This window comes from Gordonia sp. (in: high G+C Gram-positive bacteria), assembly GCF_020438995.1.
Classification (GTDB): Bacteria; Actinomycetota; Actinomycetes; order Mycobacteriales; family Mycobacteriaceae; genus Gordonia.
Genome location: NZ_JAGQTN010000064.1, coordinates 1 through 40,470 on the forward strand (window position 1 = coordinate 1; position 40,470 = coordinate 40,470).

The 40,470-nt window shown below is 66.6% G+C and carries 37 protein-coding genes; 19 read left to right on the forward strand and 18 right to left on the reverse strand.

Features of this window, described 5'->3' with window-relative positions:
• Positions 1–51: 51 nt before the first annotated feature.
• The 4 genes from KDB67_RS05600 to KDB67_RS05615 form a co-directional block, all read right to left on the reverse strand.
• Positions 52–1,056, reverse strand: a complete 1,005-nt coding sequence (locus KDB67_RS05600; protein WP_291013459.1) for an enoyl-CoA hydratase/isomerase family protein — start codon at positions 1,054–1,056, stop codon at positions 52–54.
• A 90-nt stretch (positions 1,057–1,146) separates the two neighbouring features.
• Positions 1,147–2,232, reverse strand: a complete 1,086-nt coding sequence (locus KDB67_RS05605) for a dihydrodipicolinate reductase (protein ID WP_291013462.1) — start codon at positions 2,230–2,232, stop codon at positions 1,147–1,149.
• Positions 2,233–2,259: 27 nt separating this feature from the next.
• Entirely contained in the window at positions 2,260–3,315 is a 1,056-nt protein-coding gene (locus KDB67_RS05610) for a Rieske 2Fe-2S domain-containing protein (RefSeq protein WP_291013465.1), read from the reverse strand.
• Positions 3,316–3,394: 79 nt separating this feature from the next.
• Entirely contained in the window at positions 3,395–4,897 is a 1,503-nt protein-coding gene (locus tag KDB67_RS05615) for an aldehyde dehydrogenase (protein WP_291013468.1), read from the reverse strand.
• A gap of 100 nt (positions 4,898–4,997) precedes the next feature.
• Here KDB67_RS05615 and KDB67_RS05620 point away from each other — a divergent pair, with 100 nt between their 5' ends.
• The 3 genes from KDB67_RS05620 to KDB67_RS05630 all read left to right on the forward strand — a co-directional run bounded on the left by KDB67_RS05620 (position 4,998) and on the right by KDB67_RS05630 (position 8,149).
• Positions 4,998–6,659, forward strand: coding sequence for an ABC-F family ATP-binding cassette domain-containing protein (locus KDB67_RS05620; protein ID WP_291013471.1), 1,662 nt, complete (start codon positions 4,998–5,000; stop codon positions 6,657–6,659).
• 87 nt (positions 6,660–6,746) lie between these two features.
• Positions 6,747–7,301, forward strand: a complete 555-nt coding sequence (locus KDB67_RS05625) for a type IV toxin-antitoxin system AbiEi family antitoxin domain-containing protein (RefSeq protein ID WP_291013474.1) — start codon at positions 6,747–6,749, stop codon at positions 7,299–7,301.
• Between the two features lie 65 nt (positions 7,302–7,366).
• The gene (locus tag KDB67_RS05630; RefSeq protein ID WP_291013477.1) at positions 7,367–8,149 is read left to right on the forward strand and encodes a nucleotidyl transferase AbiEii/AbiGii toxin family protein; all 783 of its coding nucleotides are present in this window, start codon (positions 7,367–7,369) and stop codon (positions 8,147–8,149) included.
• Between the two features lie 88 nt (positions 8,150–8,237).
• On the opposite strand, the gene KDB67_RS05635 is transcribed toward KDB67_RS05630, so the two are convergent.
• Together KDB67_RS05635 and KDB67_RS05640 are read right to left on the reverse strand one after the other, a co-directional pair.
• A complete protein-coding gene (locus KDB67_RS05635) occupies positions 8,238–11,312 on the reverse strand; it encodes a tetratricopeptide repeat protein (protein WP_291013479.1) in 3,075 nt (1,024 codons plus the stop codon).
• Between the two features lie 21 nt (positions 11,313–11,333).
• Entirely contained in the window at positions 11,334–11,681 is a 348-nt protein-coding gene (locus tag KDB67_RS05640) for a trypco2 family protein (RefSeq protein ID WP_291013482.1), read from the reverse strand.
• Between the two features lie 346 nt (positions 11,682–12,027).
• On the opposite strand from KDB67_RS05640, the gene KDB67_RS05645 reads away from it, so the two are divergent.
• Together KDB67_RS05645 and KDB67_RS05650 are read left to right on the forward strand one after the other, a co-directional pair.
• Positions 12,028–12,375 (forward strand): helix-turn-helix domain-containing protein, encoded by a 348-nt coding sequence (locus tag KDB67_RS05645; RefSeq protein WP_291013485.1) that lies wholly within the window; start codon positions 12,028–12,030, stop codon positions 12,373–12,375.
• Positions 12,359–13,582, forward strand: coding sequence for a HipA domain-containing protein (locus KDB67_RS05650; protein WP_291013487.1), 1,224 nt, complete (start codon positions 12,359–12,361; stop codon positions 13,580–13,582). The genes KDB67_RS05645 and KDB67_RS05650 overlap by 17 nt, the downstream gene beginning before the upstream one ends.
• A gap of 71 nt (positions 13,583–13,653) precedes the next feature.
• On the opposite strand, the gene KDB67_RS05655 is transcribed toward KDB67_RS05650, so the two are convergent.
• Both KDB67_RS05655 and KDB67_RS05660 read right to left on the reverse strand, forming a co-directional pair.
• Positions 13,654–14,373, reverse strand: coding sequence for an LON peptidase substrate-binding domain-containing protein (locus KDB67_RS05655; RefSeq protein WP_366851826.1), 720 nt, complete (start codon positions 14,371–14,373; stop codon positions 13,654–13,656).
• A 10-nt stretch (positions 14,374–14,383) separates the two neighbouring features.
• Entirely contained in the window at positions 14,384–14,692 is a 309-nt protein-coding gene (locus KDB67_RS05660; protein ID WP_291013489.1) for an antibiotic biosynthesis monooxygenase, read from the reverse strand.
• A gap of 173 nt (positions 14,693–14,865) precedes the next feature.
• Between KDB67_RS05660 and KDB67_RS05665 the strand changes: the two genes are divergently transcribed.
• Entirely contained in the window at positions 14,866–15,693 is an 828-nt protein-coding gene (locus KDB67_RS05665; RefSeq protein WP_291013528.1) for an alpha/beta hydrolase, read from the forward strand.
• Positions 15,694–15,763: 70 nt separating this feature from the next.
• Here the strand turns inward: KDB67_RS05665 and KDB67_RS05670 are convergent, their stop codons facing one another.
• Together KDB67_RS05670 and KDB67_RS05675 are read right to left on the reverse strand one after the other, a co-directional pair.
• The gene (locus KDB67_RS05670; protein WP_291013491.1) at positions 15,764–16,867 is read right to left on the reverse strand and encodes a hypothetical protein; all 1,104 of its coding nucleotides are present in this window, start codon (positions 16,865–16,867) and stop codon (positions 15,764–15,766) included.
• 149 nt (positions 16,868–17,016) lie between these two features.
• Positions 17,017–17,919 carry an A/G-specific adenine glycosylase gene (locus KDB67_RS05675; RefSeq protein WP_291013494.1) on the reverse strand — a complete coding sequence of 301 codons (903 nt, stop codon included), beginning with the start codon at positions 17,917–17,919 and terminating at the stop codon, positions 17,017–17,019.
• Here KDB67_RS05675 and KDB67_RS05680 point away from each other — a divergent pair.
• Together KDB67_RS05680 and KDB67_RS05685 are read left to right on the forward strand one after the other, a co-directional pair.
• A complete protein-coding gene (locus KDB67_RS05680; RefSeq protein WP_291013496.1) occupies positions 17,918–18,556 on the forward strand; it encodes a carbonic anhydrase in 639 nt (212 codons plus the stop codon). The genes KDB67_RS05675 and KDB67_RS05680 overlap by 2 nt on opposite strands.
• 72 nt (positions 18,557–18,628) lie before the next feature.
• Positions 18,629–19,393 (forward strand): hypothetical protein, encoded by a 765-nt coding sequence (locus KDB67_RS05685; protein ID WP_291013499.1) that lies wholly within the window; start codon positions 18,629–18,631, stop codon positions 19,391–19,393.
• 4 nt (positions 19,394–19,397) lie between these two features.
• On the opposite strand, the gene disA is transcribed toward KDB67_RS05685, so the two are convergent.
• Positions 19,398–20,495 (reverse strand): DNA integrity scanning diadenylate cyclase DisA, encoded by a 1,098-nt coding sequence (disA, locus tag KDB67_RS05690; RefSeq protein ID WP_291013501.1) that lies wholly within the window; start codon positions 20,493–20,495, stop codon positions 19,398–19,400.
• Between the two features lie 43 nt (positions 20,496–20,538).
• On the opposite strand from disA, the gene KDB67_RS05695 reads away from it, so the two are divergent.
• A complete protein-coding gene (locus KDB67_RS05695) occupies positions 20,539–21,018 on the forward strand; it encodes a PaaI family thioesterase (protein ID WP_291013503.1) in 480 nt (159 codons plus the stop codon).
• On the opposite strand, the gene radA is transcribed toward KDB67_RS05695, so the two are convergent.
• Both radA and KDB67_RS05705 read right to left on the reverse strand, forming a co-directional pair.
• On the reverse strand, positions 20,996–22,351 hold the full coding sequence (gene radA, locus KDB67_RS05700; protein ID WP_291013504.1) for a DNA repair protein RadA: 1,356 nt from the start codon (positions 22,349–22,351) through the stop codon (positions 20,996–20,998). The two genes, KDB67_RS05695 and radA, sit on opposite strands and share 23 nt — an antisense overlap.
• Before the next feature lie 37 nt (positions 22,352–22,388).
• Positions 22,389–23,009 (reverse strand): hypothetical protein, encoded by a 621-nt coding sequence (locus KDB67_RS05705; RefSeq protein WP_291013505.1) that lies wholly within the window; start codon positions 23,007–23,009, stop codon positions 22,389–22,391.
• A gap of 343 nt (positions 23,010–23,352) precedes the next feature.
• Between KDB67_RS05705 and KDB67_RS05710 the strand changes: the two genes are divergently transcribed.
• The 6 genes from KDB67_RS05710 to KDB67_RS05735 all read left to right on the forward strand — a co-directional run bounded on the left by KDB67_RS05710 (position 23,353) and on the right by KDB67_RS05735 (position 29,065).
• Entirely contained in the window at positions 23,353–23,841 is a 489-nt protein-coding gene (locus KDB67_RS05710) for a CarD family transcriptional regulator (RefSeq protein WP_291013506.1), read from the forward strand.
• Between the two features lie 3 nt (positions 23,842–23,844).
• A complete protein-coding gene (gene ispD / locus KDB67_RS05715) occupies positions 23,845–24,537 on the forward strand; it encodes a 2-C-methyl-D-erythritol 4-phosphate cytidylyltransferase (RefSeq protein ID WP_291013507.1) in 693 nt (230 codons plus the stop codon).
• Between the two features lie 13 nt (positions 24,538–24,550).
• The gene (ispF, locus tag KDB67_RS05720) at positions 24,551–25,015 is read left to right on the forward strand and encodes a 2-C-methyl-D-erythritol 2,4-cyclodiphosphate synthase (protein ID WP_291013508.1); all 465 of its coding nucleotides are present in this window, start codon (positions 24,551–24,553) and stop codon (positions 25,013–25,015) included.
• An 11-nt stretch (positions 25,016–25,026) separates the two neighbouring features.
• Positions 25,027–26,433 carry a cysteine--tRNA ligase gene (gene cysS, locus KDB67_RS05725; protein WP_291013509.1) on the forward strand — a complete coding sequence of 469 codons (1,407 nt, stop codon included), beginning with the start codon at positions 25,027–25,029 and terminating at the stop codon, positions 26,431–26,433.
• Positions 26,434–27,387 (forward strand): 23S rRNA (guanosine(2251)-2'-O)-methyltransferase RlmB, encoded by a 954-nt coding sequence (gene rlmB / locus KDB67_RS05730; protein ID WP_291013510.1) that lies wholly within the window; start codon positions 26,434–26,436, stop codon positions 27,385–27,387.
• Between the two features lie 127 nt (positions 27,388–27,514).
• Complete coding sequence (locus KDB67_RS05735; RefSeq protein WP_291013512.1) at positions 27,515–29,065, forward strand: carboxylesterase/lipase family protein; 1,551 nt, start codon at positions 27,515–27,517, stop codon at positions 29,063–29,065.
• 21 nt (positions 29,066–29,086) lie between these two features.
• Here the strand turns inward: KDB67_RS05735 and KDB67_RS05740 are convergent, their stop codons facing one another.
• Positions 29,087–29,893, reverse strand: coding sequence for an alpha/beta hydrolase (locus KDB67_RS05740; protein ID WP_291013514.1), 807 nt, complete (start codon positions 29,891–29,893; stop codon positions 29,087–29,089).
• Between the two features lie 65 nt (positions 29,894–29,958).
• Here KDB67_RS05740 and KDB67_RS05745 point away from each other — a divergent pair, with 65 nt between their 5' ends.
• Positions 29,959–30,465, forward strand: coding sequence for a DUF2599 domain-containing protein (locus KDB67_RS05745; RefSeq protein WP_291013516.1), 507 nt, complete (start codon positions 29,959–29,961; stop codon positions 30,463–30,465).
• Positions 30,466–30,493: 28 nt separating this feature from the next.
• Entirely contained in the window at positions 30,494–32,041 is a 1,548-nt protein-coding gene (locus KDB67_RS05750; protein WP_291013517.1) for a carboxylesterase/lipase family protein, read from the forward strand.
• Between the two features lies 1 nt (position 32,042).
• Here KDB67_RS05750 and KDB67_RS05755 read toward each other — a convergent pair whose 3' ends face one another.
• The 4 genes from KDB67_RS05755 to KDB67_RS05770 form a co-directional block, all read right to left on the reverse strand.
• Positions 32,043–35,489 carry an Ig-like domain-containing protein gene (locus tag KDB67_RS05755; RefSeq protein ID WP_291013518.1) on the reverse strand — a complete coding sequence of 1,149 codons (3,447 nt, stop codon included), beginning with the start codon at positions 35,487–35,489 and terminating at the stop codon, positions 32,043–32,045.
• A 235-nt stretch (positions 35,490–35,724) separates the two neighbouring features.
• Positions 35,725–36,597, reverse strand: a complete 873-nt coding sequence (locus tag KDB67_RS05760; protein ID WP_291013519.1) for a metal ABC transporter permease — start codon at positions 36,595–36,597, stop codon at positions 35,725–35,727.
• Entirely contained in the window at positions 36,594–37,406 is an 813-nt protein-coding gene (locus tag KDB67_RS05765) for a metal ABC transporter ATP-binding protein (protein WP_291013521.1), read from the reverse strand. Before KDB67_RS05765 ends, KDB67_RS05760 begins: the two co-directional genes overlap by 4 nt.
• 4 nt (positions 37,407–37,410) lie before the next feature.
• Positions 37,411–38,406, reverse strand: a complete 996-nt coding sequence (locus KDB67_RS05770) for a zinc ABC transporter substrate-binding protein (RefSeq protein WP_291013530.1) — start codon at positions 38,404–38,406, stop codon at positions 37,411–37,413.
• Between the two features lie 106 nt (positions 38,407–38,512).
• Here KDB67_RS05770 and mshA point away from each other — a divergent pair, with 106 nt between their 5' ends.
• Positions 38,513–39,898: a D-inositol-3-phosphate glycosyltransferase gene (gene mshA / locus KDB67_RS05775; protein WP_291013522.1), complete on the forward strand. Its 1,386-nt coding sequence runs from the start codon at positions 38,513–38,515 to the stop codon at positions 39,896–39,898.
• 29 nt (positions 39,899–39,927) lie between these two features.
• A partial coding sequence (locus KDB67_RS05780) for a YbjN domain-containing protein (RefSeq protein ID WP_291013524.1) occupies positions 39,928–40,470 on the forward strand: 543 nt, incomplete at its 3' end.

Below are 40,470 nucleotides of genomic sequence, written 5' to 3' on the forward strand. Positions count from 1 at the left end.
GGATCTTCTTGATCCCTGAGGAGCAGTCGCGCGACGAAGGAGCCGACCGCGTCACGAAGGGTCCGGTGACCTTTTGGCTCCCAACGAGATTGAGGTCTGGGTGATCTCGTCGATGAGGCCCCACTCGAGGGCGGTGGCGGAGTCGAGGGTCTTGCCGGAGAGAACCAGGTAGGCGGTGCGGTGGCGGCCGATTCGTCTTGGGACGCTGAACATTCCGCCGGCTCCGGGGACGAGGCCGACGGATAGTTCGGGGAGCCCGAGGACGGTGTCGGGGTGGGCGGAGACAGTGCCGCAGAATGCGGCCATCTCCAGGCCGCTGCCGAGGACCTGACCGTGGAGGTGGGCGCGCAGGGCCGGGCCGAGGCGTTGTCGGAGTGCGAACAGGCCCAGGGCGGGGGAGTGGCGGGTTCGGGCCAGATGTGCCGACGCGGGGTCGTCGAATCCGCCAAAGTCGGCGAGATCGCCACCGCTGCAAAAGGATTTGCCGCTGCCGGTCAGCTCGACGGCGGTGATCGACGGGTCGAGGTGCGCCAGGTTCAGGGCTTCGATGAGCAGGGCCCGCATACCGTCGTTGAAGGCGTTGTGACGGTGGGGGCGATGGAATTCGATGTGTAGGGTGTTGCCGTCGCGGTGATAGCGCAGGGGGGTGGACTCGTCGGGGCGGGCGGTCGACGGGCCGCGCGCGGCCAGCCAGCGGGCGAACTCCGGACCGGCCTGCAGCGTCGAATAGGCCAGGGATTCGACGGTGAGCGCCGGTCGCAGGTCGGCGTGTGTGTCGATGGCGCGCAGGACGTCGTCGCAGGTGGCTGTCGTGATCGGGGATTCGGTGACCCGGCCGGCGATGTCGGTGGCGGTCGCATGCGGGTCGGAGACGGTGACGGCGCGCCGGTCGTCGGTTTTCCTGGTGGTGAGTGTGAAAGTTGCTTTGTCGAGCCAGTATTCGGTATCCGGCGCGGTGAGGTCGTCGGCGATGGCCACGATGGGGACGCCGAACGACGTCACCTCGCCCGGTTCCGGGCCGGATGTGGTGTCGACGATGCGGATGGCGGCGGACATTGGATCATTGTGCGCCACAAACCCCACCGCTGCGCCTCGGCATGACAATAATTGCGATGCCGGGGCGCAGCGGTGGGGTTTAGGACACGCTCACCCCTTGAACCGTCCCGCGAATGCCCGCAGTGGCAGGTCGTTGCTGGTGATGATGCCCGGCCGGGCCGCGACCACTGAACGCAGCGCGTTGAGTGGAGGCATACCGGTGACCGTCATGCCGATCTTGGCGAAGTTGTCCACGTTCGACAGATCCATGCCCTTAGGCGGGAAGATCATGTGCTTGCTGTAGACCATCGGGTCGCCGGTGATCTGGGTGATGTAGCAGCCCTTGATATCCCACGACGGATCGGTGTGCGGGGTCATCTGCCATTCGAGGTTCGACTCGATGCGGGTCACCCCGTCGACGACGCCCTGATAGCTGATGAAGTTGCCGCCGAGCGAACCCTTCGGCAACTGGTACCAGCCGAGGTCGACATCCTTTGTGCAGGCGCCCAATTCGTAGGTGAAGCGCACCTCGTCGAGTTCGAGGCCGAAGGCGTCGGCCATCAGGTACACCGAGTCGGCGAACACCGCGGTGTACTTGTACAGCGAATCGGGGATGGTCGGGTCGTCGACGGGCCGGCCGTAGCCGACCGCCTTCCAGGTGTCCACCGAATGGTGGCAGGACACATCGACCGATTCGGTGACCGAGATGTGTTCGATCTCAGCGACATCGGCGGTGTGCACGATGCCGAGGATCTGATTGAGGCCGGGATTCATGCCCGATCCGTAGAACGTGGAGCCGCCGCGTTCGCAGGCCTCGGCGATCAGCTCGGACACCTTGCGGCCCGACGGATGCGGATGGTTTGTGTCGCGGTGGTATCCGGTGATCCAGTCGGCGGTGGTGACGATGTTGATCCCGGCTTCCAGAACCTTCACGTACAGGTCTTCGTCGGGGAAGACGCCGTGGAAGGTGAGCACATCGGGTGCGACGGCGATGATCTCCTCGACGGTGCCGGTCGCGGTGACCCTGACCGGGTCGATGCCGACGATCTCGCCGGCGTCACGGCCGATCTTCTCGGGCGAATAGCAGTGCAGGCCGACGAGTTCGAGATCGGGGTGGCGCTGGATGCGGCCGATGGTCTCGGTGCCCAGATTGCCTGTGGCGACCTGGAATACGCGGATCTTGTCCGGGTTTGCCATGGGAGTCCTCTCGGGATGGTTGTGGGGTTACGCACTGCCCAGTGCTGCTGCGGCGCGGAGCCGGTCGAGTTCGGACCGCGGCACGGTCACGAGTTCCTCGGATTCCGGATAGAACTGGGTGGCCCATTGGCGCAGCGCGCGGAATCCGGCGAACTCCTTGCGGGACAGGGCCGGTGGGTCGGAGTACCGCTGGTGGGACCAGATGTGGATATCGGCCTCGAACTGCTCGATCACGAAGCCCGCCATGACTTCTCCGTACTTGGTGATGCCCGGCGTGTCTTCCTCACCCGGCTTGCGTCCGATCCACACGGTGAATCGGACGTCGGAGGTGGTCTCGTCGACGGGGGTGACGGCCGGCATCGTGCGATTGTCGATCATCCCCCAGCTGCGGGTCACCGACACACCGAGCCCGGCGTTGATGGATTCGACTCCGCTGGTGGCTGATTCGAGTGTGGCACCTTCCTCGAAGGCGATGGTGAAGTCGACGTACGACACGGGGCCACCGAAATCGTGGCGGGTGAACTCGGGCATGAACGGCGTCTTGTGCACGAACTTGAAGTGCGCGAAGTCGACGCCGTTCTCCATCACGTACTGCGGATGCAGCTCCAGACCGGGACGGTAGAGGGTCGCGGCGGGAATCGGCGGATAGTAGTCGTCGGCGGTCTTACCATCGGAAAAATCAGCGAATATGTCGGGCACATCGAAATACGGTTCCCGGCGCTCAACGTCGTACCAGATCCACACGGCCGCATTGCGTTCGACGGTCGGATAGCTGCGGATCCGGCGGCCCTTGTTGGGGTGCTTCTCGTACGGCACACACACATTGCGGCCGTCGGCATTCCATTCCCAGCCGTGGAACGGGCAGACCAGATTCTCGCCCTCGACGTGCCCGCCGTATCCGAGGTGCGCACCGAGGTGCTCGCAATAGGCGTCGAACACCGACACCCGGCCCGATGCGGACCGCCAGGCCACCATCTCCCGGCCGAAGTACTTCATCTTGTGGACCGCACCGACGGTGATCTCCGGCGACCAGGCGACCTGGAACCAGCCGGTCGGTTCCATCGACAGTGGTGGCGGTGCCATGCGCCGAATCCTTCCGATGCGTGAGCGGGTGATACGAAGCGACCGCCGACTCTCGGAGGGTCGGCGGTCGATCGGGGGTTCAGGAATCCTGCGGCACCTGATAGCCGGCAGGCAGCATCGTCGACTTGTGCTCGATGAACGCTTCGAGACCCTCGGGTCCGCATTCGCGGCCGATGCCGGAGTTCTTGTAGCCGCCGAACGGGGAGCCCGGGTCGATGGCGTAGAAGTTGACGCCGAAGGTGCCGGTGCGGATCTTCTCGGAGATCGCGATGCCACGTTCGACGTCGGCGGTCCACACCGAACCGGCCAGGCCGTAGTCGGAGTCGTTGGCGATGGCGATGGCCTCGTCGACGTCGTCGTAGGCGATGACCGAGATGACGGGTCCGAAGATCTCCTCCCGCGCGATCACCATGTCGTTGGTGACGCCGGTGAAGATTGTCGGCTTGAGGAAGAAGCCGTCGTCGAGACCTTCCGGACGACCGCCGTCGAGAACCGCGGTGGCGCCTGCCGCCTTGCCGGCCTCGATGTAGCCCTCGATGCGTTGCCGCTGGCGTTCGCTGATCACCGGGCCGAGCTGGGCGGCCGGATCGTCGGGAATGCCGACGGTCATCGTCTGGGCGGCGGCCACCATCGCATCGACGATCTCGTCGTGGCGGCTGCGCGGCACCAGGACGCGGGTCTGCGCGACGCACGCCTGGCCGGTGTTGAACAGGCCGAAAAATGTGAGCATGTAGCCGTTGGCGGCGATGTCGACGTCGTCGAGGACGATCGCGGCCGACTTGCCGCCCAGTTCCAGCGAGCACCGTTTGAGGTTCTGCGCACAGGCGGCACCGATCGCCTTACCGGCCGCGGTGGAGCCGGTGAAGGTGATCTTGTCGACGCCGGGATGGTCGACGAGGGCCTTGCCGGTGTCGGCGCCGCCCGGCACCACCGAGATCACGCCTTCGGGTACGCCTGCCTCGGCCATCAGTTCGGCGAGGTAGTTTGCGACCAGCGGGGTTTCGGGGGCGGGCTTGAGCACGATGGAGCAGCCGGCGGCCAGCGCGGCTCCGAACTTGTTGCACACCAGGAACAGTGGGACGTTCCAGGCGGTGATCGCGCCGACCACGCCGGCCGGTTCGCGGGTGATGCGGGTGGTGCCGAACAGGCCCTGGCGGTATTCGACCCACGCGTAGTCGCGGGCGGACTGGGCGTAGGCACGCAGCACGCCGGTGCCCGGAAGCTGCTGCAGCGTGGCGACGGCCGCTGGTGGCGCACCCATCTCGGCCGACACCAGGGCGGTGATCTCGGCGCTGCGCTCCTCGATCAGCGCGGCGGCGCGGTCGAGGACGTCGGCGCGTTCGGCGGGTGAGACACTGCTCCAGATGCCGGAGTCGAAGCTCGCGCGGGCGGCCTTGACCGCGGCGTCGACGTCGGTGGCGTCGGCCTCGGGGGTGGAGCCGACGCGGACTCCGGTGGCGGGGGAGAAGACTTCGAGGGTGGCGGTGGAGTGGGGTTCGACCCACCGGCCGCCGATGTAGAGCTGGTTCTGGTCGCCGCCGCCGGTGATGGCTGTTGCTGCGGACTCGACGGTGTCAGTCATTGAAGTGCGCTCCCTGATGTGTTGTGACCCACTACACAGGTCATACTAGAACACGTTCTACTTTGTGGGTAGACGCCGGTCCGGTGCGACGATGGTGCCCATGACCGCAACCCTCGTCGCCAAGGTCCTTGCCGGTGGTTACGCCCACCGCGTCCTGTTCGACAATCTCGACCTGACCGTCGCGCCCGGTGACGTGATCGGAGTCGTCGGTGCGAACGGCGCGGGGAAGACGACGCTGCTGCGGATCCTCGCGGGTGATCTCGCGCCGCTGGAGGGGACGGTGTCGCGGACCCCGCCCGACGCGTTCGTCGGCTGGTTGCCGCAGGAGCATGAGCGTGTCGCGGGGGAGACGGTCGCGCAGTACGTGGCCCGGCGCACCGGCTGTGCGACCGCGACCCTACGGATGGACACGGCTGCCGAGGCATTGTCGGACCCGGCCCCGTCCGGCGGCGAGGATCCCAACGACATCTACGCCGCAGCCCTCGACCACTGGCTCGCCACCGGCGCCGCCGACCTCGACGAACGGCTGCCGGCGGTGCTCGCCGAACTGGGTCTCGATTCTGACGGCATCGACCCTGGATCGGCGCTGATGACCTCGCTCTCGGGTGGGCAGGCCGCCCGCGTCGGGCTGGCCGCGCTGCTGTGTTCGCGCTTCGACGTCGTGTTGCTCGACGAACCCACCAACGACCTCGACCTCGACGGCCTGGCCCGGCTCGAAGACGTGGTGCGCGGCCTGCGCGGCGGTGTGGTACTGGTCAGTCACGACCGGGAGTTCCTGTCCCGCAGCGTGACCCGCGTCCTCGAACTCGACCTCGCCCAGCACACCAACACCGTCTACGGCGGCGGCTACGACAGCTATCTCGACGAACGCGATGTGGCGCGGCGGCACAAACGCGAGGCGTACGAGGAATTCGCCGAACAGAAAGCGGATCTGGTCGCCCGGGCCCGAAAACAACGCGAATGGTCGAGCCAGGGCGTGCGCAACGCGATGCGTAAATCCCCCGACAACGACAAGATCCGCCGCCGCGCAGCCACCGAATCGAGCGAGAAGCAGGCACAGAAGGTGCGGCAGATGGAAAGCCGCATCGCCCGCCTGGACGAGGTGGAGGAACCGCGTAAGGAATGGGTCCTCGAATTCTCGATCGGTACCGCTCCGCGATCGAGCTCGGTGGTCGCCACCCTCAACAATGCCGTTGTGCGGCAAGGAGATTTCACCTTCGGCCCGGTGTCGCTGCAGGTGAACGCGGGCGAACGGATCGGCATCACCGGCCCCAACGGTGCCGGAAAGACCACGCTACTGCGAGTCCTGTTGTGTCACAACGCACCCGACGAGGGAACGGCCACCCTCGGAACCAATGTCGCCATCGGCGAAATCGACCAGGCGCGTGGCCAATTCAACGGACCCGAGAAATTGACCGACCGTTTCGAACACCTGATGCCCGACATGTCGATCGCCGACATCCGCACCCTGCTGGCCAAGTTCGGCCTGCGCGCCGACCACGTCGGCCGCCCCTCCGCCGAACTGTCCCCGGGTGAGCGCACCCGCGCAGGCATGGCCCTGCTTCAGGCCCGCGGCGTCAACGTCCTGGTTCTCGACGAACCCACCAACCACCTCGACCTGCCCGCCATCGAACAACTCGAGTCGGCCCTGGACTCCTACGACGGCACAGTCCTTCTGGTCACCCACGACCGCCGCATGCTCGACAACGTACGAACCGACCGCCACTGGCACGTCGAGAACGGCCACGTCACCGAGCGGTAGGACTTGGTAAGGGCGACTCTTCTCGAAACGGATCGTCGTCAGGTATCATTATCTGTATGCGTCTCGTTTCACGAGAGAGGGGTGAGTATGACGACGGTGACGCCGAGCACGGCCGACCGCGACGGACTGTCGCGCAGCGGCCTCTATCGTGCTACCCGGGCCGGCCGCTACGAACGGATCGCACGCGGTGTGTACGCATCCGCCGACTCCGCGACGGACTGGGAATGGCTCGAAGCTGCGACACGAAGGCCGGACGCAACGATCTGCCTGATCTCGGCGTTGGCGCACCACGACCTGACCGACGCGATCCCGGCAGCCCTTGATATCGCGATTCCGCGCGGTGCACGCATCCCCGCCACCGAATCGGCTATCACCTGGCATACCTTTGACCAGTCAACTTTCGACCTCGGTCGTGGTGAAGTCACGATCGGTGACACTGATCTGACGATCGGCCTGTACTCGCCCGAGCGGTCCATAGCGGACGCGTTCCGGCTACGAGGTGATATCGGGTACGAGATCGGCCGAGACGCGCTCAAAGAGTGGCTACGGCGGGGCGGCAAACCCGCCAGGCTGATGGAGCTCGCGACCCGGCTACCCCGGGCCAAAGGGCCGATCCTGCGAGCACTGGAGATACTGACATGAGTTCAGGGGACGCCGCGTTCCGGAGTATTCAGGCGACGGCGCGCTCGACCGCAGCGAAGACCGGGGTGGCCGCGCCGACTCAGGAGTACCTGATTCGTCATGTACTCGAGTCGTTCCTCGAGCGGCTCACCCGTACGAGTCATGCCGATGACTACGTGCTCAAGGGCGGAATTCTACTTGCCGCGTACGGCGTGCGCCGTCCTACCAAAGACGCTGATGCGAACGCGATCAGTGCCGACGTCACCGCTGCACACGTTGCCGAAGTTGTCCGTGACGTCGCAGATGCGGCGGTTGATGACGGCGTCGTCTTCGACATTGACACGATCACCGTGCAAGAGATTCGCGAACGGGCGGAGTATCCCGGCCTGCGAGTGCGGGTGAAGGCGAACATAGGTTCGTGGCAGGGAGTCGCCCTGTGGGACGTCTCCACCGGAGACCCGATTGTGCCCGCGCCCCGGCGGGTACGTATCGATCGAATCCTTGGTGACCCAATTGAACTTCTCGGCTACGCGCCGGAGACCACGATCGCGGAAAAGGGCGTGACCATCCTCGAACGCGGCATCACCAGCACTCGGTGGCGCGACTACGTCGACATCGTCCAGCTCGCCCGGACGGGCGTCGATGCCGACGAACTGCTTCGCTCGGCTCGGGCCGTAGCCCGCTATCGCGGCGTGACGCTTGAGCCGGTCGGCACGCACCTGGCGGGCTATGCGGCAATCGGCCAGGCCAAATGGGCCGCTTGGCGGCGAAAAGAGCGACTCGAGGCGGTGTGCGAAGCGAACCTCGATGACCAGGCCACTCTCGTCGCGTCTTACCTCGATCCCGTGTTTGCCCTCGGACCTGGGTAGCCCGCGAGAGCCGTGACCGGTCACGGCTAGAGTCAAATGTCGACGGTGATGCCTTGTAGGCGAGACCACTGAGGTGGACGCCGCGCTGTCAGCCGAGAAGGCGGTCCGCGTCGTTGTCTCTCCCGGCGGCGCGATATGCGGCCACAAGGTTGTCGCGAGTAATCGCGGTGTCAGGGTGGTCAGACCGGAGCACACGTTCGCAACCGGAGACAGTCTCCTCGTAGAGAGTGATGGCCTCGGCCAGACGGCCCACTTGAAAGTACATGCCTGCGAGGTTGTTGCGGGTGGTCAGGGTGTTGGGGTGGTCGGGTCCGAGGACTCGTTCGCGGTCGGTGAGGGTGTCCTGGTGCAGGGTGATGGCCTCGGGCAGACGCCCCGCCGCCCCATAGGCCTCAGCGAGGTTGTTGCGGGAAGTCAGAGTGTCGGGGTGGTCGGGTCCGAGGACTCGTTCGCGGTCGGCGAGTATGTCCTCGTACAGGGTGATGGCCTCAGCGAGGTGCCCAACCGCCCGGTAGGCGCCTGCGAGGTTGTTGCGGGTGGTCAGGGTGTCGGGGTGGTCGGGTCCGAGGACTCGTTCGCGGTCGGTGAGGGTGTCCTGGTACATGATGATTGCCTCGGCGAGGCGCCCAGCCGACTCGTAGGCACCGGCGAGGTAACTGCGGGTGGCCAAGACTTCTGGGTGGTCAGCTCCGAGACCATGTACGCGATTGGTGAGAGTGTCCTCGTGCAGAGCGATAGCCTCGGTGAGATCACCACCCGCTCGTTTGGCGACGGCGAGGTTGTTGCGGGTGGTCAGGGTGATGGGGTGGTCGGGTCCGAGAATACGATCACTGTCGGCGAGAGCGACCTCGAATTGCGCGATGGCTTCGGTAAGGCGTCCGGCTTCTGAGTAGGCGTCGGCGAGGTTGTTGCGGGTGGCCAAGGTGATGAGGTTGTCAGGGCCGAAAATGTGCTCACTGTCGGCGAGAATGCCTTCGTACCTGGTGATGGCTTCGGTCAGGCGTCCGGCTTCCGAGTAGGCGACGGCGAGATTGTTGCGGGAGTTCAGAGTATCGGGGTGGTCAGCCCCAAGAACATGCTCACGATCGGTGAGCGTGTCTTCATACAAGGCGATGGCCTCGGTAAGGCGTCCGGCCGACATATAGGCCCCGGCTAGTTCATTGCGGTAGGTCAGAGTATCGGGATTGCCGGCTCCGAGGACACGCTCGCTGTCGGTCACCAACCTGGTTCCGGCGCGGATTGCGGTGGCGAGGTCCGCGCATTTACGGCGGTTGTTTACAACCCACATTCTCAGCGGGAATAGAATTTTGGATAGGTCTGTCGGCTGGTCGGACATCTGTACACGGTTCGAAAGGGCTTCGACGTGCGGGGTCAGATGCGCGCCGAAAGCTCTCTGACTCCACGTGTCCGCGGAATCGGGGAAGACATGCCACAGTGCTGCACTGGCGTCGGCAATGGCGTCGGTCAGCTGGGCTGGGGTGCCGCGTTCGCGGATGACGCGGGCGGTGAGGCGATGCATGACCAGGGTGTTGTCGTCGGTGTAGGTCAGCAGGGACAGTCCGCAAAGGTCGTCGATGGCGTCCTCGACATCAAGTTCGTCGATGTCTTCGCTGGTTGTGGCGAGGGCCAGCAGGATGCGTTGATCGACGCCGTCGGGGGCGAGTACTGCGACGACGCCGGCGATGTGTTGGCTGAGCGGTTCGACGGTGTCGACGGCCAGGCTCAGGGCTTCGACTGCGCAACCTGGATAGTCCTGCCCTGGGGTTCTCTTGAGGGCAGATCTGAGCGGGTAGTTGGTCAGAATTGTCGAATACTTGTCGTAGGTGTAACGCCGACGGGCGATAGTGGCGGCGGCAGCAGCAAGGGCGAGAGCGAGATCGCCGAGGTCCTCGGCCAGCATGTCGGCGCCGACCGGGTCTGCCAGGGCGGTCACCGTGTCGAGGTAGGCGATCGATTGATCGCGGTCGTAGACACCCAATTCGACGTGGTTGCCGTTGTCGCTGTAGTGGGCGAATCCTTTGTCGGTGGTGGTGATGAGGGTCCGGGTCGAACCCGATGGAAGGTAGCCGCGCAGGGTGTCGGGGTCGGTCGCGTTGTCGAACACGAGAAGATTTCGGCCCGAATCGCTCGAAAGATGGTTGCGTAGCCGTTCGGCGGATCCCTGCGGGTTACCGTCGGGGTCTGCCACGCCGAGAGCGTCGGCGACCACCGCCAGGTCGGTGAGGATAGTGTCGGCAGACTCTGCGTTGATCCATCCGACGAGGTCCCAGCCCCGGCTACGGCAGTCACGCGCGACCGCTGCGGCGACCTGTGTCTTACCGACACCACGCATCCCTGACAGCGCATACACCACCGATACGCCCGCAGTAGCGTTGAGTTGCTCGATCAGTGAAATGACCTGTGGCCGTTCGATATACCCGCGAGGGTATAGCGGGATCGGCCCCACCGACAACCCCTGCCTCGGTGGTGTGCCGGCGACAACCCACGTGTCGGGTAAGCCGATGCCGAGGATCTCGCAGAATCTGGCCTTCGAATCTGGTTGCAGCAGATCGATCGCATGAACCGGTGTCATCGTGAGGTTGCCGGTGCCGGCTTGGAGGATATGCCCACGGATCACACCCAGCACGTGTCCGGAATCGGGATGGAGCACCGCTGTGCCCGAGAAGCCTGCCCAACCGGTCTTGACGGTGTCACCGGTCAAAGGTGGTGCGTCAGTTGGGGGTTGCGTGATTCGGTAGGTCCCTGACCAGTCTCGGTGACCGTCGAAGGCGTGCTGTCTTTCCGCAAGCGGGATATGGCCGTCGGTATCGGCCACATGCTGTCCCTTCCAGTGCGGAAAGCCGTAGGCGACCGCCGGGACACGGGCATCGGAGTCGTCGCTCAGCCGAGCGAATCCCAGAGTGGCGACAGGCTCAAGGTCAGCGGCATCAAGGATCGCGAGATCGACATCGTCGTTGTCACTGCGCCACACGACAATAGCCGCCGACAGATTGCCGTCGACACGCACCTGAATATCGTCGCCGGGTGCGCAATGGCCGGCGGTCAGGATGTAGGTGTCCCCGATGTGGATACCCGAGCCGCGCCTTACCTCACCCACATGGGTGTACTCGATGTACGTCGCCCGCGCCGACGGTCGGGTGGTGTCGCCAGGATCTCCGGTCATACTCGCGGCCACCGCCCCCGATCAGTGATATTCGGTTGCGTCATCGTCGGTTACAGGTCCGTCGATGAGGATTTCGGTTGCCTCACCGGTCCGGGCGTCGACACGGACCGGGTTCAGTGACAGCTTGATCGTCTGCGTGGCCGAACTCGTAGCCGACCCTTTCGCTGACGCGTTCACCAACCACCACTTGATGCCGGCTTCGGCCTCGCCGGTCACCGAGAAATCGATGTTCAGCGTCACCTCGATCTCCGAGGGTTTGAACTGCAACAGATACTCGCTGCCGTCCTCATCGAAGTAAGGAGTGCGACCGTTCCACATCGACCGCGCCAACTCATCACGTAATGAGTCGATCGCCTCTGACAATGCCACCCGACCCTGCAGCCGTTGAGGGTCTGTCTGATGAGCCATCGCCACCGCATTTTCTCCCGCCCGCGCGGGTCGAATTCGTCAAGTCCTGTGAATCCGGAAAGAACATCCTCTCGCAGGATAGCGTCAGCCGTGGTCGCGTCGGCACTATTCGCCGGCCAGCGCCACACACCCGGCCAGTGCGCACCCGGGATCGTGCAACTGCCAACACGGCGGGGTTGAGATCGAATGTTGTGCGCATGCCGTCGCCAGCGCACTCTTGCGGATCGCCAACTTGATTGCGATTGCTGACTGAGTACCAATAGATTAGTAGTATCTGCCATTGTTCCTAATCTATTGGGAGGTATGGATGGGTAGACAGCAGTCGAGTCTGCATCCGGCCGCCCGGGAGGCGCTGCGTATTCTCGGTGCGCAGGTGCGCGCCGCCCGCGTCGAGAAGCGGTGGACCGGCGACGATCTCGCTGAGGCTGCCGGAGTGTCGCGCTACACCATCACGCAGATCGAGAACGGTGCGCCGGCGGTGGGGATAGGTAATGTGCTCAGCGTGGCCGCCATCGCCGGGGTGCCGTTGTTCGGGGCAGCCGATCGTGCGGAGCTCGCCGCGATGCGAGCGCGCGCCGAAGATCGTGTCGCTCTGCTGCCGTCGCGGGTGGACAAGCCGAGACGTCGAATGAGTGACGATGACCTCGACTTCTGAAGCCTTCGTGTGGGTGTGGCTCCCGGGCAGTGCCGAGCCGGTCCCTGCGGGCCGCCTTGAGTTGCGTTCCGACGGACTCTGGTTCGGCTATGGGCGCGGTTACCTTGCCCGGCATGACGCGATCAGTCTGGCGCCGTCGCTACCACTGACGACGGACGAGTTCGGTCCGGACGCTGACCTCGGCATGCCCGGTGCGCTCCGTGATGGTGCGCCGGATGCGTGGGGCAGGCGCGTGATCCTGCACGCGCTGACCGATGCACGGGGTCGCGATGTCGAGACCGGAGATCTCACCGAACTCACCTACCTACTGGCGTCGGGTTCGAATCGTCTGGGGGCCATTGATTTCCAGGCGAGTGCAACGCGCTATGTCTCGCGCACGGATACGGCGAGCCTCGACGAATTGGGCAGGGCCGCACAGATCGTCGACGAAGGCGGCGAGTTGCCTGTGGCGCTCGCCTCGGCGCTCGTACACGGCACTTCGATGGGTGGCGCGCACCCCAAAGCGCTCATTGCGGACGGCGACACCGAACTGCTCGCGAAGTTCAGTACGTCCGACGACATCCTGCCTGTGGTCAAAGCGGAAGCCGCGAGTATCGAACTGGCCCGGCACGTGGGCCTGGATGTTCCGGCCGCGCGGCTGGTGCGGGCGGCCGGACGGGACGCGCTGCTCATCGAGCGTTTCGACCGTCCGGGTGGTGGTAGACGTATCCCGGTGGTGTCGGCTCTGACGCTGTCCGGTCTCGGTGAGATGACCGCACGGTACGGCAGCTACGTCGACCTGCTGGCGTCGCTGCGGGAATCGGGTTCCGATGCCGGTGAGGAATTGTTCCGGCGTGTCGCGTTCAATATCGCGATCAGCAATACCGATGACCATCTGCGGAACCATGCCGCGTTCTGGGATGGCCGGGCACTCGCTCTCACCCCCGCATACGACCTCTCGCCGATGAGCCGCACCGGTGAAACCGCAAGCCAGGCGATTGCGTATGGCGCGGACGGTCAACGGGACAGTAATTTGGCGACCCTGGTGAGGTATTGCGGCGAGTACGGGCTGTCACGCCGGCGCGGCCACGACGTCGCCCAGGCTGTTGTCACGGCGATACACGACAACTGGGACTCCGCCGCCGACGTTGCACAACTCACGCAGGCAGAGCGTGCGGTGCTGCTGGGTCGTCAGTTCCTCAATCCGGGCAGCATCCGGGGATTGTGATTGCCTCCGCTGAGAACTTTGCTGCCGGTTCTGGAATCCGGAACCGGCAGCAAGGTGTGTGGCGCCGGCGGCTACTTCGAGAACGCCACCGCCGCGGCCAGGCCGTCGATGGCGTCGTCGAGGATGCGGAGTTGGGTGTCGGCGTCGTCGGCTTCGAGAACCGACTGCCTGTCCGACGATCCGATCGGCAGGCGCGCGGCCCAGCCGGCCACTCCCAGCTCGACGGCGAGGTCGGCGTCGAGGGACGTCAGATCGATCACCAGGCGCTCGACCGGGTTGAGCTCGATGGCCGCGACACCACGGGCGTCGGCGAAGTCCTCCAGCAGCGTCGACACCCGGGCGCACAGCAATCCGAACGCCGCCCGATGCTCGATGGTCACCGGGGGAGTGGGCAGTGGTTGCACCGTCGCCCGCGGGTACGGTGCCTCGGGCAACCACTCGACGACGCGGAAACGGTTGCCGCCCACACAGCTCAGCGCCGCCTGACCGTCGGGGCGGCGGGACATCTGGGCGATGTCGGCGTAGGTGCCGACGTCGTAGCGGGCGTCGCCGCCGCCGACCTCGTGCCCCTGGGAGATCAGCACCACTCCGAAACCCGGTGGCCGCAACACCGGCTCGGGTGCCCGCGGATCCTCCTCGCGGCGATCGAGCAACGTCCGGTACTCATCGAGGGTGTCGGTGAGCAGCATCCGATAGCGCGGCTCAAAGATCCTCAGCGGCAACGACTCCCCGGGCAGTAACGCGCGGCCCAGCGGGAACATCGGGATGGTCGCGGGCTCCCACCGGTCCACGCAGACCTCCCTACGAGGTGGGCTTCTGGTCGATCACGACCTCGAACTCGAGCAGATCGGCACCGGAGGCGACAGGATTGCGCTGCTCACCCGCGTGGGCCGCCCGGGCCGGACCCGACGCCCAGTTCCGGAAGTCCTCCTCGGTCTCCCAATTGGTGACCACGAAGTAGCGGTCCTCGCCCTTGACCGGGCGCAAGAGCTGGAAACCGAGGAAACCGGGAGAGCCGTCGACCGAGTGTGCGCGGGCATGGAACCGCTTCTCCAGTTCGGGGCCGGCGCCCTCGGGAATCCTGATCGCGTTGATCTTCACCACTGCCATGCCGAACACCCTACTGCCGCGAACCGGCTCCGGATAGGTCCGGCGGGCCCGTGCGCCCGGTGGAGCGCGGGGCAGGGTGGCGCGGGCGGTGTGGTGCGGGCGCAACCGGACGACCGTCCAATATTCTGGTGACCGTGACCACAGTCCCGAAAAGCATCGCGCCGGAAAAGCACATTGCGGACATCGGGTTGCTCGATCACGGCGGCGACGACGGACCGCTCGGCCCGATCGTCCTGCTGCACGGGCTGATGGGACGAGGGCGCACCTGGCGCAGGCAGATTCCTTGGCTGCGGCGATACGGGCGCGTGTTCACCTTCGACGCCGCCTTCCACACCGGTGCCGACCCCGACGACCCGGACGGCCCCGACGACCCGGCCGAACTGTCCACCGAACGATTCGTCGCCGATGTCGCCGAGATCCTCACCTGGATCGACCGCGGGCCCGCCGTGCTCATCGGCCATTCAATGGGCGGGCTGCACGCCTGGTGCACGGCCGCGGCCTACCCGGAGATGGTGAGCGCGCTCGTCGTCGAGGACATGGCCCCCGACTTCCGTGGTCAGACCACGCGATCATGGACGCCCTGGTTCAACAGCTGGCCCGATCGCTTCGAATCGCTCGACGCCGCCGTCGCCATGTTCGGTCCGGTCGCCGGCCGCTACTTCTACGAAGCGTTCGATGACGGTGCGCTGCACGGTTCTCTCGACGTCTGGGCCGACATCGCCGAGGAATGGGGCGGACGCCACTTCTGGGACCAGTGGGCCGCGGTCACCGTACCCACACTGGTCATCGAGGCCGGGTACAGCGTCACCCCGCCCGGGCAGATGCGCCGCATGTGCTGGACCAATCCGCGCGCCCGCTACCTGAAGGTGCCCGGCGCCGGACACCTCGTCCACGACGACGCTCCCGAGTTCTATCGCGGCGCGATCGAGGCGTTTCTGTCCATGAACAAGCCGCGACCGGGCAGACACAGCGATATGGCGGACGGCCCGGCCGGGCGGTGACTCCCGGCAAGAAGAATCCCGGTGCCTGTGGGAGGCACCGGGATTCTCGGTAGGGGACGGGCGCGAGCCGTCAGTAGGCGGGAGCGGCACCCGGGGCGGGAGCGATATGTCCGCCGGTCATGCGGCGGTAGCAGTGCACCAGGAACAGCTGGGCGACGGGGAACGCGGCGATCATGCCGACGCCACAGGCCAGTGCGCCGACGAAGGTGATCACCCACACCATCAGGAGGGCGATGAGAGCGTCGCCGAGGTTGTTCTTGACCAGCTCGAACGAGGCCTTGATGGCGTCGACGGGGGCCAGGTTCTTGTCGATGGCGAAGATGATCGCGAACTGGCAGAAGAACGCGACCACCAGGCTGCCGATGATCACGATGCTGCCGATGAGGCTGGCCACCATCACCAGCAACGCGGTGAGGATCACAGGACCGATGTTGCGCGGTACGAACACATCGGCCACGGTCACGTTGACGCCGTCGGCGATCTTGAGAACGCCCGATATCAGGGCCGCCTGGATGTAGAAGACCACGACCATGATGACCGCGTACATCAGGAACATCCCGATCAGGCCGGCACCGCCGCCGTCACTGTTGGCCGACCCGAGAATGAGGGCGACCATCGCCGCGTAGACCACGACCATGCCGACGATGAGCGCGATTCCCGGCAGGATCAGCACACCGAGCTTGGCGGTGAACTGTGACCATGCCCAGCTGAAGGCGGTGCCCACGTCGACCTTCTGCGGAACGCCCGCGCCACCCGATGCGCCGAAGCCACCCGCGCCGTACTGGGGTGCGCCGTAGGCGCCCTGCCCGGCCGGCTGGCCGTACTGGCCACCTGCCGGCTGGCTGTGCTGACCGCCCGCGGGCTGGCCGTACTGGCCGGGATTGGGTTGGCCGTACTGGCCGCCGCCGGGTTGGCCGTACTGGCCGCCGCCGGGTTGGCCGTATTGACCGGGATTGGGTTGGCCGTATTGGCCGCCGCCGGGTTGGCCGTATTGACCGGGATTGGGCTGGCCGTACTGGCCACCGCCCGGCTGGCCGTATTGACCGGGACTGGGCTGGCTGCCGGGCTGACCGTACGAACCGGGTTGGCCGTACTGCCCCGGATTGCCGCCCTTGTAGGGATCGTTGCCTTCGGGCGAAGAACCCGACGGCGGAGGAGTTGGGGGGTAAGTCATAGCTGGCGACAGTATCAATATCTGTGAGTCCGCGGGTACCCCCCGGGGAATCATTTCATTCGATCGTCTCTGAATCGGAGTTCAAACGACGACGATCCGTGTCGAACCTGCTATGGGGTGAACCCACGTGCGGCACCGGATAATTCACGCTACCGAATATCGGCTTCACCGGCGAGGCAGAACAATCCGGCCTTGGTGATCTCCACGAGACCGTCCGACAACAATGAATCCAGCGCCCGATCACGTTGCGCGGTATCGGTGGTCCACACCACATCAAGGCTGCCACGCGGCACCGGATCGTTCGAATCGCGTAATACATCGAGCAACAATCCCCGCACCTGACGATCGGTGCCCGCGAATTTCTGGGTCCTGCGAGGTGGTCCGGAATGAGCCGGCCGGCCGCGCCGCACCCACCGGCAGTCCGTCAGCGGACACTCGTCGCAGCGCGGACTGCGGGCCGTGCACACCAGTGCGCCCAACTCCATCAGTGCGGCCGAAAACATCGGCGCATCAACCGAATACGAACCGTCCGCGGCTCTCGGCAACAACACCTCGGCATCGTCGAGATCACGCTTGGCGGGGTTACCCGGCTCCGCCCGTCCGTGCGCCGCCCGCGCGATCACCCGACGCACATTCGTATCGACGACCGGCACCGCCCGCCCGTACGCGAAACACGCCACCGCCCGTGCCGTGTAGTCACCGATACCGGGCAGCGAGAGCAACGTGTCGACATCGTCGGGAACCACATCGCCGAATTCGGCCGCCAGCACCTGCGCACAGGTGTGCAACCGCAATGCCCGGCGCGGATAACCCAACTTGCCCCACGCCCTGAGCACATCGCCGGGCGAGGCCGCGGCCATCGCCGACGGAGTAGGCCAGCGCTGCACCCACTCCGTCCACGGGCCGAGCACCCGCGCCACCGGGGTCTGCTGCAACATGATCTCGCTGACGAGAATCTCCCAGCCGCTGCGGCCCGGCTCCCGCCACGGAAGATCGCGCCGGTGCACATCAAACCAGCCCAGCACAGCGGCCGGTGGCACACTAGAGGACATGACTCAGGGATTGTCGCCGCGGGCCGCCTGGCGGGTTCTGCGCGAAGGTAACGAACGGTTCGTGTCCGGAGAATCGATACATCCCAGTCAGGGTATCGAGGACCGTGAACGACTCGTCGGCGGCCAGCACCCCCACGTCGTGCTGTTCGGCTGCGGTGACTCCCGCCTTGCTGCCGAGATCATCTTCGACCAGGGCCTCGGTGATATGTTCGTCGTCCGCACCGCCGGACACGTCATCGACTCCGCCGTCCTCGGTTCCCTCGAATACGGTCCCGTGGAACTCGACGTACCGCTGATTGTGATCCTCGGCCACGACAACTGCGGCGCCATCTCCGCCACCCTCAGCGCGCTCGATGACCTCCAACTCCCCACTGGATACATCCGCGACGTCGTCGAGAAGGTCGCCCCCAGCATCCTCGCAGGCCGCGGCGAAGGACTGACCCGCGTCGACGAATTCGAAGCCCGCCACGTCGTTGAAACCGGACGCATCCTCATGCAGCGCAGCCGCATCATCTCCGACCGCGTCAACTCCGGCAAACTCGCCATCGTCGGCCTCACCTACAACCTCGACCAAGGCAAGATCCACGTCCGCGGCGTGTTCGGCGACATCGGCGAAGTCACCATCGAACCCATGTAGGGGATCGATTCACCCTCGACACGCCGCGTCACGTCAGCGCGGCGGCCGGGGGTGGCCGATAGCGTTTACGGGGTGATCGAACCGCACGGGCCCCTGCCTCCCGAAGTGTATTGGCGACGCCGCATCCTCGCCGGTGTCATCGCGCTCGGCGTGGTGGCAGTGATCATCGGACTCATCGTGTGGACCACCACCGGCGACGAGTCCAAATCGAATGGTGCCAAGGGCTCGACGTCCGCATCGGCGTCCGCGTCCAAGCCACCGGCCAGGACCACCGAACCTGCTGACGAAAGCATCGACGAACGCGTCACCGGTGGCGGGACCGGCGGCGGAGGCGGAGCGGCCGCCGGCGAAACGGTGCGATCCCGCGAATCGGGCACCGCGAGACCATCGGGCAGCACCACCAGCGCACCCGGACCGGTACCGGCGTCCGGACTGTGCCCCGACGAGAACATCTCCGTCGTGCTCTACACCGACAAACCCACCTACACCGTCGGCAGCCAGCCCGTGTTCACCATCGTGGTCACCAACGCGGGCCTCAGCGAATGCACCCGCGACGTGGGCAAATCAGCCCAGGACGTCGTAGTGCGCACCCTCGACGGCACCCGCACCCTCTGGACCGCTCGCGACTGCTCGCCCGTCAAGACCCCCGACAACCGGGTGCTCAAACCCGCCCAGCAGGTCCGCGACACCATCACCTGGTCCGGCACCACCAGCAACCCGGGCTGCAACAAGCCCCGCGTCCCGGTGCCCGCGGGCCAGTATCAGGCCATCGGCAAGATCGGCCAGAAGGAATCCTCACCCATCACCTTCAACATGGTGAACCCCGCCAGTAACTGATGGGCTACTCGTAGCGTTCGATGCTGGATTCGGCCAGGCGGGACAGGCCCTCGCGGATGTGGCGGGCCCAGATGCTGCCGATGCCCTCGACGGCCTGTAGATCGGCCGACGAACTGGCCAGCAGGGCCTGCAGTGAACCGAAACTGCGCACCAGGCGGTCGACGTGCGCGAACTGCAGCCGTGAAATCCGGGCCAGCAGACGGTAGCCGCGCGGGCGCATCGAGGTGTCCTGGGCGTCGATGGTGGTGGGATAGCCGAACGCGCCGGCCAGCAACGTCAGATCGAGCAGATCGGCGTCGGACAGGCTCTCGATAGTTTCGAGTGCCTGCCGCACCTCCTCGGTGGTGGCCGGCTCAGGGCTCGCGTAGTAGTCACGGACCAGCAGCTCACGCATCGTGTCGTTGTCGTGGATCAGCTCCTCGAGCTGCAGACTCACCTGGCGGCCGTTGACGCCGAGCTCGAGCACGTACTCCTCGATCTCCACCGACACCCGGCGCACCATCTCCATGCGCTGCGCGGTCGACATCGCATCCCGCAGCAGCACGTAGTCCTCGATCTCGGCGCGCGAGAGCGCCGAGATCACCTCGTCGAGGCGTGACTTGTACCGTTCCAGCGTCGACAGGGCCACGTTGGCGCGCGACAGGATCGGGTCGGGGCTCTCGACGACCCGCCGCACCCCGTCGACGTAGATGCTCACGATCGACATCGACGCGCTCACCGAGATCACCGGATGTCCCGTCTGGACGGCGGTGCGTTCGGCGGCGCGATGACGCGTGCCGGATTCGTCGGTCGGGATCGTCGGGTCGGGGACGAGCTGGACGTTGGCGCGCAGGATCCGTTCACCGTCGGTCGACAGCACCACCGCGCCGTCCATCTTGGCCAGCTCGCGCAGCCGGGTGGGGGCGAACCCGACATCGAGCCGGAAACCCCCGTCGCAGATCTTCTCGACCTCCTCGTCGTGGCCGAGCACGATCAGTGCGCCCGTCCCGCCACGCAGAATCCGTTCGAGCCCGTCACGCAACCCGGTGCCCGGTGCGACACGGGCCAGGGTTTCCCGCGTCAGCGCTTCGCGGGCGGTCCCGTGCTTGTCAATGTCGGGCACCGTGTGCCACCTCCTTGTGAGTCGACCAATAGCGTATCCACCTATGAGAAGTGAATTCGCCGTGCCCGCCGACCTCGACCCGGTCACCCGACACCCGCAGGCCACCCCGCCCGGCGAACCGGTGGGCTCACACAACGCTTCGTGCTACGGATGCGGGCCACGGACTCCACACGGTCTGCACATCGTCACCATCGCCGGCGAGGGCTTCACTGTGTACGCCGATCTGCGGGTCGAGCCGTGGATGGAAGGCGGCCCCGGAGTCATCCACGGCGGTCTCCTGGCCACCGCGATCGACGAGGTCCTGGGCTCGGTACCCAAGCTCGCCACCGGCGCCGCCGTGACCGGGCACCTCGAACTCGACTACCTCAAACCCGTGCCGGTGGGGTTGACGGTGCGCATCACCGCTGAACTGCTGGGGGTGAAAGGCCGCAAGATCTACAGCAAAGCCGTTGTGCGTCCGGCTGATTCGGATCAGGAGCTGGCTATCGCGCACGCCCTGTTCATCGTCCCGCGCCCGCGCTGATCGCTTCGCCCAGGTTGTTCACGCGCATCGCCCGGATGCCGGCGGGAAGTTTCTCGTCGGTTCCGGCGGGGATGATGGCCCGCGCGAAGCCGAGACGTTTGGCCTCCGCGAGCCGCCGGGCGATGCCGGTGACCCGGCGCACCTCCCCGGCCAGCCCCAGCTCGCCGATGACGACGGTGTCCTGCGGGATAGGTGAGCGTTTGACGAACGAGGCCACGGCCAGCGCCGCGGCCAGGTCGACCGCCGGTTCGGTGACCTTCATGCCGCCGACCGTCGACACGTACACCTCCTGCTTGCCGACCTTCGGATAGCCGTTGGCCTGCAGGACCGCCAGGATCATCGCGATGCGCTGGGCGTCGAGGCCGGAGACCGCCCGCCGCGGATTGTGCAGATCGTCGCCGTTGGCCAGGGCCTGCACCTCTCCGACGAGGGCGCGTTTGCCGTCCATCGTCACCATCGTGACCGACCCGAACACGTCCGCGGACCGCTGATGCAGGAAGATTCCCGACGGGTCGGGCACCTCGTGGATGCCGTCGTCGTGCTGCTCGAAACAGCCCACCTCGTCGGAGGCGCCGAACCGGTTCTTGATGCCGCGGATCATGCGGAGCGTCGAATGTTTGTCGCCCTCGAACGACAGCACGACGTCGACGAGATGTTCCAGCGACCGCGGGCCGGCGAGGTTGCCGTCCTTGGTGACATGGCCGACGAGCACCACCGCGATCCCACGACTCTTGGCCAGTGACACCAAAGCCGTTGTGACAGCGCGTATCTGGGTGACTCCGCCGGTCACTCCGTCGACGCCGCCGGCCACCACGGTCTGTACCGAGTCGACGATCAGCAGGGTGGGACGGACGGCGTCGACGTGGCCGAGGATGGTCGCGAGATCGGTCTCGGACGCCAGGAAGATGCTCTCGTGGACGGCGTCGGTGCGTTCGGCCCGTAACCGGACCTGCCCGGCCGACTCCTCGCCGGTGATGTACAGCGCGGTGTTGCCGCGCCGCGCCCAGTGTTTCACCGTTTCGAGCAGCAGCGTGGACTTGCCGACGCCCGGCTCACCGGCGAGCAGGATCACCGAACCGGGCACCACGCCCGAACCGAGCACCCGATCGAACTCGCCGATACCGGTGGGCACGGCGACCGATGTGGTGGCGTCGATGTCGGTGATCCGCCGGGCCGGGCTCGATGGCGCGACCGAGGCGGCCGACCGTGACGACGGCGCCGGACCGCTCTCGGCGATCGTTCCCCAGTCGCCGCATTCCGGGCACCGGCCAACCCATTTGGGCGGTGCGAAACCGCAGGCGGAACAGGCATAGCTGATCTTCGGTCTGGCCACGGGGCCAACCCTAGATTCCGCCTACGACATCGCTGATCTAGTGCCCGGCTTCGCCGCCGCGGACTTTGTCCTGGCGTTCGAGATCGGGGCCGGCGTTGAGGGGCACCTGGACCCGCACTTCGCCTGCCTTCTCGAACTTGAAGGTCAGCTGGGTGCTGACGCCGACGCGCACGGTGTCGCCGGCGCCGGTGAGGGTGACCTTGAGGTGGTCGCTGTCACCGGCTTCTGATTCGGGTTCGCTCGTGGCGGAGGCAGACGCGGACGGTGCCGCCGAGCTGGGGGCGCTCGTCTTGGTGGTGTCCTCGGCCAGGCCGGGGAACTCACCTGCCTGCAGTGCCTTGCCCGGGTTGATGGTGGCGTCGCCGGTGATGGTGACGGTGCCGCGAGTGGGGGTCACCGCAACCAGTTTGTCGGCGACGGTGGCGCTTTCGTTGCTGATGAGGAAGGCGATGTCGTAGGGTCCGCCGGCTTCGGCACTGGCCTCGGCGTCGGTGGGCCACACGAATGTGACGTCGCGGATCAGCAGTGCGCCGAGTTTGGCGGAGCCGCCGTTGACGGCCGGTTCCTGGCTGGTGGTCTGTGACACCTGACCTGCGCCGCAGGCGGAGGTGCCGAGCGCGATGGCCAGGCCGAAAGCGCCGACGGCAGCGGCGCTCATCAGACGCCGTGTCCTGTTTTGAAGCTGTGACACCCGTTCCTCCAAGGTCCTCAGATGAAGGTGGTGTGCGTAACGTGCACACTCTGCACTACGCAGCGTAGTGGGCCGGTGGCGGGTTAGTCCTGCCGGGTCGCAGATTGGTTGCCGGATTGTGTCTCCGAGCGCGCTTCGAGCGCCCGGAAAACAGGTACTTGCGTGGCGTGGATCACGGTGGTATGCGACCTCGGCAAACCTTCGTGAAACCGCCTGTGCAGCATGCCGTCAGGGCCTTGACCTGCACCGTTGGTGAACCGCCCGGTAACGGCCGTGTTAGACTGGCGTCACTCGAAAGGGGCATAGAACATTGAATTTCAAAGTTGGCGACACCGTTGTGTATCCCCGTCACGGTGCGGCTCGTGTTTCGGACATCGTGACGCGGACCATCAAGGGTGAGCAGATCGAATATCTCGTTCTGAAGGTGGCCGATGGCGACATGACGGTTCAGATCCCGTCGTCGAAGCTTCAGGATGTCGGTGTCCGCGACGTTGTGGGGCAAGAGGGTCTCGACAAGGTCTTCCAGGTTCTGCGGGCCCCGCACACCGAGGAGCCCACCAACTGGGCACGTCGGTTCAAGGCAAATCAGGAGAAGCTCAACTCGGGCGACATCATCAAGGTCGCCGAGATCGTGCGTGACCTGTGGCGTCGTGAGCAGGACCGGGGCTTGTCGGCGGGTGAGAAGAGCATCCTGACGCGTGCGCGCCGGGTGCTCGTGGATGAGTTGTCGCTGGCACAGAACACCGACGACGAGAAGGCCACGAGCATTCTCGACGAGGTTCTGGCTGCGGCGTCCTGATCTGTGTCTGAAGCCGGACTGGTGGGCGGCCGCGCCCGAGTGGGCGTGATTGTTCCCGCTGCGGGGTCCGGTGTACGGCTCGGGGAGGATTCCCCGAAAGCGTTTGTCGATCTCGGCGGTTCGACGATTCTGGAGCATTGTGTCTCCGGGATCGCCGGCGCCGGGATCGACGCGTTTGTGGTGGTTGTCGTTCCCGCTGAACTGGTGGCTCACGCCCGTGAGCTGTTGCCGGGCGTGACAGTGGTACCGGGAGGTGCCCATCGCAGCGAGTCGGTGCGTGCGGGCCTCGCGGCCTGCGCCGATGCCGATGTGATTCTGGTGCACGATGCGGCCCGCCCGCTGACCCCGCCCGGGGTGTTCCGGCGTGTCGTCGACGCGGTGGTGGCCGGGCATCAGGCGGTGGTTCCGGGTCTGCCGGTGGCGGACACGCTCAAGCGGGTGGTTCCCGGTTCAACGAATGCCGAACGGGTCGTCGACACGGTGGACCGTGAACCGTTGCGTGCGGTTTCGACCCCGCAGGGTTTTACCCGGGAGGCGTTGCTTCGGGCCCACGCCGACAACGAGGGTCTGGCCACCGACGACGCCGGTCTGGCCGAACGCTGTGGTATCGACGTGGCGGTGGTGCCCGGAGACCCGCTGGGTTTCAAGATCACCACGCAGTGGGATCTGCGGATCGCCAGAATGCTGGTGTCGTGAGAGTGGGGATCTGGTGAGAGTCGGTATCGGGACGGACGCCCATCGGGTCGACGCCGCGGCGGAGTGCTGGATGGTCGGCCTGTATTTTCCCGGCGAACCCGGCTGCGAAGGCCACTCCGACGGCGACGTCGGTGCGCATGCGCTGTGCGATGCGGTGCTGTCGGCCGCCGGCCTGGGTGATCTGGGATCGGTGTTCGGCACCGGTCGGCCCGAGTGGGCCGGCGTGAGCGGGGTGCAGATGCTCCGGCACGTCGCCACACTCGTCGAGGCCGCCGGGCTGACCGTCGTCAACGCTGCGGTGCAGGTGATCGGGAACCGGCCCAAGATCGGCCCGCGGCGCGACGAGGCGCAGCGGGTGCTCGGCGAGGCACTGGGCGCGCCGGTGTCGGTGTCGGCGACGACCACCGACGGTTTGGGGATGACCGGGCGCGGTGAGGGGGTTGCCGCAATGGCGACTGCGCTGGTGACTAACGGGTAAGATGGCGCGTCGTGACCTTGCGCCTGTTTGATTCCGCTGCCCGAGAGGTACGTGACTTCGTTCCGTACCGCGACGGACAGGCGTCGATCTACCTGTGTGGCGCTACGGTGCAGGGACTGCCGCATATCGGTCACGTGCGCAGTGGTGTCGCGTTCGACGTCCTGCGTCGTTGGCTGGAGTACTCCGGTCTCGATGTGTTGTTCGTGCGCAACGTGACCGACATCGACGACAAGATCCTCAGCAAGGCCGCCGAGGCGGGCCGTCCGTGGTGGGAGTGGGCGGCCACCCACGAGCGCGCATTCGCCGCCGCCTACGACGCGCTCGGCGTGCTGCCGCCGTCGGGGGAGCCGAGGGCCACCGGATTCGTGACGCAGATGGTCGAGTACATGCAGCGGATCATCGACAACGGGCACGGCTACGCCGCCGACGGCAATGTGTACTTCGATGTGCGCAGCCTGCCCGAGTACGGCGCACTCAGCGGGCATCGGCTCGAGGACGTGCATCAGGGCGAGAGCGCGGGCACCGGCAAACGTGATCCGCGGGACTTCACGCTGTGGAAGGCGGTCAAACCGGGCGAGCCGTCGTGGCCTACTCCGTGGGGTCCGGGGCGGCCGGGATGGCATCTGGAATGCTCGGCGATGGCCACCTCGTTGCTCGGTCCGCAATTCGATATCCATTGCGGTGGAATGGATCTCATCTTCCCTCATCATGAGAACGAGATCGCCCAGGCCCGTGGTGCCGGCGACGGTTTCGCGAACTACTGGCTGCACAACGGCTGGGTGACCCTGGCAGGCGAGAAGATGTCGAAGTCGATCGGCAATGTGGTCTCGATGCCGGCGATGCTGGGCAAGGTACGGCCTGTCGAACTGCGGTACTACCTGGGCAGTGCCCACTACCGGTCGATGCTCGAGTATTCCGACGGCGCGCTCGCCGAGGCCGCGGCCGGATACCGGCGCATCGAGTCGTTCCTGCACCGGGTGGCCGAGCGGGTCGGCGAGGTCAAGGTCGGTGAGGTGTCGGCGGAGTTCGCCGAAGCGCTCGACGACGATCTCGGGGTGCCCGCCGCACTGGCGGTGGTGCACAACGCGGTTCGCCACGGCAACTCCGAACTCGAGTCCGGCGACGGCGCGGCTGCCGCGCAGACGGCCTCGACGGTGCGTGCGATGACCGGAGTTCTCGGCGTCGACCCGCTCGATGAGCGCTGGTTGTCCGACGGCGACGATTCAACCGCGACGGCCTCACTCGACGTCCTGGTGCGGGCCGAACTCGACCGCCGGGCGCAGGCGCGGACCGAGAAGGACTGGGCCACAGCCGATGCCGTCCGGGACCGCCTCACGCAGGCCGGTATCGAGGTCACCGACACCCCCGACGGGGCCAAATGGTCCCTCAAAGAACCCACCCGAAGGGGAACTGAGTAGATGGCCGGAAATTCCAAGCGGCGGGGCGCTATTCGCAAGGACGGCACTAAGAAGGGACAGGTCACCGGTTCCGGTGGCCAGCGTCGGCGCGGTCTGGAAGGGCGCGGCGCCACCCCCAAGGCCGTCGACCGGCCGTACCACGCGGCCCACAAGAAAGCCGCTGCCAACGCGAAACGTACTGCGGGACGGCCCAATACACGCAGACGCGAGGACGGTCCCGAGTATGTCGTGGGCCGTAACCCGGTGCTCGAATGCCTGCGTGCCGGGGTGCCGGCAACAGCGCTGTACGTGGCCGTCAACTCCGACCCGGATGATCGGGTGTCCGAGTCGGTCGGTCTGGCCGCCGACAAGGGCATCGCGATCCTGGAGGCCACCAAGCCCGAACTCGACCGGATCGCCTCCAACGGTCTGCATCAGGGTGTGGCACTTCAGGTTCCGGAGTACCGATACACCCATCCCGACGACCTGATGGCCCAGGCGCAGGCCAGCGGCACCCCGCCGCTGCTGGTGGCCCTCGACAACATCACCGACCCCCGCAACCTGGGTGCGGTGATCCGTTCGGTGGCCGCGTTCGGTGGGCACGGGGTGCTGATCCCGCAGCGCCGCAGCGCCAGCGTCACCGCCGTCGCCTGGCGCACCAGCGCCGGTGCCGCCGCCCGGCTGCCCGTCGCGCAGGCCACCAATCTGACTCGCACACTGAAGGATTGGGCTTCATCGGGGGTTCAGCTCGTCGGCCTCGACGCCGGTGGCGATGTGACCCTCGATGACTACGACGGCACTGGACCGACGGTCATCGTCGTCGGCTCCGAGGGCAAGGGCCTGTCGCGGCTGGTCCGCGAGAGCTGCGATTCGATCCTGTCCATCCCGATGGCCGGCGACGTGGAGAGCCTCAACGCATCAGTCGCCGCCGGTGTGGTGCTGGCCGAATTCTCCCGGCAGCGACGCCTGTCATAGCTCCGGCCCGTCACAAACCCCACCGCTGGGCGGGAGCATCGACATTGTTGTGACGCTCCCGCCCAGCGGTGGGGTTTATGACGGATGTCTGCTTCGGAGGACCTTCCGGGCCCGCTACATTTGAATGATGACAAAGCTCAGCAGCATCGTTCCCACGGACCTCGGACTGGTCGAGGGCGTCAATGGGAAGCGGACCCGTAAGGGGACGATCAGCTGGAAGGGCATCCCGTTCGCCGCGCCGCCGATCGCGGGCAACCGGCTGCGCGCCCCGCAGCCTGCCACCCCGTGGCCGGGGGTGCGCCCCGCGAACGCCTACGGCAAGGCCGCCGTACAGGCAAAACGTTTCACCGCCGTCGGCCCCGGCAAGTACCAGCCGATCGGGGAGGACTGCCTCACCCTCAACGTATTCTCCCCCGACACCGTGCGGTCGACGCCCCGGCCGGTGATGGTGTTCATCCACGGCGGTGCCTACATCCTGGGCACCACGGCCACCCCGCTGTACGACGGATCGGCGCTGGCCAGGACGCAGGACGTGGTCGTGGTGACCGTCCAGTACCGGTTCGGGCCGTTCGGTTACCTGGACTTCTCGTCGTACTCCACCGACGAACGCACCTTCGACAGCAACGTCGGCATCCGTGATCACCTTGCTGCCCTCGAATGGGTGCAGCGCAATATCGCGGCGTTCGGCGGTGATCCCGGCAATGTGACGATCTTCGGTGAGAGCGCCGGCGGGTCGGCCGTCCTGGCCTTGTTGGCCAGTCCCGCCTCGAAGGGGCTGTTCCACGCGGCGATCGCCCAGAGTCCCGCGCCGGAGCTGGTCGTCGAAGCCTCCGACGCACGCCTCTACGCCGATGCGTTCCTGCGAATCCTGGAAAGCCCCGAGTACCGGGCGGGCGCACGCGACGAGGAGCCGATCACCCCCGAGCGGGCCCGGCAATTGCTGACCAAGGCGTCGGCGGCGGACCTGCACAAGGCCGGTGCCCGGTTGTTGGCTTACGCCAAGCACACCGACATCGTTTCGCCCGTACCCTACGGCCCGGTTATCGGCGATGACATCCTGCCGGAGGCGCCACTGGCGGCGGCGCAGGCGGGCAAACTGCTGCCGGTGCCGCTGATCATCGGCACCAACAACGACGAGGGACTGCTTTTCGCCAAGACCTGGAATATCCTGCCACCGGCGGAGAAGACGGTCATCGACGCCGCGGGTATCGACAGCTGGAACGAGATCTCGGCACTGTATGAGAAAGACGGCCCCGACGGTGTCCGGCTGTCGGCGGATGCGGTGTTCTGGGCGCCGTCGGTGACGATCGCCGACGGGCACAGCGCGGTGGCTCCGACTTACGTGTACCGGTACGACTTCGCGACCAAGGTGCTGGAGAAGACCGGTTTCGGCGCGACACACGCGATGGAACTGTTCGCGGTGTTCGGGGCGTTCCGTACTGCCCTCGGCGCGGGTATCGCGGTGGGTTCGTGGCGTTCGGCCGAGCGGGTCACCCGCACCGTGCAACGGCACTGGGGCAACTTCGCACTCGTGCACACCCCGGTCGCCGGCTGGCCCAAGTACACCACCAACCAGCGCCGGGTGCTGCTGATCGACGACCCGTGCCACGTCCGCGTCGATCCCGGTGGCGAGCGTCGCCAGGCTTGGCAGAAGGCGCACGCGGCCCGGGCTCACTGACCCGGTATCACAGGCCGGCGATCACAGGTCCCAGGCGGTCGGCGGGTCGGCCGCCAGAAACGAGAGCACCAGCGGATTGACCACCTCGGGTGATTCGACCGGCAGATAGTGGGTGCCGGGCACGACCGCCAGCCGCCCGTGCGGCAGCGTCCGGGATAGTTCCACGGCATGCTCGATGACGATGCCGCCTCGGTCGGCGGCCAGTATGAGCGTCGGGGCCTGCACTGATGCGAAGTCCTGGGCGGTGTAGGCCGGTCCCGGGATCATCAGGTCGGTGCCTTTGGCCAGGTAGGTGTCGAAGTGTTCGGGACCGTCGGGGGAGAACGCGAGAAACAACTCGCGGAGCAGGTCGATGATCAGCGGGTCGCGCCGGGCCAGCGGCTCGATGAACACATCGGGCTCAATCGCAGCCGAATTGATATATCCGCAGGCCAGGACCAGCTTGTGTACCAGATCGGGGCGCTGACGGGCGACGAGCAGGGCGACGACGGCGCCCTCGCTCCAGGTGACCAGGTGCGCGGGACGCCGGACGACCGTCTCCAGGTAGTCGATCAGCAGTTGTGCGGTGCCTTCGAGCGTGAACGGCTCGTCGGTGTCGGGGCTGTGGCCGTGACCCACCCGTTCGGGGGTGTACAGGTCGAGGCCGCCGTCACCGAAGTCGAGTACCTGCGCCGCCCACGACGCCGACGATGCGAACAGGCTGTGGAGCAGGACCGTTGCCGGTCCCGCGGGGTTACCGGTGTGCAGATGCCAGATCGGAGTGCCGCCGATGTCGACGTACACCCCACCGTCTCGGCGCTCGCCGATAGCCACGGACATGACGACCATGGTGTCAGACGCCGCATCGCCGGTGGAGCACGATTGTGGAAAGATCGGGCAACTATCGTGACCGTATGGATCAGGATCGGCCCGTTGTCCGGGCACTCGGCGCGGCGCTGACGGCATGTGTGGTGGCGTGCGGTGCCGTGGCCTGCGGCTCCGGTGATGATGCCGGCACGTCGGCCGGGACGAGCAGCTCCGTGACGCCGGTGACCGAACCCACATCCGAATCGTCGGTTGAACCGTCACCGGCGCCGGTATATCTGCCGCCCTACATCGACCACGTGCAGTGGGTCGACACCGAGGTGGGGCCGAGTCTGCAGATCTATCCGACGTTCTCGGGCCGCAACGCCGACGCCCCCACGGCCGGCGACGAGGCGTGGTCGGAGGTGCAGAAACTCGACGCGAGCGCCGACAGCCCCGGGATGCGAGCGCAATTCGACTGCCATTGGACGTTCGCCCGGCTCGTCGCTCCCGACAAGACGAGCTGGAACCTGGAACCGCAGAGACCCGTGGTCACCGCCGACGAGATGATCGCGGCCCGCTGCAATCCCGGGTTCGCCGAGGAGCCGGGCCCCTGATCCGCCTGGGTGCAGTACAGTAAGGCCGATGGTATCGATGGAACGTGTTATCGCCACCGAATCGGGGCTGGTCGGGGGCCGTCGCGGTCGCGGTAGGTCGATCAGCTGGCGGGGCATTCCGTTCGCCGCGCCACCTTTGGGCGACAAGCGATTCCGCGCGCCGCAGCCGCCGGAAGCGTGGCGTGGTGTGCGCGAATGTGACTCCTTCGGCGACGCGCTCATCCAGGAGAAGTACCTGACGCTCACCACGCCGCTGAAGCTGCAGCCGATGAGCGAGGACTGCCTCACGCTCAACGTGTTCTCGCCGGACTCGGTGCCATCGGCGCCGCGGCCGGTGATGGTATTTGTCCACGGCGGCGGTTTCCTGATGGGGATGGCAGCCACCCCCATCTACGACGGTACCCATCTCGCCCGCAACCAGGACGTCGTCGTCGTCACCATCCAGTACCGGTTCGGGCCGTTCGGATTCCTCGACGTCACCGAGTACGCCGATCCCGAGCACCCGTTCGAGACCAATCTCGGCCTGCGTGACCAGATCGCAGCGCTGGAGTGGGTGCAGCGCAACATCGCCGCATTCGGCGGCGACGCCGACAACGTCACAGTGTTCGGGGAGAGCGCGGGCGGCTCGTCGGTGCTGGCACTGCTCGCCGTGCCCGCCGCGAAGGGACTGTTCGCCGCCGCGATCGCCGAGAGCCCGGCCCCCGAACTCGTCGTCGAGCAGGACACCGCACGCATCATCGCCGACGAGTTCCTGCGGCTCCTCGACGATCCGTTCCGGGCTCCGGGCGCTCCTCATGACGGGCATCCGTTCCCGGCCCGGCAGGCCCGCCGGTTGCTGTCGCGGGCGTCGGGCCACGCGATCCATCAGGCGGGCAAGAAGCTGATGGACTATTCGATGAAGGTCGACGTCGGGGTGTTTCTGCCGATGGCACCGATCATCGGCGACGACATCCTGCCGCAGTCGCCGCTGCAGGCCGCCCGCGCCGGTGTCACTCACCCGATCCCGCTGGTCGTCGGCAACAACCGGGAGGAAGGAGCGCTGTTCGCCCGGTTCTTCGACCTGACGCCGGCGGTGGAGAAGACCGTCCACAAGCTCGCCGGTACAGCGGGCGGTGAGGCGATCCGCGCCGTCTACGGCGAGGAGAAGGCCGACAAGTCGCGACTGTCGGGCGATTTCCTGTTCTGGGGCCCCACCAGCGTGTTCGTCGACGGCCACAGCGCGGTGGCACCCACCTACCACTACCGCTACGACTACGTGACCCGACTGCTCAAGGCGAGCGGTTTCGGCGCCACCCATACCACCGAGATGCTGGCGGTGTTCGGTTCGCTGAAAACCTACGTCGCCGGTTTTCTGGCGATCGCCGACTGGCGTTCGGTCAGTCGCCTGGTCGCCGAGGTGCAGGGCCGTTGGGGCGGTTTCGCCCGCCACCGCGATCCCGGCAGCGACTGGCCCGCCTACACCACCGCCGACCGCCGCGTCCTGATCATCGACGACCCGAGCCGCGTCGACACCGACCCAGACGCCCGCCGACGCGAGGTCTGGCAGCGCCTGCATTCGACTGAATTGTCCGGTTGATTCACACCACCGGCGCCGTGTCGGCGGGTTTGATGACCACGATGCGGGTGACGCCGTTGCCCGCATCCACCGTCTGCAGGACTGATCCGTCAGGTCTGAGCTGGGGGACGCCCCAGGGTTGTCCGCCGAGTGGGGTGGTGGTGGCGCCGGTGGCGGTGATGGAGGTGACGTAGTACGTCATGTCGCCGGTGGCGTGGTCGCTGGTGTAGGTGATCAGGTGGGCGGAGCTGTCGGGGGCGATCAGGACCTCGCTGTACCAGTAGCCGGTGAGCGGGGTGATGGTTGCGATGCCGTCGGCCACACCGGTGACGAAGTAGCTGGTTTCGCTGGTGACGGGGTCGTCGATGTAGGTGATCTGGTATGCGGTGCCGTCGGGGGCGAAGGTGAGGCCGCCGGTGGGGACGCCGGAAAGCGGGGTGGTGGCGGTGAGGACGCCGCTGCTGTCGACGGCGGTGATGAAGAAGGAGATGTCGCCGGTGGGGTCGTACGTGTAGAGGGTGTAGTAGGCGGTGTTGTCGGGGGCGGTCTGGAGGTCGCCGTAGGGCGCGCCGTCGAGCTGGGTGAACGCGAGGCCGCCGATGGCGGTGATGGCGACGACGTTGTAGACGAGGTCGCCGGTGGCGGGGTCGTAGGTGTAGGTGGTCTGGTAGACGGTGCCGTCGGTGGCGATCACCGGGCCGCCGTTGGGGGTGCCGTCGGCCCTCACCTCGAGGTCGACGGCGGTGCCGGTGATGGCGATGACATACGTGGCGTCGCCTGCGACGGGGTCGTAGGTGTAGGTGGTCTGGTAGACGGTGCCGTCCGGGGCAATCTGGAGGTGGCCGGGGATGGCGTCGAGTAGCGAGATTCTGGTTGCGGTGCCGTCGGTGGTGATGGCGGTGACGTAGGTGTTGTAGACGTCGGTGGTGGCGTCGTAGGTGTAGGTGGATTGGTAGGCGGTGCTGTCGGGGGCGATCAGGAGGTCGCTGAACGGGTAGCCGAAGAGTGAGGTCCGAATCGCGTTGCCGGCGGTTGTGATGGTGGTGACGTTGGTGATGGTGTCGCCGGTGACAGGGTCTTCGGTGTAGGTGGTTTGGTAGGCGGTGCCGTCGGGGGCGAACTGGAGGCCGCCGGGTGCGCCGGCGAGTGGGATGACGGCGGTCAATGTGCCGGTCGTCGTGATGGTGGTGACGTAGGTGGTGTACTGACCGGTGGAGCCGTTGTAGGTGGAGGTGGTGTGGTAAGCGGTGCCGTTGGGCGCGATCCGGAGGTCGGCAACTGTGCCGATGAGTTCGGTGACGGTTGTGGTCCCGGCGGGGGTGATGGTGGTGGTGTGGTACACGGCATCGCCGCTGACGGGATCGTCGGTGCGGATGACCTGGTAGACCGTGCCGTTCGGGGCGACCTGGAGGCTGCCGATGGGTACGCCGGTGAGTTGCGTGGCGGTTGAGGTCCCGGAGGGGGTGATGGCGGCGATATAGAACTCGGATTCGCCCGTGTCGGGGTTGTAGGTGTAGCTGGCCAGATGGGCGGTGCCGCCGGGATCGACCTGGATGTCGCTGTAGGGGTCGCCGGCGACCGTGGTGACGATCGTGGTGCCGGTGGGGGTGATGACGGTGACGTAATTGGTGACGACTCCGGTGTCGGGATCGTAATCGAAGCTGACCTGGTAGGCGGTGCCGTCAGCGGCGATCGGGAGGTTGCCATTGGGTGAGCCGGGGAGCACGATTCCGGCGACGGGGGCGATGACGGTTGCGCTGTCGGTTCCGCCGCGTCCGTCATCGACGGTGATGGTGAGTGTTTCGTCGAGGTCGTCGCTGGTGGCATGGAGGTAGGAGGCTGCCAATCGCTGGGCGCCGGACGGGATGTAAGTGTAGGTGCCCATTGCCGGGTCGAGGAGCAGTGTCGCGCCCTTGGCGGTGGTGAATATGTTTGTGCCGGTGGTGTTTGCGCCGTTCACTGTGAACGTCAGCGGGTCGGAGTCGGGGTCGGTTGCGGTGAGGGTGCCCGTGACGGTTCCTGATCCGAGTGCCGGCTGTGACGGTGGCGCGAGGTTGATCGTCGGGGCCTGGTTGGTGGGTGCGGGGACGTTGATCGTGACGTACCGGGTGTGCGGGTCCCGGCCGGTGAAGATGCTCAGCAGGCTCGCCAGGCCGTGGAAGTGGGGGCCGGTGTCGGAGAGCTTGACGGTGAATTGGTCGGCGGTGGGGCTGCCCGGACTGGCGGTGTAGGTGATCGTGCCATCGCTGTTGACCACTGCGGTGCCGTTCGCCGGCCCGGATGCGATGGTGGTGGTGAGCGGGTCGCAGTCGGGGTCGGTGGCGTTCAAGCTGATGGTGTAGCCGTCGATGGTGGGTTGCAGAGTGGGTGTGGCGGTGGGGGTTTGGTTGTGGAGGAAGGATCTGGTGCGTTGAACCCACCACAGCAGGGTCCACGGGGCGGGGTGGGTGGCGTAGGTGGTGGCGGCCGGGCCGCCGAGGGTGGGCAGACCCAGAATGACGAACAGCCCGGCGACCGCTTGTCCGGTGGTGGTCGGCGGGGTGGTTGCCGTCGTGGTGGTCGGGCCGGCGTTGAGGAATGCGGCGGGTGCGAAAGTTTGTGGGGTGTCGCCTGTTTCGGTGAGGATGCTTGCAGGGGTGGAGAACGCGAGCATCTGTGGGGTGTCGGTTTGTGTGGTGTTGGGTTGGGTCGTATCTGTCTGCCCGGTGTCGGTGGGTTCTGTCGTAACGCGTTCGCCGGGGCCGGGGCCGGGGCCGGGTTCGGTGGTGGCTGTGGTTGTTCCGGGTTCGGAGAAGGTGGATTGATCGGTGGCCGGTGGGGTGGTATTCGCCGGTGGATTGGTGCCGGAGGAGGCGCCGCCGCCCTCGGCTGAACCGGTGTAGGCCGGCGTTCCGGCATAGGTCGGGGGTGTGGTGGTCGGGGGTGTGGTGTCGGTGGACTCTTCTACGGGTTCGATGCCGGCGGAACCGTTGTGGGTGGACGAGGTGTCGGGGGTTGTTGCCGCGCCGTTGGCGGGGGTGTCGGTGACCGGGGTTTGCGCACCCGGGGATTCGTTGTCACCGGGCGATCCACCATCGCCGGTTCCGGTGCCGGTTCCGGTGCCGGGTGATCCGCCGTCACCGGGCGATCCGCCGGCGCCGGACCCGGTACCGCCGCCGGGTGATTCGCCGCCATCGGAGGGGCTGCCGCCATCGGAGGGACTGGGGTCGCCCGGCGACCCGTCGTCGGCGGAGTTGCCGTCGCCGGTATCCGAGTCACCCCTGTCGGTATTGGCGTTGCCCGACGGGGTGCCGCCGCTCGGTGCTTCGCCGGAACCGCTGGTCGCACTGCCGCTGGTCGCACTGCCTTGTGAAGACGACTCGGACAGGCTTCCGGTCTGGTCGGCGGCGGCCTGGCCGGGATTGAGGAACAAGCTGACCCCGGCGGCTGCGGCGATCAGGCGGACGCGGTTCTTCTGCGAGATACGCATGGCATCCTCCAGGCGAGATCAGATAGATAGAGTCAACAATCGCTCAAAGTGATGCCTGGGGGAATGCCTCAAACTACGCAATTTTCGCTTCGAACTACTCGGCCGGACTGTTTCTGCTGGTCGCGGCGGTGTGATTCGGAATGCCGAGAAAAGTTCAACCGTTCGGACTACAAGCCCAATAATTAGTGTGCAGCACAAAAGATGCCGGTTGGCACCGCCTGTGCGGAGATGTGGGCTATCGGGTGGCCCAGATCCGGCGGCGGCCGATGAGGCGGCAGGCGGCGTAGATCAGGAACGAGATGGTGGTGACGAACACCGATACGGGCAGGCCGGGTGCCAGGGACAGGATGACTCCGCCGATGGCGGCGATCTCGGCGAACAGGACCGCGAGGCCCAGGACGACGGCTGGGTTCGCACTGACGCGGGATGCGGCGGCCGCGGGGGTGATCATCAGCGACATCACCAGCAATGCGCCGATGATCTGCACGGCTTGCGCGACGGCCAAGGCCATCAGCACCGCGAACACCACCGACAGCAGTCGCATCGGTACGCCGTGGGCCTGGGCGACGCGTGGGTCGAGGGAGGCGAACAGCAGGGGGCGGTAGATGATCGCCATGCCCGTCAGGACGATGACCGCGGTCACGGCCGCGGCCACAAGGCCCGACGTGGTGACGCTGACGACCTGTCCGGTGAGCAGCGCGAAGGCGGTGGTGGTGCGGCCGTCGTAGAGGGCGATGAACAGCACGCCCAGGCCGAGACCGAACGCCATCAGCACGCCGATCACCGAGTCGCGTTCGCGGGCCTTGTTGCCGAGGAACCCGAAGATGGCCGCGGCCACCACCGCACCGCCGACGCCGCCGAGGTTGACGCTTACCCCGAGCAGCAGCGCCGCGGCCGCGCCGGTCAGCGACAACTCGCCCACGCCGTGCACCGCGAACGACATCTGCCGCGCGATCACCAGCGGCCCGATCACCCCGCCCATCAGCGCGACCAGCGCCAGCGCCAGCAGCGACTGGTGCACGAAGTCGCGTTGCAGGAGGTCGGCGGTCTGCGAGAAGTCCCAGAACTGGTGCAGCTCGACCCGGGATGCGGCCAGCGGCGCGTTCACGCGGCACCGTCGGAGTGCGCGTCGCCCATGCAGTGATGGCCGTCCTCGCCGCCGACAACCAGGAGGCGCCCGCCGACGCGGATCACCTCGATATCGCTGCCGTACAGCTTCGACAGCGTTTCGGTGGTCATCACCTCATCGGGCGGCCCGACGAGGAACTGCCCGCCCACCAGGTACAGCACGCGGTCCACATAGGGGAGCACCGGATTGATCTCGTGCGTCACGAACACCACGGCGGTGCCGGCATTGCGGCGCCGGGCGTCGATCAGCTCGACGACCAACTGCTGATTGGCCGGGTCGAGGCTGGCCAGCGGCTCGTCGCAGAGCAGGAGGGCGGGGTCGGCGGTCAGTGCCTGCGCGACCCGCAGCCGTTGCTGTTCACCACCGGAGAGCACACCGAGCGGGGCGCCGGCGTACCTCTCGGCGCCGACCTGCGCCAGCGCGTCGTCGACGATCTGGCGCCGGCGTGCCCGGCCCCGCAGCCCGAGCCCCCATGATCGGCCGTCGACACCGAAACCGACCAGGTCGCGACCACGCAGAGCCATCGTGTCGGCGTCGTCGGCGTGTTGTTGCGGGATGTAGCCGACGGCGTCGGTGACCTCCAGCTCGCCCGAGCTCAGCGGGTACTGATGCAGCAAAGTCCGCAGAAACGACGTCTTGCCGGACCCGTTGGGGCCCAGGACCGCGATCCATTCGCCGGGTTCGATGGTCAGGTCGAGGTCGTCCCACAGGACGCGGTCGCCGAATGCCAGGCGGGCGTGACCGAATCGGGCCACCGGCCGGTGGCCCCGGGGTGATGGGCTGTTCACCCGACTATTGTGCGGTGCCGAGTGCGTCGGCGAGCGACCGGATCTGTCCGCGCTGCCAGCCGATGTAATTGTCGACGCCGTCGGGCAGCGTCTCGGTGAACTCGACGACCGGCACCTTCGAAGACTGCGCGACCTTCAGCAGCGCCTCGGTGACCTGGTCGACTTCCTGCACGTTGTAGACGAACGCCTTGACGCGGTGCTGTTTGAGCAGGTCCTCGACGGCGGCACGGTCGGCGGCCGACGGCGACTGTCCGGCCTCGACTGACCGGGTGAACCCGGTCGGCGCGATGTCGTTCAGCCCGGCCTCGGTGAGCAGGTATCCGGCGAGCGGTTCGGTCTGGGCGACCTGCGCGCCGTTGTGGGTGCGTTTGATGTCGGCGAGTTGGGTGCGCAGGGCGTCGATGTTGTTCTCGAAGCGGTCGGCATTGGCCTCGTAGGTGGTCTTGGCCGAGGGGTTCTTCGTGGCGAGCGCATCGGCGAGTTCGTCGGCGACGTCGCCGACCAGCTCCAGGTCGTAGAAGACGTGCTCGTTGGCGTCGCCGTGGTGCTGGTGATCGTCGCTGTCGTCATCGTCGTGGTCGTCGTGGTCGTCGTGGTCGTCGTGGTCGTCGTGGTCGTCGCTGAGGAGTTTGAATGCGTTGACGACGGTGGCATCGCTGCTCTTGGACGCGTCCTCGAGATACTGGTCGTAGTGGCCGCCGTTCATCAGGATGATGTCGGCGTCGGCGATCTTTGCGGTGTCGGCCGCCGGTGGCTCGAACTCGTGCGGGTCGCCCTGTGCGTTGGTGAACAGGGCGATGACCTTGGCTTTGTCGCCCGCGACGGCGGTCGCCACCGAACCCCACACGTCGGTCGAGGTGACGATGGTGGGGACGCCGGGCGTCGCGGTGCCCGGGGATGCCGAGCTGTCGCCGTTGTCGCCGTTGTCGGAGCAACCGGACAGGACCAGGACGCCCGCCCCGACCAACGCCGCCGTGCTCACCAATGCTCGCCGCTTCATGAGGACCGCCTTACGCAAATGAAAACCGTTACCGAAAGCAGTGTAGAGGATGAATGGCCCGCCGACGAATCGGAGGAGCTTCAGCCGGGCGATTAAGGTGGACGTCATGTCCGTGCTTCCGGTGCCGCGTCGTGTCGCACTGATCTCCGTGCACACCTCACCGCTGGCGCAGCCGGGCACGGGCGACGCGGGCGGGCTGAACGTGTACGTCTGGCAGACCGCCATCCGGCTCGCCCGGCGCGGGGTGCAGGTCGAGATCTTCACCCGCGCCACGTCGTCAGCGGACGCGCCCGTCGTCGACGCCGCGCCCGGAGTACTGGTGCGCCACGTCGTCGCCGGCCCGTTCGAGGGCCTCGACAAGACGGATCTGCCCGCCCAACTGTGTGCGTTCACCGCCGGGGTGCTGCGGGCAGAGGCCATGAACGACCCCGGCTACTACGACCTCATCCACTCGCACTACTGGTTGTCGGGGCAGGTGGGGTGGCTGGCCCGGGACCGCTGGAGTGTGCCGCTGGTGCACACCGCGCACACGCTCGCCGCCGTCAAGAACGCATCCCTGGCCAAGGGGGACACCGCCGAACCGCGCCTGCGGGAGATCGGCGAACAACAGGTCGTCGACGAGGCCGACCGGCTGGTGGCCAATACCGAAACCGAGGCCGCCGAACTAGTCTCGATGTACGGCGCTGACCCCGACCGCATCGACGTCGTCTACCCCGGCGCCGACCTCGACTGTTACACAACGGGTTCGATGCCCAAGGCGCGGGCCGAACTCGGGCTCGACCCCGGCGAGCAGGTTGTCACCTTCGTCGGCCGTATCCAGCCGCTCAAGGCTCCCGATGTGTTGCTGGCCGCGGCGGCTCCGCTGATTCACCGTTCGCGGCAACCGGATTCGGGTGTGCGGCCGCTGCGGGTATTGATTGTCGGCGGTCCGTCGGGGACCGGACTCGAACGGCCCGGAGCGCTGATCGAGCAGGCCGCACAACTTGGCATCTCCGACGCCGTCACGTTCCTGCCGCCGCAACCGTCCGATCGTCTCGCCGACGTCTATCGCGCATCGGATCTCTTTGCGATGCCCAGCTATTCGGAAAGCTTCGGGATGGTGGCCATCGAGGCGCAGGCCTGTGGAACGCCGGTGATCGCGGCCCGCGTCGGCGGACTCGAAGTGGCCGTCGCCGACGGGCACAGTGGTCTGCTCGTCGACGGGCATGAGATCGACACGTGGACATCGGCGCTGGAAAGCCTTCTGTGGCAACCGGATCGACTGGCCGAACTCGCGGCCTCGGCGCGGGGTCACGCCGAACAGTTCTCCTGGGAGCACACCGTCGACGCATTGTTGGTCAGCTACGGTCGCGCGATGAGTTCGCTGGAATCATCCAAACACGCTGTGCTCAAAGAACATCTGGGTTCCAGGGGCACTCTCGGAATGGCCGATGGCATCGGCCAGCGGATGCGCCGGAGCTGGCTGCGACGGCGGACCCGCGTGGGCGCCTGAATCGCGAGAGAAGGGAACGGAAAATCCGCATGGGATACAGCGAAATCGCCCAGGTCGTCGAGTCTGCGCTCACTGAACGCGAGATCGGCTACAGCACAAAGAGTTCCGGAGGTGCGCAGGCCGCACACTTCGTCCTCGAGCTGCCCGGTGAGAAGAAGCTCAAGACCACGGTGCTGCTCACCGCCGAGCAACACGGGCTGCGGGTGGAGGCCTTCGTGTGCCGGCGTCCCGACGAGGACTTCGAGGAGGTGTACAAATACCTGCTCAAACGTAACCGGCGCATCTACGGCGTCGCGTACACCCTCGACAACGTCGGCGACATCTATCTCGTCGGCCGCATCTCCGCCGACGCGGTCACCGGAGACGAGATCGATCGCCTCCTCGGGCAGGTCCTCGAAGCCGCCGACAGCGACTTCAACATTCTGCTCGAGATCGGTTTCCACACCTCCATCCAGCGCGAATGGGCCTGGCGTGTCTCCCGCGGCGAACCCCTGCACAACCTGCGAGCCTTCGAGCACATCATCGACAAGGACGCCCTCCCCGACCCCGGCGAACCCCTACCCGGCGAGGCC

Coding starts and splice junctions, on each gene's coding strand:
- KDB67_RS05750 (WP_291013517.1), top strand. CDS start 30,494: ATGGTATCGATGGAACGTGTTATCGCCACCGAATCGGGGCTGGTCGGG.
- KDB67_RS05625 (WP_291013474.1), top strand. CDS start 6,747: ATGACGACGGTGACGCCGAGCACGGCCGACCGCGACGGACTGTCGCGC.
- KDB67_RS05610 (WP_291013465.1), bottom strand. CDS start 3,315: ATGGCACCGCCACCACTGTCGATGGAACCGACCGGCTGGTTCCAGGTC.
- KDB67_RS05660 (WP_291013489.1), bottom strand. CDS start 14,692: ATGGCAGTGGTGAAGATCAACGCGATCAGGATTCCCGAGGGCGCCGGC.
- KDB67_RS05755 (WP_291013518.1), bottom strand. CDS start 35,489: ATGCGTATCTCGCAGAAGAACCGCGTCCGCCTGATCGCCGCAGCCGCC.
- KDB67_RS05695 (WP_291013503.1), top strand. CDS start 20,539: ATGAGAAGTGAATTCGCCGTGCCCGCCGACCTCGACCCGGTCACCCGA.
- KDB67_RS05650 (WP_291013487.1), top strand. CDS start 12,359: ATGACCTCGACTTCTGAAGCCTTCGTGTGGGTGTGGCTCCCGGGCAGT.
- KDB67_RS05670 (WP_291013491.1), bottom strand. CDS start 16,867: ATGACTTACCCCCCAACTCCTCCGCCGTCGGGTTCTTCGCCCGAAGGC.
- KDB67_RS05675 (WP_291013494.1), bottom strand. CDS start 17,919: ATGTCCTCTAGTGTGCCACCGGCCGCTGTGCTGGGCTGGTTTGATGTG.
- KDB67_RS05740 (WP_291013514.1), bottom strand. CDS start 29,893: ATGGTCGTCATGTCCGTGGCTATCGGCGAGCGCCGAGACGGTGGGGTG.
- KDB67_RS05770 (WP_291013530.1), bottom strand. CDS start 38,406: ATGAAGCGGCGAGCATTGGTGAGCACGGCGGCGTTGGTCGGGGCGGGC.
- KDB67_RS05605 (WP_291013462.1), bottom strand. CDS start 2,232: ATGGCAAACCCGGACAAGATCCGCGTATTCCAGGTCGCCACAGGCAAT.
- KDB67_RS05745 (WP_291013516.1), top strand. CDS start 29,959: ATGGATCAGGATCGGCCCGTTGTCCGGGCACTCGGCGCGGCGCTGACG.
- KDB67_RS05645 (WP_291013485.1), top strand. CDS start 12,028: ATGGGTAGACAGCAGTCGAGTCTGCATCCGGCCGCCCGGGAGGCGCTG.
- mshA (WP_291013522.1), top strand. CDS start 38,513: ATGTCCGTGCTTCCGGTGCCGCGTCGTGTCGCACTGATCTCCGTGCAC.
- KDB67_RS05680 (WP_291013496.1), top strand. CDS start 17,918: ATGACTCAGGGATTGTCGCCGCGGGCCGCCTGGCGGGTTCTGCGCGAA.
- KDB67_RS05600 (WP_291013459.1), bottom strand. CDS start 1,056: ATGTCCGCCGCCATCCGCATCGTCGACACCACATCCGGCCCGGAACCG.
- KDB67_RS05620 (WP_291013471.1), top strand. CDS start 4,998: ATGACCGCAACCCTCGTCGCCAAGGTCCTTGCCGGTGGTTACGCCCAC.
- KDB67_RS05635 (WP_291013479.1), bottom strand. CDS start 11,312: ATGACCGGAGATCCTGGCGACACCACCCGACCGTCGGCGCGGGCGACG.
- KDB67_RS05615 (WP_291013468.1), bottom strand. CDS start 4,897: ATGACTGACACCGTCGAGTCCGCAGCAACAGCCATCACCGGCGGCGGC.
- KDB67_RS05705 (WP_291013505.1), bottom strand. CDS start 23,009: ATGAGCGCCGCTGCCGTCGGCGCTTTCGGCCTGGCCATCGCGCTCGGC.
- KDB67_RS05735 (WP_291013512.1), top strand. CDS start 27,515: ATGACAAAGCTCAGCAGCATCGTTCCCACGGACCTCGGACTGGTCGAG.
- rlmB (WP_291013510.1), top strand. CDS start 26,434: ATGGCCGGAAATTCCAAGCGGCGGGGCGCTATTCGCAAGGACGGCACT.